39 protein-coding genes are annotated in these 42,021 nt (G+C 73.0%); 14 read left to right on the top strand and 25 right to left on the bottom strand.

The features are described from left to right. Positions 1-350 (top strand): outer membrane protein (locus ACLBYB_RS29810; RefSeq protein ID WP_447700962.1); only part of this gene is annotated, 350 nt, incomplete at its 5' end. 538 nt (positions 351-888) lie between these two features. On the opposite strand, the gene ACLBYB_RS29805 is transcribed toward ACLBYB_RS29810, so the two are convergent. Continuing rightward, positions 889-3,000, bottom strand: coding sequence for a putative bifunctional diguanylate cyclase/phosphodiesterase (locus ACLBYB_RS29805; protein WP_447700961.1), 2,112 nt, complete (start codon positions 2,998-3,000; stop codon positions 889-891). Positions 3,001-3,246: 246 nt separating this feature from the next. On the opposite strand from ACLBYB_RS29805, the gene ACLBYB_RS29800 reads away from it, so the two are divergent. Further along, complete coding sequence (locus ACLBYB_RS29800; protein ID WP_447700960.1) at positions 3,247-3,603, top strand: VOC family protein; 357 nt, start codon at positions 3,247-3,249, stop codon at positions 3,601-3,603. Between the two features lie 39 nt (positions 3,604-3,642). On the opposite strand, the gene ACLBYB_RS29795 is transcribed toward ACLBYB_RS29800, so the two are convergent. Then, positions 3,643-3,939: a hypothetical protein gene (locus ACLBYB_RS29795; RefSeq protein WP_234081578.1), complete on the bottom strand. Its 297-nt coding sequence runs from the start codon at positions 3,937-3,939 to the stop codon at positions 3,643-3,645. Positions 3,940-4,034: 95 nt separating this feature from the next. Between ACLBYB_RS29795 and ACLBYB_RS29790 the strand changes: the two genes are divergently transcribed. Beyond that, the gene (locus tag ACLBYB_RS29790; protein WP_447700959.1) at positions 4,035-4,481 is read left to right on the top strand and encodes a hypothetical protein; all 447 of its coding nucleotides are present in this window, start codon (positions 4,035-4,037) and stop codon (positions 4,479-4,481) included. 26 nt (positions 4,482-4,507) lie between these two features. Here ACLBYB_RS29790 and ACLBYB_RS29785 read toward each other — a convergent pair whose 3' ends face one another. The 14 genes from ACLBYB_RS29785 to ACLBYB_RS29720 all read right to left on the bottom strand — a co-directional run bounded on the left by ACLBYB_RS29785 (position 4,508) and on the right by ACLBYB_RS29720 (position 16,982). Next, positions 4,508-5,200, bottom strand: a complete 693-nt coding sequence (locus ACLBYB_RS29785; protein ID WP_056529806.1) for a response regulator transcription factor — start codon at positions 5,198-5,200, stop codon at positions 4,508-4,510. Continuing rightward, a complete protein-coding gene (locus tag ACLBYB_RS29780; RefSeq protein ID WP_447700958.1) occupies positions 5,197-5,730 on the bottom strand; it encodes an MxaH protein in 534 nt (177 codons plus the stop codon). Before ACLBYB_RS29780 ends, ACLBYB_RS29785 begins: the two co-directional genes overlap by 4 nt. Then, entirely contained in the window at positions 5,727-6,677 is a 951-nt protein-coding gene (locus ACLBYB_RS29775; RefSeq protein WP_447700957.1) for a YncE family protein, read from the bottom strand. The genes ACLBYB_RS29780 and ACLBYB_RS29775 overlap by 4 nt, the downstream gene beginning before the upstream one ends. 8 nt (positions 6,678-6,685) lie before the next feature. After that, a complete protein-coding gene (locus ACLBYB_RS29770; RefSeq protein WP_447683697.1) occupies positions 6,686-7,240 on the bottom strand; it encodes an SRPBCC family protein in 555 nt (184 codons plus the stop codon). Between the two features lie 2 nt (positions 7,241-7,242). Further along, a complete protein-coding gene (locus tag ACLBYB_RS29765) occupies positions 7,243-8,322 on the bottom strand; it encodes a vWA domain-containing protein (protein ID WP_447700956.1) in 1,080 nt (359 codons plus the stop codon). Continuing rightward, positions 8,319-8,948, bottom strand: coding sequence for a hypothetical protein (locus ACLBYB_RS29760; RefSeq protein ID WP_056529792.1), 630 nt, complete (start codon positions 8,946-8,948; stop codon positions 8,319-8,321). The genes ACLBYB_RS29765 and ACLBYB_RS29760 overlap by 4 nt, the downstream gene beginning before the upstream one ends. Beyond that, a complete protein-coding gene (locus ACLBYB_RS29755) occupies positions 8,945-10,009 on the bottom strand; it encodes a vWA domain-containing protein (RefSeq protein ID WP_447700955.1) in 1,065 nt (354 codons plus the stop codon). The genes ACLBYB_RS29760 and ACLBYB_RS29755 overlap by 4 nt, the downstream gene beginning before the upstream one ends. A gap of 4 nt (positions 10,010-10,013) precedes the next feature. Continuing rightward, a complete protein-coding gene (locus ACLBYB_RS29750) occupies positions 10,014-11,018 on the bottom strand; it encodes a nonribosomal peptide synthetase MxaA (protein ID WP_447700954.1) in 1,005 nt (334 codons plus the stop codon). A gap of 2 nt (positions 11,019-11,020) precedes the next feature. Further along, positions 11,021-11,875, bottom strand: coding sequence for a DUF58 domain-containing protein (locus tag ACLBYB_RS29745; RefSeq protein WP_447700953.1), 855 nt, complete (start codon positions 11,873-11,875; stop codon positions 11,021-11,023). Next, on the bottom strand, positions 11,872-12,903 hold the full coding sequence (locus ACLBYB_RS29740; RefSeq protein WP_026605375.1) for an AAA family ATPase: 1,032 nt from the start codon (positions 12,901-12,903) through the stop codon (positions 11,872-11,874). The genes ACLBYB_RS29745 and ACLBYB_RS29740 overlap by 4 nt, the downstream gene beginning before the upstream one ends. A 102-nt stretch (positions 12,904-13,005) precedes the next feature. Beyond that, on the bottom strand, positions 13,006-13,296 hold the full coding sequence (locus ACLBYB_RS29735) for a methanol dehydrogenase [cytochrome c] subunit (RefSeq protein ID WP_012321128.1): 291 nt from the start codon (positions 13,294-13,296) through the stop codon (positions 13,006-13,008). 87 nt (positions 13,297-13,383) lie between these two features. Continuing rightward, a complete protein-coding gene (moxG, locus tag ACLBYB_RS29730; RefSeq protein WP_091981677.1) occupies positions 13,384-13,971 on the bottom strand; it encodes a cytochrome c(L), periplasmic in 588 nt (195 codons plus the stop codon). Positions 13,972-14,040: 69 nt separating this feature from the next. Further along, the gene (moxJ, locus tag ACLBYB_RS29725) at positions 14,041-14,949 is read right to left on the bottom strand and encodes a methanol oxidation system protein MoxJ (protein WP_447700952.1); all 909 of its coding nucleotides are present in this window, start codon (positions 14,947-14,949) and stop codon (positions 14,041-14,043) included. A 149-nt stretch (positions 14,950-15,098) separates the two neighbouring features. After that, positions 15,099-16,982 (bottom strand): methanol/ethanol family PQQ-dependent dehydrogenase, encoded by a 1,884-nt coding sequence (locus ACLBYB_RS29720; RefSeq protein ID WP_026605374.1) that lies wholly within the window; start codon positions 16,980-16,982, stop codon positions 15,099-15,101. Positions 16,983-17,363: 381 nt separating this feature from the next. On the opposite strand from ACLBYB_RS29720, the gene ACLBYB_RS29715 reads away from it, so the two are divergent. From ACLBYB_RS29715 to ACLBYB_RS29700, 4 genes are all read left to right on the top strand, one after another. Beyond that, positions 17,364-18,227, top strand: coding sequence for a S1 family peptidase (locus ACLBYB_RS29715; RefSeq protein WP_447700951.1), 864 nt, complete (start codon positions 17,364-17,366; stop codon positions 18,225-18,227). A 168-nt stretch (positions 18,228-18,395) separates the two neighbouring features. Next, positions 18,396-19,865, top strand: coding sequence for a cytochrome P450 (locus ACLBYB_RS29710; protein ID WP_447700950.1), 1,470 nt, complete (start codon positions 18,396-18,398; stop codon positions 19,863-19,865). A gap of 13 nt (positions 19,866-19,878) precedes the next feature. Continuing rightward, positions 19,879-22,350 carry a putative bifunctional diguanylate cyclase/phosphodiesterase gene (locus tag ACLBYB_RS29705; RefSeq protein ID WP_447700949.1) on the top strand — a complete coding sequence of 824 codons (2,472 nt, stop codon included), beginning with the start codon at positions 19,879-19,881 and terminating at the stop codon, positions 22,348-22,350. A gap of 88 nt (positions 22,351-22,438) precedes the next feature. After that, positions 22,439-23,380 carry a hydroxyacid dehydrogenase gene (locus ACLBYB_RS29700; RefSeq protein WP_447700948.1) on the top strand — a complete coding sequence of 314 codons (942 nt, stop codon included), beginning with the start codon at positions 22,439-22,441 and terminating at the stop codon, positions 23,378-23,380. Between the two features lie 83 nt (positions 23,381-23,463). Here ACLBYB_RS29700 and ACLBYB_RS29695 read toward each other — a convergent pair whose 3' ends face one another. The 7 genes from ACLBYB_RS29695 to ACLBYB_RS29665 form a co-directional block, all read right to left on the bottom strand. Continuing rightward, positions 23,464-23,703 carry a hypothetical protein gene (locus ACLBYB_RS29695; RefSeq protein ID WP_020096021.1) on the bottom strand — a complete coding sequence of 80 codons (240 nt, stop codon included), beginning with the start codon at positions 23,701-23,703 and terminating at the stop codon, positions 23,464-23,466. Positions 23,704-23,815: 112 nt separating this feature from the next. Next, a complete protein-coding gene (locus ACLBYB_RS29690) occupies positions 23,816-25,261 on the bottom strand; it encodes an adenylate/guanylate cyclase domain-containing protein (RefSeq protein ID WP_026605372.1) in 1,446 nt (481 codons plus the stop codon). Between the two features lies 1 nt (position 25,262). Then, on the bottom strand, positions 25,263-26,660 hold the full coding sequence (locus ACLBYB_RS29685; RefSeq protein WP_091683322.1) for a TAXI family TRAP transporter solute-binding subunit: 1,398 nt from the start codon (positions 26,658-26,660) through the stop codon (positions 25,263-25,265). A gap of 12 nt (positions 26,661-26,672) precedes the next feature. Then, complete coding sequence (locus ACLBYB_RS29680) at positions 26,673-27,593, bottom strand: DMT family transporter (RefSeq protein WP_020096018.1); 921 nt, start codon at positions 27,591-27,593, stop codon at positions 26,673-26,675. Between the two features lie 31 nt (positions 27,594-27,624). Then, positions 27,625-28,893 carry an arsenic transporter gene (locus ACLBYB_RS29675; RefSeq protein ID WP_056529770.1) on the bottom strand — a complete coding sequence of 423 codons (1,269 nt, stop codon included), beginning with the start codon at positions 28,891-28,893 and terminating at the stop codon, positions 27,625-27,627. A 67-nt stretch (positions 28,894-28,960) separates the two neighbouring features. After that, on the bottom strand, positions 28,961-30,184 hold the full coding sequence (locus ACLBYB_RS29670; RefSeq protein ID WP_447700947.1) for a metallophosphoesterase family protein: 1,224 nt from the start codon (positions 30,182-30,184) through the stop codon (positions 28,961-28,963). 345 nt (positions 30,185-30,529) lie between these two features. Then, on the bottom strand, positions 30,530-30,772 hold the full coding sequence (locus ACLBYB_RS29665) for a hypothetical protein (RefSeq protein ID WP_427510446.1): 243 nt from the start codon (positions 30,770-30,772) through the stop codon (positions 30,530-30,532). Between the two features lie 537 nt (positions 30,773-31,309). Here ACLBYB_RS29665 and ACLBYB_RS29660 point away from each other — a divergent pair. From ACLBYB_RS29660 to ACLBYB_RS29635, 6 genes are all read left to right on the top strand, one after another. Continuing rightward, positions 31,310-32,110 (top strand): MetQ/NlpA family ABC transporter substrate-binding protein, encoded by an 801-nt coding sequence (locus ACLBYB_RS29660; RefSeq protein WP_234081592.1) that lies wholly within the window; start codon positions 31,310-31,312, stop codon positions 32,108-32,110. Beyond that, a complete protein-coding gene (locus ACLBYB_RS29655; RefSeq protein ID WP_447700946.1) occupies positions 32,110-33,276 on the top strand; it encodes a methionine ABC transporter ATP-binding protein in 1,167 nt (388 codons plus the stop codon). Before ACLBYB_RS29660 ends, ACLBYB_RS29655 begins: the two co-directional genes overlap by 1 nt. A gap of 78 nt (positions 33,277-33,354) precedes the next feature. Then, positions 33,355-34,008 carry a methionine ABC transporter permease gene (locus tag ACLBYB_RS29650; RefSeq protein WP_020096012.1) on the top strand — a complete coding sequence of 218 codons (654 nt, stop codon included), beginning with the start codon at positions 33,355-33,357 and terminating at the stop codon, positions 34,006-34,008. Between the two features lie 207 nt (positions 34,009-34,215). Next, positions 34,216-35,460, top strand: coding sequence for an SfnB family sulfur acquisition oxidoreductase (locus ACLBYB_RS29645; RefSeq protein ID WP_447700945.1), 1,245 nt, complete (start codon positions 34,216-34,218; stop codon positions 35,458-35,460). Positions 35,461-35,470: 10 nt separating this feature from the next. Then, the gene (locus tag ACLBYB_RS29640) at positions 35,471-36,709 is read left to right on the top strand and encodes an SfnB family sulfur acquisition oxidoreductase (RefSeq protein WP_234081597.1); all 1,239 of its coding nucleotides are present in this window, start codon (positions 35,471-35,473) and stop codon (positions 36,707-36,709) included. Continuing rightward, entirely contained in the window at positions 36,709-38,082 is a 1,374-nt protein-coding gene (locus ACLBYB_RS29635; protein WP_447700944.1) for an LLM class flavin-dependent oxidoreductase, read from the top strand. Before ACLBYB_RS29640 ends, ACLBYB_RS29635 begins: the two co-directional genes overlap by 1 nt. On the opposite strand, the gene ACLBYB_RS29630 is transcribed toward ACLBYB_RS29635, so the two are convergent. Both ACLBYB_RS29630 and ACLBYB_RS29625 read right to left on the bottom strand, forming a co-directional pair. Next, complete coding sequence (locus tag ACLBYB_RS29630; RefSeq protein ID WP_447700943.1) at positions 38,083-39,270, bottom strand: transporter substrate-binding domain-containing protein; 1,188 nt, start codon at positions 39,268-39,270, stop codon at positions 38,083-38,085. A 1-nt stretch (position 39,271) separates the two neighbouring features. Next, the gene (locus ACLBYB_RS29625) at positions 39,272-40,327 is read right to left on the bottom strand and encodes a helix-turn-helix domain-containing protein (RefSeq protein WP_447700942.1); all 1,056 of its coding nucleotides are present in this window, start codon (positions 40,325-40,327) and stop codon (positions 39,272-39,274) included. Between the two features lie 499 nt (positions 40,328-40,826). Here ACLBYB_RS29625 and ACLBYB_RS29620 point away from each other — a divergent pair. Then, positions 40,827-42,021, top strand: a 1,195-nt coding sequence (locus ACLBYB_RS29620) for a S8 family peptidase (protein WP_447700941.1), incomplete at its 3' end; no start/stop codon positions are given.

Raw genomic sequence — 42,021 nt, 5'->3', positions numbered from 1 at the left:
ACCGCACCCTCGTGTACGGCACCGGCGGCTTCGCCTACGGCTCCGGCAGCGCCGACCGCTCCTTCGGCGGCTATGCCGGCAACGACAGCTTCCGCACCGGCTGGGCCGTCGGCGGCGGCATCGAGTATGCCCTGCCCACCGACTCGTTCCTGAACTTCTTCCGCTCCTCGGCCGTGACGCTCAAGGTCGAAGGCCTGTACGTCAACCTCGACCGCAACACCCGCAACCAGGGCGCGTTCGTCATCAACGCCGCCAACAACTTCCCGGTCGTCTACAGCGGCATCGGCCGCCGCTCCGACGAGTTCGCCGTCGTCCGCGCCGGCCTGAACTACAAGTTCGGCTCCTACTGAGACCGACAAGCGACGGTCGGGTGCGACGCTCGCATCCCGACCGTCGCACCCGACCCGACACGCGAAGGGGCCGCTTCCCAGAGGAGGCGGCCCCTTCGCCGTTCAGGCGGGCCGAACGCGGCCCGCCGTCCTCGCGAGCGCGGCGGCGCGGAAGCTCGACGGCCGGCCGACGATGCGGCCGGCCCGGGATCGAGCCTCAGCCGATCGCCCAGAAGAGCGGCAGGGCGCCCGCCAGGAACAGCGCGGAGGAGATGAGCACGGCGACGCGCTCGCGATGGCGGAGGATGAGGGCGTGGGGCTGGGCGAACATGGGATGGCGGAGCTGAGGGAGCCGGATCGGAGGTGCGCGGTCACGCTGGCATCCGAACCTTGACGGATCGGGGGCAGGTCGCGTCATCCACAGGCGGTCGTCGGCGGGTGTCGCGGCCGTGCCACAGAGGCCGGCGGCAGGGCCGCCGCTCGGCGCTCCGCACCGGTACCGCGACGGGCGTCCGGGCGTTCGGGCCGTCGCCGGATCGCCGGGGCGTCGCGGCGCGCCTCAGGCGACAGCCGAGTCGGGGCGGCCGGGCGGCACGAACGTTTCGGACGCGTCGATCTGCGCGGCGAACCGCTCGATCGGCTGCGGACTGCTGATCAGGTAGCCCTGGACCTCGTCGCAGGCCTCCGCGGCCAGGAAGCGCATCTGCGCCTCCGTCTCGACGCCCTCCGCCACGACGCTCATCCCGAGGCTGCGGCCGAGCCCCAGAACCGCCCGCACGATCACCGCCGCCTGCGGACTGACCTCGACATGGCCCACGAAGGACCGGTCGATCTTGATCTTGTCGAAGGGGAAGGCCTGCAGCGTCGCGAGGGACGAGTAGCCGGTGCCGAAATCGTCCATCGCGATGGACACGCCGAAGGCCTTCAGCCGGCGCAGGATGCCGAGCGCCCGCGCCATGTCGTTGATGATCAGGGTCTCGGTGATCTCGAGTTCGAGCCGCGTCGGCGCGAGGCCCGTCTCGGTCAGGATGGCCAGCACGCGCTCGGGCAGATCCGCCTGCTGGAACTGGCGCGGCGACAGGTTCACCGCCACCTTCAGCGGGTGCGCCCAGCGGGCCGCCTCGCGGCAGGCGGCCCGGAGCACCCACTCGCCGAGCGGCAGGATCAGCCCGCTCTCCTCCGCCAGGGGGATGAAGGCGTTCGGCGGCACGAGGCCGCGGGTCGGATGCTCCCAGCGCACGAGCGCCTCGAACCCGAGAAGCCGGCCGGTGGCGGTGCTCACCTGCGGTTGATAGTGCAGGATGAGCTCGTCGCCCTCGATCGCCTGGCGCAGGTCGCGCTCCAGATCGCGCCGGGCCGCCTCGGCCGCGTCCATCGCGGGCTCGAACACCCGGTGGGTGTTCCGCCCCTCGGTCTTCGCCCGGTACAGGGCGAGGTCGGCCCGGCGGACCAGCGTCTCGCTGTCGAAGCCGTGGCCGGGTGCCCGGGCGATGCCGACGCTCAGGCCCACCTTCAGCCGCCGCTTGCCGAAGGGGATCGGCGCCTGGACGGCCGCGATCAGGCGCGCCGCCAGGGCCTCCGCGCGGGCAGGGTCGTCCGCATCGGCCACCAGCACGGCGAACTCGTCGCCGCTGAAGCGCGCCACCATGTCGTCGGCCCGCAGCACCGCGCGGATGCGATGGGCTACCGCCCGGAGCAGGAAGTCCCCGGCCGCGTGGCCGAGGCTGTCGTTGACGGCCTTGAAGCGGTCGAGGTCGAGGCACAGCACCGCGCAGGTGCCGCCGTTCAGATGCAGGTCGGCGAGCCGGATCTCGAGCCGCTCGTAGAACAGGGCGCGGTTGGGCAGGTCGGTGAGGCCGTCGTGGCGCGCCATGTGGGCGACCTGCCCCTCGGCGGCCTTGCGGGCGCTGATGTCGATCTGGGTGCCGATGAAGCGCACCGCGCGGCCGTCGGCGGCGCGCGCCACCACCTTGCCGCGCGTCATCATCCAGGCCCAGGAGCCGTCCTTGCGGCGCATGCGATGCTCGGACATGTAGGTCGGCGCCCGCCCGCTCAGGTGCTCGATCAGCGCCCGCTCGGCCGCGCCCGCATCCTCCGGGTGGAGCAGGGCCCGCCACGTCCGCGCGTGGCTCGCCAGTTCGCCGGGCTCGTAGCCCAGGACCCCCCACCAGCGGTCGGAGGACCACGCCTCCCCGGTCGTGAGGTCGCAGTCCCAGAGCCCGTCGCTGCCCGCATCCTGCGCCAGGGCGAGGCGGGTCTCGCTGACCTGCAGCGTCTCCTCGGCCCGCTTGCGCGCGGTGATGTCCGTGAAGGTCCGCACCGCACCGCCGTCGGGCAGCGGCACGGTGCGGATCTCCAGCACGGTGCCGTCGGGGCGCTCGCACTCGTAGGTGTGGGCGCGGCACTCCAGGCCGCCCGCGGCCACCCAGCGCTGCAGGGTCTCGCTCGCCTTCCCGAACTCGCCCCGCGCGATCTGGTATTGCCGCACCGCCTCGAAGGTCGGGCGGGACCGCATCAGGTCCGGCGGCAGGTCGAGCAGCGCGAGGGCGCGGGCATTACAGACCTGAACGACGCCGGCGGCGTCGATCATCATCAGCCCCTGATCCATCGTGTCGAGAACGGTGTCGAGGAGCTTCGCCTTCTCCCGCAGCGCGACCGTCCCACTGTTCATACCCGGGGATCCCAATCGTCCGCCTGGGCGAACATTCTGCTGGACGGTGCGAGGTCCCACCGGCGCGGACGGTACCATCGGGGAGCTTTCCGGATTCTTTCCGGAGGCCCGCTTTCAATCGCTGCGTGCACTTCCGGGCGGCGGACCGCGACGAGGCCGGGGCGCGGATTCCCGAGGCGCCGTGCCGGGCCTTGCCGGGCCGCCCGCGGAGCCCTCTGATAGGCGACGCGCAACGGGGAGCGGGCCATGGCCGTGAGGCGGATCGTCACCAACATCCGGACCACGCAGGTCGAGGCGGCGCGGTTCTTCTACGCGGAGGTGCTCGGCCTGGAGGTGGTCATGGATCACGGCTGGATCCTGACCTTCGCGGCCCCCGGGATGTCGGCGACGCCGCAGATCAGCGTGGCCAGCGCGGGCGGCTCGGGCACGCCGGTTCCCGACATCTCGGTCGAGGTCGACGACCTGGCGGAGGTCCTCGCCCGCGTGAGGCGGGCGGGCCTGCCCGTGCTGTACGGCCCGGCCCGTGAGCCCTGGGGCGTGGAGCGGTTCTACGTCCGCGACCCGTTCGACCGGCTGGTCAACATCGTCGCCCATCTGGCGTGAGGCCGCGCGCGAGGCCCTCCGTGAGGCCGGGCCGGCCGCTCACTCGGCCTCGTCCCGGACCAGGGAGATGCAGGTCCGCACCATCTCCTCGAGCCGCAGGTCCTTGGTGTCCCCGATATTGGCGGTCTCCTCCAGACAGCGCATGAAGTACGCCGCGTCCAGCTTGGGCGACAGCGTGTGGAAGGCCCGGCCCATCCGGGTCGAGAAATCGATCTTGTCGGTCGCGCTCGCCCGCGGCCACAGCGAGGCCTTGTCGTCCACGGTCAGGCGGGCGGCCTTCGCCGGCAGAGTCGCGCAGGCCAGAGTCACTAAGACGATTATAAGCTTGGTCTGCATTGTAAATCTCCGATCCAGCGGCATAGAACTGCGCGACTCTTCGCAGCGGTGACGGTCGACGGACGCGCTGCTCCTGCGACAGGATGGGAGAAGCGATGCGCGCGATCCGTCTTTCCGGCCCGATCTCGGCCGGCCTCCTGGGTCTTCTGACGGCCCAGGCCCACGCTCAGGCGCAGCCCCCCGCGCAGCCCATCCCGCAGCCCCCGATCCAGCCCCAGGGACAGCCCCAGGGACAGCCTTCGATGCAGGCGCAGGACCCGGCGGCTGCCGATCCGCGGCGCAATCAGGCGGCGAAGCTCGCGGGGCTCGCCGGCTTCGTGAACCTCGAATGCCCCGGCCTGCGCAGCGATCCGGCGCGCCTCAAGCAGACCGTCGAGGCCCTGGGCGTCGACGCGGCGAGCCTGGAGACCGGCGACCTGCACCTGACCGCGACCCGCTACATCGCGGCCTACCAGAAGGACGTCGCGGCCAATTGCCGGAAGGCCGAGGCGACGTTCGGGCCGCAGGGATCGATCGTTCCCGGCCTGATCGTGCCGCGGTAGCCCCGGCCCGCTGACGGCGGTCGTCCTCACACCGGGCGCCCGTCCCGCGACAGGGCGATGTGCAGGAGGTCGGCGAGGCTGCCGGCGCCGAGCTTCTGCTTCATGCCCGAGACGACGGCCGACACGCTCCGGTGGCTCATCGACAGGCTGTCGGCGATCGCCTCGTTGGACTTGCCCGCCCCCAGCAGCGACAGCACCTGAACCTCCCGCGCGGTCAGGCGCGCGAGGGGCGATTCCAGGAGCCCGGCATTCAGCATCGCGATCTTGGTCGCGACCTCGTGCGGCAGGTAGCTGTGCCCGGCCGACACGGTCGCCAGCGCCTCGTGGAAGCGCGTCACCGCCGTGTCCTTCAGGACGAAGCCGTGCGCCCCGCCCTCGATGGCGCGGGCGACGATCACCGGGTCGTCGTGCATGCTGAAGGCGAGGATCCGGGTCGCCGGCTCGAGGGCCCGCACCCGGCGGATCAGCGACAGGCCCGACAGCCCCTGGTCGCGGAAGCCCAGGTCGGTCACCACCAGCCCAGGCCGGTGGCGGTGGAAGGTGCGGTAGCCCGACACCACGTCCGCGGCCTCGTGGACCGCCCGGACGCCGGCATCCTCGGCGAGATGGCGGAAGCCGCGCCGCACGACCGGGTGGTCGTCGACGATCAGCACCGCGTCGAGAACCCGCGGGCCGTCCCGCCCCGCCGGACGGTCGGCCGAGGCCCGGGCGGCGCTCACGGCGTCCCCTCGCCGACCGGGTGCGGGCCGGCGAGGCGCGCCAGCGCGGCCGCGTGGTCGGCCCCCTGCATCCGGGCGTTGTAGTAGTGCTGGCACATCTCGCCGTAGAGGCTCTTGCGGCGGCCGCGCTCCGCCGCGATGCCGCCGAGACCGTCGAGGATCGCGCCGTAGCCCTCGCCGATGCCGGCCTCGGCCAGCATCTGGCCGAGCTGGACGGTGCGGTTGGCGATCATGCGCGGGTCCTCGATGAAGCCGTCGCGGGCTCCGGCCAGTGCCGTCGCCATCGCGCGCACGCGGGGATCGTCGGCCGGCAGGGCCTTGCCGGCCTCGCGGCCCGCGAGCCAGCGGGCCGGGTCGGTCCCGTCGGTCGGCGCGAGCCAGGCCGGCAGGGTGCCCTCGGCGGTGGTGGCCACCACCGCGCCGGCCTCGTCGGCGCGTGCGTCGGCGCGCTCGTCCGCCCCGCGGTCGCAGGCGCCGAGGGCCAGCAGGACCAGCCCGGACGCGATCCCGATGGGGCCGGCCCGTCTCATCGCGCGGGCTCCCCCGCCAGGACCGTGCGCGGGCCCTCCGCCACCTTGATGCGCGCCGTCTCGCGCCACGTGGCGAGGTCGATCACCGAGACGTCGTCCGAGAACCAGTTCGCCACGTAGGCAAGCGGACCGGCCACCGCGATGCCCTCGGGATAGGGGCCCACCGCCACGGTGGCGACGATCTCGAGCCGGGCCGCGTCGATCACCGTCACGGCGGCGGCGTGCTGGTTGGTGACCAGGATGCGGCTGCCGTCCCCGGTGACCGCCACGCCGTAGGGCATCCGGCCGGCCGGAACCGTGGCGCGGGCCCGCAGCGTCGCCGTGTCGATCACCGTGAGGTCGCCGCTGCGCACGTTGGCGACGTAGAGGCTGGCCTCGTCCGGTGCGAGCGCGAGGGCGAAGGGCGCCTCGCCGGTCGGGACCACGGCCACGCGGGCCATCGTCCCGGTGTCGATCACGCTGACCTGACGGCTCTCGCGGTCGGCGACGTAGAGCCGCCCGCGCCGGTCGAGGACGAGGTGGGCCGGGTCGCGGCCCACCGCGGCGGCGCCCTCGACGGCACCGGTCGCCGCGGAGATCCGCAGGACGCGGTCGCCCGACCAGTCGCCGACGTACAGGTGCGCCCCGTCCGGGCTCGCCGCGAGGCCGAAGGCCTGGCCGGGGACGGGCAGGCGGCGGGGCGGCGCGCCGGGCGCGACGACGGTGACGGCGCGCCCGTCCGGGTGGGTCAGATAGAGGCGGCCGGCCCGGTCGGTCGCCGCCGCCACCGGCGCCGGTCCGAGCGGGATCCGCCCGGCCACTTTCCCGGCCTCGATCCGCGCCAGCTCGGCCCCCTGCTGGCTGACGACCCAGACCGGGTCGCCGGCCGCGGACGCGTCACTGGTCCCGGCGCCGGTCCCGGCCGCGACCGCGACCGCGAGCGTCGCGATCAGCCACAGGTGGCGCATGCGGGGCCTCAATGGGTCGTCCGGCCCTCGACGGCCGCCTTCAGGCCCTTGAGCCCGTCCGCGAAGTAGCGGTTCATCGCCGCGCGCCCGGCCTCGTCGCTGAGAGTCTCCGGCGGCTCGTTGCCGGTGTCGCCCCGGTAGAAGCGGCCGATCCACGACACCTTGGAGCCGGTCCCGTCCGGGGTCACGGTGAGCGTCGCCGAGTAGGAGGAGACGGGGAGCGCCTTCAGGTCCGGGTCGGACATCCGGTACGAGTAGGTCCGGCCGTCGGCCAGCCACTCGTCCAGCCCCTCGACCAGGGTGCCGCCGGCCTTGAGGGTCACCCGGCGGGTCGTGCCCTCGACGTTGCCGCCACTGGCCTCGGCCTTGGCCACGTCCGGGTGCCAGCGCCCGATGCCGCCGAAATCGCCCACCACCTTCCAGACCGCCTCCGGGGGCGCCTGGATGGTGATCGACTGGTCGATCTTCTGCGGCGTCGGCCCGTGGGCCAGCGCCGCGCCGGCGAGGCCGACGACGGCGAGGGCCGGGGCGAGGGCCGGAAAGAGGGCGAGGGGCATCCGCATGGTCAGGTCCTGATCGCTCCGGTTGGAGCAGGGGTTGGAGCAGGGATTGGAGCAGAGTGGCCCGCGCGCCCGCGGAGCGCGCGAAGGGCGCGGGCGAGGGGTCCCGCCAGGAGGGCCAGGAGCGTCAGAGCCAGGGCCGCAGCCAGGAGGGCGGGCCGCGGGTCGAGGCGACCGGGCAGCGGGCGCGGCGTCGCCGCGGCGCGCAGAGGGGCGGCGAGACCGCCCGGGCCGTCGAGATGGACGTAGCCGAGGCCGGTCTCGGCGGCGAGGCGCTTCAGGTACGGCTCGCGGACCGACGAGAGGTGCTCGGTGCCGTGGGCGGCCTGGGCCCCGAAGGGGGCGTTGCGCGGGTTGTAGCCCTCGCGGGATTCCGCGTCGGCCGGGGGCGGCCCGGAGCGGTTCTCCTGCTGGACGTCGCTCTCGCCGAGGAAGCCAGTCTCGCGCCCGCGATCGTCGAAGCGCGGGATCGGCGACAGGCCGTAGCCGCCCGCGCCGACGATCAGCCCGCGCACCGCGCCGGGCCTGCCGTCGAAGGTCGGGCCGCCGGAGGCGGGCAGCGGCGGCGTCTCCTGGCCGTCGGTGAGGAACAGGAGGTCGGCGTCGATCTCCCCCGCCATGGCGATCGACCGGAACAGGCCGGCCGCGATGCGGCTGTCCCCCTCCCAGGCCATGCGCGGGTCGAGGGCCGCGATGGCGCCGTCCAGCGGCGCGAAGTCGGCGCAGACCTCGACCGGCGTGAACAGCAGGAACGGCCGCCGGTCGGTGAACAGGCCGACCGCCACCCGCGAGCCGCAGGGGAGGTCGGGCAGCGTCGCCCGCAGCGCCGCCTTGACGGTCTCGAGCCGGCTCACCGACCCGCCGGCGGCGGGATAGTCGCGCACCGCCATGCTGCCGGTGATGTCGACCACCGCCAGCACCGACACGCCGGTGCGGGTGACCGGGATCGGCGGCGCGACCAGGGCCGCCAGCGCCAGCGCGAGGGCGGCCGCCAGGGCGCGGAACCGCCCGTCGCGCAGGTTGCGGGCGACGAGGGTGGGCAGGACCGAGGGCAGGACGGGGGGAAGGACGCGCCGCGGGCTCACGGGCCGCCCCGCGGCTGGCCGGGGATGTCGGTCCAGATCTTCTTCGGCTCGGCGCGGAGCTCGTCCCCGGTCTTGCGGTCGAATTCCGGGTAGTCGCGCACGAGGCGCGAGGCGACGTCGAGGTTGTACTTGGCGTCCCAGAACTCGGGCCGGGCCTGGAGGGCGCGGCGGTAATCCTGCCGCGCCAGCGTCACCTGGGGCGCGGCCTTGTCGAGGTCGCCCCGGCCGATCAGCGCGAAGGCCTGCCGCATCCGCGCGTTGCCGATGACGTACCGCGCCCGGGCCGCCTCCCGCACCGCGCCGGCGCGGTCGAGGGCGTCGAGGAGGGGCTCGGTCTCGCCGAGACGGTCCCGGGCGGCGAGGAAGCCGATCCGCGCCGCCAGGAGGGCCGGCCGCGCATCCGGCTCGACCGGCCGGTCGCGGCCCGCCTCCAGGGCGGCGATCCGGTCGTCGTCGCGCGCGGCGCTCCAGCCCGAGACGGCGAACCACAGGGCGGCGGCCGCGAGGACCAGCGGCAGCGCGACCAGCAGGGCCGGCCGGACCCGGCGCCACGCCGCCGCCAAGCCGAGGCGGGGGCGGGCGGTGCGGCGCGGGGCCGGGCCGTCGAGGAGGGCGCCGGCGCTCATGCCGCCCTCCGCGCCGCCGCGCCCGCGGTCTCGGTCTCGGCCTCCGTCGCAGTCTCCGCATCCGCCGGTGCCGCCGCGAGGTCCACCTCCGCGAGCTTGGCCAGGACCAGCAGCGCGAGGCCCAGGGCGGCGAGCGCGGCGGCGAGCCCGGTCAGGTCCCGGCGCGGGCGCTCCTCGACGTAGGGGATCGGGTCCCGCTCCAGGGCCTCGATCTGCCGGATGGCGGCGGCCACCGCCTCGGCGCCCTCGGCCTCGAAGGCGCGGTAGGGCACGCCGAGGCTCTTGAAGAACAGGTCGAGATGGCGCTCCGGCGCGGCCTGGGGCGTGTCCTCGCCGGCCGGCCGGTCGGCGATGCCGGGCGATCCCTGGGTGCGCAGGAACAGCCAGTACAGGTTCGGCCGGATCCGCGCGACCGCGGCGCGCAGCTGGTCCTGGATGCGCGGGTCGATCACCGCCGCGCCGTCGGAGACCAGGAGGAGGACCCGCGAGGCGCCGACATCGATTCCGAACTGCGACAGGGCCATGCCGAGGCCCCGGCCGATATTGGTGTAGTCGAGGCCGGGCCGGTCGATGGCGGCGATCGCCGCCCGCACGGCGTCGTGGCGGTCGGTCATCGGCATGACCAGCATCGGCGCGGTGGAGAAGGCCGTCACGGCGAACAGGTCGTGCGCCCGGGCGCCGACGAAATCGGCCAGCAGGCGCCGGGAGGCCGCGGCCTTCGATTCCTCGGCGCCGGAGGGCTGCCGGCCCGCGAAGGTCTCGTTCATGCTGCCCGAGCGGTCGATCAGCAGCGAGACCTGCGCGCCGATGCCGAGGCGCTCGATCCGCGCGCCCGTCCGGTAGGGGCCCGCCAGGGCCACGATCAGGCCGGCGACGGCCAGGACGCCGGCGAGCGTCAGCGCCCGGCCGAGCCAGGCCGAGAGGGGGTCGGCCGGGGCGGCGGCGACCGCCGGCACGGAGGTCCGGCGCAGGGCCGAGCGGGCCAGCGGCAGCAGCGCCAGCGGCAGCAGCCACAGGACCCAGGGATCGGTCGCGCCGAGGCGGGCGAGGAGATCGGTCACGGCCTCACGCGCTCCGCTCCGCCGCCGCGAGCCGCGCCAGGAGCGCCTCGGCCTCGGCGCGGGGCCAGGCCGCGCGCGCGGCCGGCAGCCGGCCGCCGAAGAAGGCGAGGCGCGAGGCCTCGAAGAAGCGCGCGAGCCCCGCCGCCTGGCCCCGGAAGGCCCCGTGCCGGGCGAGGAAGGCGCCGAGATCGTCGGCCAGCACCCGCCTCCCGTCGGTCAGGTCGAGGCCCCGGTGCAGGGCCAGCAGCGCCGCCCGGTAGGCCTGATCGGGCCCGGCCCCCGCTCGCTGCCGCCGGAGCGCGCGCAGAGCCGCCGCGAAGGGCCGGCCCCGCCGCTGCCGGAACGGTCCCCAGGCCCGATCGTGCGCCAGCGCCAGCGCGGCGAGGCCCGCGAGGGCGCCGAGACCCGCCGCCGCCGCGACGTCCGGCCCGGGATCGATCCGCCCGCTCCAGCCGTCCGGGCGCAGGTACTCGGCCGGATCCTCGCGCCGCTGCGGCTGCACCTCGCGCAGGGGCGAGACGCCGAGGCTCCAGCCCGGCACCTGGACGGCCGCGGTGGTGAGCCCGGTCGCCGCCTCGCTCGCCAGCGTCAGGGGGAAGCCCGGCACCTCCAGGGTGCGGGCGTCGAGGGCGGCGTAGAAGCTCTGGTAGGTGAGGCGCAGGCGCACCCGCCGGCCGCCGGCCGCCGGGGCCTCGTCGACCGTGACGGCGCGCAGGTCGAGCCAGTAGGTCACCGGACCGGGCCGGGGCAGGGTCGCGCGCTGCAGCCGGAAGTCGGGATCGGCCAGGATCTCCACCTGCGCCTCGACCAGGTCGCCCAGGAAGATCCCGAAGGGCCGGGGGCTGCGCACCTCGACGGAGCGCACCTGCGCGGCGGCCGGGCCGGCCGTCAGGGCGAGCGGCGCGGCCAGGATGCCGGCCAGGACACCGGCGAGGACGCCGGCGCGGAGGCTGGCGAAGAGGCTGGCGGAGAGGCCGGCCGGCAGGAGGGCGGGACCGCGCGCGCCCATGCTCAGGTCGTCATCAGGTGGCGGGTGAGCGCCTGGGCGTCGAAGCGCCCGGTGAGCTGGAAGACGCGGCGGGCGAAGGGCGCGGCGGCGCGCTCCAGGGCGGCGATCCGGTCCCGCTCCCGGGCGATCCAGGCCCGGCGCAGGCTCGGGCGCAGCAGGACCACGCGGCGGCCGCCGCCCTCGAGGTCATCGAGCTCGACGAGGCCGAAGGCCGGCAGCGCCTCCGCCTCGGCGGGGTCGGCGAGCAGGATCGGCACCGTGTCGTGCGGCGCCAGGGCGGCGAAGACCCGGGCGATCAGGGCCTCCGGCCAGCGGAAGTCGGAGGCGAGGAAGACGAGCTTCGGCCGCCCGGCGAGCCGCCGCGCGGCCTCGAGCATGCCGGCGCAGCCGCGTCCCGCGCGCGGCGCGCCCGCGACCCGCTCGGCCGCGGCGACGGCCGCGCCCCGGTGGCGGGTGGCGGGGAGGGTGAGGTCGTCGCGCAGGGTCTCGTCGCAGCCGATCAGGCCGAACCCGTCGCTGATCCGGGTCGCCGAAACGGCCAGGGCCCGGCAGAGATCGCCCGTGAGCCGCGCCCGGTCGGCCGTGCCGGAAAAGCCCATCGAGGCCGAGAGATCGACCAGGACCCAGGTCTCGACCGCGGTCCGCGCCTCGAAGCGGCGGACATGCACGCCCTCGAACGGGTCGCGCAGCGTCGCGCGCAGGTCGATGCGGCGGGCATCCGGCAGCTGCAGGAACGGCACCTGATCGCGGAACGGGCCGGCGCCGCCCGCGTCGCGCCCCCGGTGAAGGCCGGCCCGGCTGCCGCGCGGCCGCCAGCGCGGCAGGTAGACGATATCGGCCGTGCGCGGGTCGCTCACGGCGCCGGCACCGTCTCGAACGCGGCCCGGCACAGGGCGGGCACGATCGCGCCGCGCTGCAGCTCGTGGACGGGCTCGAGGAAGACGCGGTGGGCCATCACCTCGGTGAAGACCGCCCGCACGTCCTCCGGCACCAGCCACTCGCGGCCCTCCAGCCACGCCCGCACCCGGGCGGCGCGCACCAGGAAGGCGACGCCGCGCGGGGAGGCGCCCCCCTGCACCAGGGTGGCGGTGTCGAGGCCCGGGAGCCGGATCCCGGCCTCCGCGGGGCGGACCAGCGCGTCCCAGAGGGCCACCACGTAGGCCTCGATCGACGGCTCCGCGCGGACGGCGTGCTGGATCGCGGCCGCGATGCCGCCGATCCGGGCGTGGTCGAGCACGCCCTCGGCGACCGCGCCGACGAGGGCGTCGGTGTCGTGGAAGCGCGGGTCGAAGACCAGGCTCCGGCGCACCGCCGCGTCCCGGGGCGCCTCCAGCCCGATCTCCATCAGGAAGCGGTCGCGGGCCGCGGCCGGCAGCTCGAAGGTCTCCTCGCGCTCGACGCGGTTGCGGTCGGCGAAGACCTGCAGGTTCGGGAACGTGTAGGTGCGGCCGAAGGCCTGGACGCTGCGCTCGGCCATCAGCCGGAGCAGCAGGGCGTGGACCTGCGGCCGCGCCCGGTTGATCTCGTTGAAGAAGAACACCGAGAGATCCTCGGCCCGGGCCAGGACCGGGCCGGGATCGACCCGCGGCCGGCCGTCGGGGCCGAGGTAGGTGTGGTAGATCAGGTCGGTCGGCATCATGTCGACCGTGCCCTCGACGCGCTCGTAGGCCCCGCCCAGCGCCCGGGCCACCGCCCGCAGCAGGGTGGTCTTGCCGACGCCGACATCGCCCTCGAGCATCACGTGGCCGCGGGCGAAGATCGCGATCGTCACGAGGCGGATCGCCCGCTCCTGGCCGACCACCGCCTTGGCGACCTCCGCCTCGAAGCGGGCCGCCGCCGCCCGCCAGTCGGTGAGCATCGTGTCTCCGGAACGGAGGGTGTTCATGAGGCGGTGCCTGCGCGTGTCGATGCGGCGTGCGCTGCCGAGCGTCGCTGTGGGCCGGCGCCGCGGCGCGGGCCGGCCCCAGGACGGTCGGATCGGTCGCGATCAGTTCGAAGAGATCTTGGCGACGTCGTACTCGAACTTGCCGGTCTTCTTGGCGTTCTCGATCCGCTTCCTGTTGCGCTCCTCCATCTGCTTGATGGATTCGGCCTGCTTGCTGACCTCCTTCGGGTCGTGCTTGGGATCGTACTTGGTCCCGGCGACCTTCTCGGGGAAGCCGGGCTTCGGCTGCCAGCAATTGCCCGGCGCCTTGCAGGTCTGACCGTCGTAGGCCAGCGCCGGCACCGCGAAGGCCGCCCCCGCGATCAGCATCGCCGCCGTGATCACTGTGCGCATCGTAGATTCCTCCGTCTCTTCCTTCGGGCGGCCGGTCGGGCCGCCGGTTCGCCCCGTCTCCCGCGGGGCGCGACTTGCCGAGAACGTCTAGTCCAGCGGCTTGCACTGGCCGGGCACGTCCTTGGCAAAGGTCTCGCCCTCCTTGAAGGGCTTGTAAGTCTTCTTCTGCTCGTCGGTGAGCCACTCGGCATCTTTCACCGGCCCCGTGTAGAGATGCCGGATCCAGGCGATGACCTGCAGCATCTCGTCGGGATTGAGATCCTCGTTGTGCGGGCCCATCATGCCGTTGGCGCCGCCCCAGAGGGTCGCGAACAGGCCGACATCGGTCGTGTTCGCCGGGTAGGTCCAGTAATCGTCGTTGAGGCCGGGCCCGACCTTGCCCTCGCCGAGATGGCCGTGGCAGCCGGAGCACGAGGTCAGGAACAGGCTCTCGCCGTTCCGCAGGCAGGACTTGTCGTCGATGTAGAGATTCTTGCCGGTCTGGAAGAAGGTCTTGACCGCTTGCGTGTCCCGCCCGCCCGGCTTGCCCTCGGCCGTGTCCATCGCCTCGCCGGTGATGGTGTTGCGGAAGACGATGCCGGTCTGCGGGCCGGACTGGGGCTGGGCGCGGGCCGCGACGGGCATCGCCACGGCGAGGGTGAGAAGGGCGACGCGGGCCGAACGTACGATGAGCATCTGTTGAGCGGGTCCTGATGTCCTGATCGATGGCCCGGGCGCGCCGGGCCGGTCTCGGGTGGGGCGGCCTCAGTTGGAGGCGACGACCGGCACCCCGTCCTGCTTGAGGATCGCCGCGATGGCGGGCCGGGCCTTCTCGATCCCGGCGTCGAGGGCCTTGCGCAGGGCCTCGTCGTCCTTGCGCACGCCCATCGACTGGTCGAAAACCTGCGGGACCTTGCGGCCGTCGCTGCCGACCGTGTCGGCCGGGACCAGCGTCATGCGCAGCGGCGTCGGGGAATCCTTGACGTAGCGGGCCACGTCCGGGCCGAAGGCGACGCCGACATCGGCCTTGTCGTTGGCGACCTCGCTGACGATGCGGGCCGGGTCGATCTGGGTGTACTGGTTGCGCGGCGAGCGGAAGTTCACCAGCGAGTAGAGGTAGGCCATGTCCTCCTCGTAGCGGCCGATATCCTTGAGCATCGCCTCGCCGGGGGAGCCGAACGGCACCACCATGTGGTCGAGGGTCTTGAGCCGCGGGTCGGACCAGGACTTCACGTCGAGATCCTTGTCGGCGCGGGTGATGAAGACGTAGCCGCTCCGGTAGTACGGCTTGGTGGTCAGCACCCGCGGGTCGTCGCTGTCGAGGCCGACGACCACGTCGCAGGTCCGCTTCTCCAGAGCGTCGCGGACGAGGTAGATCGCGGGCTTCGGGAGCCAGACGAAGACGGGCTTCTTCCCCATCGCCTCGGCGACGGCGACCGCGACGCGGTTCTCGAGCCCGGAGCCGTCCTTCATCGAGAGGGGCGGCTGCTTCTCGGAGGCGCAGATCCGCAGGGTCGCGGGGTCGGCCGGCGGGGCGGCCGGGGCCTTGCCGGGATCCGACTGGATGGCCTGGGCCTCGGATTCCTGGGCCGCCACCGGCCCGGCGGCCAGGGTGGCGAGCGTCAGGACGGCGGCGAAGCGGGCCGCCAGGATGCGTGCGCGCGGGCGCGGCATGGACGTTGATCCCTGTTGTCGAAGCGTTTCTTGATGGCGTGTCCGGAGGGACAGGCGGGGCGCCAGAGGGCCCCGCCTGTCGGGATCTGATCCCAGAACCCCGCCGGCCGAGGGGCCGACGGGATGCAGGCGGCGGTTACCGGGGGCCCTTACTTGGCGGCGTGCTGCGCGTACTCGCCGACGTTCGGGTCGTCGTACGGGCCCTTGCCGTCCAGCGAGAACACCATCACGCCGCCGCCCATCTGGGTGTAGTTGGCGAGCTTCTTGAAGGCGCCGACCGCGCCGAGACCGGCGGTCGGGTCGGCGAGGTCGAACACCAGGCCCACGCCCGGCCAGCCGCCGACGCCGTAGTAGATGGCGACGTACTGCGTGCCCTTGTGGGTGTAGGTGATCGGGTAGCCGATGGCGCCCGACGGCAGCTTGAACTTCCAGAGGAGGTCGCCGTTGTCGGAGTCGCGCGCCTTGATGAAGCCGTCCAGCGTCCCGTAGAGGACGAGGTCGCCGGCGGTGGCGGTGGTGCCACCCCAGACCGCGAAGCGCTCCATCTTCTCCCAGTTGAACTTGCCGGTGATGGCGTTGTAGCTCTTGATCTGGCCGAGGCCCTCGTAGTTCTGCCGGTCACCCTTCGGGCCCGGATACATGTTCAGCGTCGCACCGACGAAGAACTGACCCGCCCGGTAGGGCAGCATGAAGGGCTCCCAATCCATGCAGATGTGGTTGATGCCCATGTAGAAGGCTTGCCGCTTCGGGTCGTAGGAATCGTGACCCTGGTTGTGGTAGCCCATCGCCGAGGGGCAGATGTCCTTGGCGAGATGGTCCATCCGGGTGCCGTATTCCGGATCGCGCACCGGCGTGCCGGTCTTCAGGTCCACCGACTTGAACACGTTGACGGTGTCGTCGATCTTGTTGGCCGAGACCAGCGTGCCGTCCGTCCGGTCGAGGGTGTAGACGATGCCGTTGCGGTCCGGGTGGGTGAGGAGCTTCCTCATCTTCCCGTCCTTGTCCTTCTGGTCGGACAGCATCATCACGTTGACGCCGGCATAGTCCCACTCGTCGTGGGGCGTCTTCTGGTAGCCGAACTTCGCCTCGCCGGTGTCGGCGTCGCGGCCGAAGATCGTCATCGTCCACTTGTTGTCGCCGGGACGCATGGTCTCGTTCCACGGCGCCGGGTTGCCGGTGCCGAAATAGATCAGGTTGGTGCCCGGATCGTAGGCGTACCAGCCCCAGTTGGTGCCGCCGCCGATCTTCCAGGCGTCGCCCTCCCAGGTCGAGGTGCCGAGGCCCTTCTGGCCGTAATGGGCGTTGTGGATGTTGAAGTCCTTGGCGAGCAGCAGGTCCTCGTCCGGGCCGGTGGCGTAGGCGCGCCAGACCTGCGCGCCGGTCTTGACGTCGTAGGCGGTGAGGTAGCCGCGCACGCCGAGCTCGGCGCCCGAGGAGCCGATGATCACCTTGTCCTTCACCACGTAGGGGGCGATCGTGAGGGTCGAGCCGACCTTGATGTCGGAGTTCTCGACCTTCCACACCGTCTCGCCGGTCTGGGCGTTGAGGGCGGCGACGTTGCCGTCGAGCTGGGTCTTGAGGATCAGCGCCGGGGTCTTGCCGTCGCCGGGCCAGTAGGCGAGGCCGCGGTTCACGAGATCGCAGCAGGCCACCGAGCGCGCGGCCGGGTTCTGCTTGGGCTTGTCCTGCCAGAGGATCTTGCCCGGATCGTCGAGGCCGAGGGCGAAGGTGTTGTTGGGGAACGAGGTGTGGATGTACATGACGCCGTCGACGACGAGCGGCGCGCCCTCGTGGCCGTTGAGCAGGCCGGTGGAGAACGTCCAGGACGGCTTGAGCTGCTTGACGTTGCTCTTGTTGATCTGCGTCAGGTCGCTGTAATTGTTCGAGTCGTAGTTCTTACCGGGCATCACCCAGTTCTCGTCGCTCTTCGATTTCTCGACGAGCTTGTCGTTGGCCTGCGCCACGCCCGCCATGGCGACCGGCGCGAGCGCCATGATCGCCAATGCCGAGACGGAATTCCGGAGCCTGATCATCCTGCGTCTCCTCGCCGGACTGCCACGCCGTTTGGCCTCGCAGTCATCGTGGTGTTGATTCGATGGCGACACGACTTTCACCGACAAATCCGCCTCCAGCGTCGCGATAACCGGGCTATTTCCAGTATTCGCTGAGCTTATGAAAGACTTATTATCGTTGTGCGCCACTTGATTATTCGCACGGCTTGTAATGCGTGTCTTTGCAAAACGAAACATTTCTTTTCGGGATGATTTGGCAACAGAACACCGGAGATCTGGTAAGATCACGGAGACCTTGACCGAGAGCCGGCCGCCATCCCAGACATGTGGGCCAGACAGGTGGGAACGATACGTGGGCGTGCGGGCCCGGAGCCGTCCGCCGACCCGTCCCGGGAGGACGCCATGGGTCATGTCACGGGCTGCACGGCCCGCTCTCCGGCGCTGGCCGCCTGCTGGGCGGCTCTCGCCCTGGCGCCTGCGGCTCTGGCACCCGCGACCTTGGCGCCTGCGGCCCTGGCGGCCGGGACCGGCGGGGAACGCCGTCTCGCGGCGCTCTACCAGCAGGACGGGCGGCGCGAGCTGACGGGGGCCGACCTGGAGCGCTTTCCCGGCGCGGGCGTCCTGTGGTGCCGGCGCCCGGACGGGATTCCCCAGAAGGCCGCCGCCGCGTGGCTGATCGGGAGCCGGTCCCTCGTGCTGATGAACGCGCACAATTTCCGCAATCGACAACTGGAGGTTACTCGAAACGTCGCCGACTGCTACTTTCAGATAGCAGGTCGGAACTACGCCTTCGTGCCCGAGATCCTGGAACTCGGCGTCGAGCCCGAGGCGCGGCGCCTGCACATCACCGACGACTGGGCGCTGCTGCGCCTCGCCGAGCCGGCCGAGGCGCGGCCGCAGCCGATCCCGGACCCGCCCACCCTTCCGACCGGCGACCTGACGCTCCCGGTGACGATGGTCTCACCGGCCGGGCACGAGAACTACCGGGGGCAGAGCAGCCGGGAATCCTGCGCCGTCCGGCGGATCGATCCGCCGAGCGAGGGCGCGATCCGCCGCGCCCGCCACGATTGCAACGACGGCTACGGCGGATCGGGCTCGGGCCTGTTCGACGCGGAGGGCCATCTCATCGCGATGCAGAGCGCGTCGCTCTCGATGAACCAGCGCCACGCCTTCGACATCGAGTTCCACTACGGCTCGGCCCTGCTGATCGAGGGCCGGCTCCACGAGGCCCTCGAAGCTCAGGCCCGCGCGACCCGGGACCGCTAGGGCGGGCCGCCCCCGGGTGTCCGCGGCGCCTCCCCGGGAATCCGGTAAGCTCCCGGTAAGCAAGGCGGCGGTTTCCGTCCCGGCCCCGGGGGAAGCGCTCGACGGCGCCGCGGCGGCGAGCCAAAACTTAACGTTGAACCTCGAATCTGGTCCCGCGAGGGAGCCGGTATGCCCGCTGTCGGAACGTTCAGGGTCTGCGCGCCGGGACGGCCGCCGTTCGCGGCGGCCGTGGCAGAGGGCGTGGCCGAGGCGGTCGCGCTGCCATCCGTGCTCGTCACGATGCTGGGCAGCCTGATCGAGGCCTGGCCCCGGCAGATCTACACACAACCCCTGGTGACCACCCGCTTCCTCGGCCAGCGGACCACCTACGTCTGCGATCCCGGCCACATCCGCGGCCTGATGGTCGACCAGGCCGAGGCGCTGGAGCGGGAGCCGTTCATGCTCCGGGCGCTGGCCCCGGCCCTCGGCGCGGGGGTCCTCACCGCGGACGGGGACCACTGGTGGCGTCAGCGCAGGACCGCGACCCCGATGTTCCGCCCGGACCGGGTCCGGAGCTTCGTGCCGGCCATGGCCCGGGCCGCCGCGGCGACGCGGGCGCGCTGGCGCGACGCCGATCCCGCCGGGAGCGAGCGGGACATCCTGCGCGAGATGATGCGCACGACGTTCGACGTCATCGTCGCCACGATGGTGTCGGGCGATCCCCACCTGGAGGTCGGGCCCTTCGGGGCCGCGATGGACGCCTATCTCGGCCAGACCAGCTGGAAGATCGCCCTGGAGATGCTGCGGGCGCCGGCCTGGGTCCCGCATCCGGGGTCCCGGGCCGGGGCGGAGGCGGTGCGCTACCTGCGCGGCGAGGTCGCCCGCACGATCGCGCGCCGCCGGTCCCGCGGCGAGCCCGGCTCCGACCTCCTCGGCCTCCTGCTGCAGGCGCGGGACCCGGAGACCGGCGCGCCGCTCACCGAGGCGAGCCTCGTCGACAACCTGCTGACCTTCGTGTCCGCCGGCCACGAGACCACCGCCCTGGCGCTGGCCTGGACCTTCCGGGTCCTGGCCGAGCACCCGGAGGTGGAGGAGCGCGTCGTCGCCGAGATGGCGCGCCTCGGCGCCGATCCCGAGTCCGATCCCGGTTCCGTGGACCGGCTCCCCTACACGCGTCAGGTGCTCCTCGAGGTGATGCGCCTCTATCCGGCGGCCCCGCTGATCGTGCGGCGGACGCGGGCCCCGGTCCGGCTCGGGGACACGGTCGTGCCGGCCGGGCAGTCGGTCCACGTGCCGGTCTACGCCCTGCACCGGCACGCGCTGCTCTGGGACAGGCCGGAGGCGTTCGACCCGGGCCGCTTCGCGCCGGAGCGGGCCGCCGCGCGCGACCGCTACGCCTACCTGCCGTTCGGCGCCGGCCCGCGGGTCTGCATCGGCATGGGCCTCGCCCTGACCGAGTGCCTCGTCGTCCTGGCGACGCTGCTGCCCGCCTTCCGCCTCCGGCCGGTGACGGCCGAGATGCCGGCGGCGCAGTTCCGCGTGACCCTGCGGCCCAGGGGCGGCCTGACCATGAGGGTCGCGCCCCGCCACGGGGCCGGGGAAGGGGCCGGGCAGGGGGCCGGGCACGGGGCCGAGCAGGGGGCGGCCCATGCCGCCTGAGATGCCGCCTGAGGTGTCACCCGAGGTGTCGCCCGAGATCTCCGCGGGCGCGACCGGGCCGGGCGCGCGGCGGGGGACCTGGCCGGACCGCCGGCCGGAATCGCTGCTCGACCGCCTCTTCGGTCCCGACGCCGACGATGCACTGCCGAGCCGCTACCGCCTGCAGGTGCGCGCGGGGCTCCTCGACGAGACGCTGAAGCTCGCCACCTACTCGGCGGTGACGCACCTGATCATCGCGCTGGCCGTCGCGTACTTCTTCTGGGGTTCGGCCTCGCACACCTACCTCCTCGGCCTGCTCGCCGTGGTCGCGGTGCTGATCACGGCGGCGACCTACGCGACCTGGCTCTACTGGCGCACCCACGGCGACACCGCCTCGGCGCACACCGTCCGATGGGGCTGCCGGATCTCCGCCGGCCTCGCCTTCGCCCTGGGCCTCGCCTGGGCGACCCTGCCGGTCGTGCTGTTCGCCCCCTCCGGCGGCGACGCGCGGCTGCTCGTCGTCGCCATCGTGGCCGGCCTGATCTCGGACGCCTACGTGGTCGGCCCGCTCCTGTCGGTCTCGTACCTGTTCGCGGTCCCGGTCATCGCCGGCAGCTTCGTCGGGCTGGCCCGGTCCGGGGAGCCGGTCGCGCTCAGCATCGGCTTCCTGCTCGCCGTCTACGCGATCTTCGTGGTGACGAGCGTGAGCCGCATGAGCCGCCTGTCGCGCCAGCGCATCCTCGACCGCGTGCGGGTCGAGGACCAGAGCGAGACGATCGGGCTGCTGCTCAACGCCTTCGAGGCGAATGCCAGCGACTGGCTGTGGGAGACGGACGGGACCGGACGGTTCCAGCACGTCTCCACCCGGATGGCGGACGTGCTGGCCTGCCCGGTGCAGAGGCTCCAGCACGCCTCGTTCCCGGCGCTGCTCGCCGGCCGGGCGGAGGCGCCCCCCGAGGCCGACCAGAGCGCCGACCTCGTGGACCGTCTCCGGCGGGGCGTCGCCTTCCACCAGCACCTGATCGCCGTCGACACGCCGGCCGGCCGGCGCTGGCTCCGGCTGAGCGGCAAGCCGTTCCTCGACCAGAAGGGGCGCTTCGCGGGGTTCCGGGGCGTCGGCTCCGACGTGACCGAGGCCCGCCGGGCGGAGGCGCACATCGCCTATCTGGCCACCCGGGACCCGATGACCGGCCTGTCGAACCGGGTCATGTTCCACGACGTCGCGTCCGAGGCCTGCGCGGCCGCCGCGCAGAACGCGCCGCAGAACGCGCAACCGGCCCCGGACGCGACGGTCAGCCTGCTCTACCTCGACCTCGACGGCTTCAAGACCGTCAACGACAGCATCGGCCACGCCGCGGGCGACGCCCTGCTGGGGCAGGTCGCCGATCGCCTGCGTGCCCTGCTCCCGGCCGACGCGCAGGCGTTCCGTCTCGGGGGCGACGAGTTCGCGATCCTGCAGCGCGGCCGGGACGGTACGGCCGCGCAGACCCTGGCCGAGGCCACGATCGCGACTCTGCGCGAGCCCTACCTCATCGACGGCGTCCGGGCGGAGATCGGCGTCAGCGTCGGGATCGCCTGCGCCCCCGCGGACGCGACCGAGCCCGAGGACCTGCTCCGGAAGGCGGATCTCGCGCTCTACAGCGCCAAGCAGGGCGGCAAGGGGCGCTGGCGGGGCTTCGACCGCGACCTGGACGTGCGCGTCCAGCGCCGGCACGAACTCGACGAGGCGATGCGCCAGGCCCTCGCCGACGGCGAGATGGCGCTGCACTACCAGCCTTTGGTCAGCCTGCAGGACGGCCAAGTGGTCGGCTGCGAGGCGCTGCTCCGCTGGACCCGGCCCGGTCTCGGCCCCGTCTCGCCCGCCGAGCTGATCCCGATCGCCGAGGGAACCGGCTTCATCCTCGCGCTCGGGCGCTGGGCGCTGCGGCGGGCCTGCGCGGAGGCGCTGACCTGGCCGGCGCGCCTGCGCGTCGCCGTCAACATCTCGTCGGTCCATTTCCGCCGGCCCGACTTCTTCGCCGACGTCGCGGCGGTGCTGGGCGAGACCGGCCTCGCGGCGGACCGCCTGGAGATCGAGATCACCGAGTCGATCTTCCTCGCCAACACGCCGCACGTGCTGGACAATCTCCGCTCCCTGCGGGCGCTCGGCGTGCGGATCGCCCTCGACGATTTCGGGACGGGCTACTCCTCGCTGAGCTACCTGACGCAGTTCCCGGTCGACAAGATCAAGATCGACCGCGCCTTCGTGCGCGACCTGAGCAGCCGCCCCGAATGCCTGACGGTGATCGAGGCGATCATGGTCATCGCCCGCGACCTGCGCATCGACGTCACCGTGGAGGGCGTCGAGACCGAGCAGCAGGCCGAGCTGCTCCGGCTGCGGCGCTGCAACAGCGCGCAGGGCTTCCTGTACAGCCCGGCCCGGCCGCCCGAGGAGATCCCCGGCCTGATCGAGAGCCTGCCCCGGCGGGCGCTCCCGACGGAGCGGGCGGTCCGCGCGGTCGCCTGAGGGCGGACGAGCCCGGATCCGGGTTGCCACGCGGGCCGGAACGGCTCTAGCGGGAGACGACCACGCGGAACCGGGACACAGGCGCGCCATGCCCAAGGTCGTCATCAGCGAGTTCATGGACGAGGCCGCGATCGCGGCCGAGCTCGCCGGCCTCGACGTGCAGTACGATCCCGGCCTCGTCGACCGGCCCGGAGACCTCGCCGCCGCCGTGGCCCAAGCCGACGCCCTGATCGTGCGCAACCGGACGCAGGTGCGCGGCGCGCTGCTCGAGGCCGCCCGCGACCTCAAGGTCGTCGGACGCCTCGGCGTCGGCCTCGACAACATCGACATCCCGGCCTGCCGGGCGCGCGGCATCGCCGTCTACCCGGCCACCGGCGCCAACGACGGCGCGGTCGCCGAGTACGTGGTCGCCACCGCGCTGCTGCTCCTGCGCGGCGCCTACGGGGCCACGGCCCGCGTGGCGGCCGGCACGTGGCCGCGCAACGCCCTGATGGGCCGCGAGATCGCCGGCAAGCGCCTCGGCCTCGTCGGCTTCGGGTCGATCGCCCGCGAGACTGCCCGGAGGGCGGCGGCCCTCGGCATGACGGTCGCCGCCCACGACCCCTTCGTGGCCGCGGGCGACCCGGCCTGGAACCCGGCCTACGGCCCCGTGCAGAGCCAAGCGCTCGACGCGCTGATCGCGCAGAGCGACGTGCTCTCGCTGCACGTGCCGCTCACCGATCAGACCAGCGGGTTGATCGACGCGGCGGCGCTGGCCCGGATGCCCAGGGGCGCGATCCTGATCAACGCGGCAAGGGGCGGGGTGGTGGACGAGGCGGCCGTGGCGCAAGCCCTGCGCTCCGGCCATCTCGGCGGCGCGGCGCTGGACGTGTTCGACCGCGAGCCCCTCGACGCCGCGGCGGGCGCCGTCTTCGCGGACCTGCCGAACCTGATCCTCACGCCGCACATCGCCGGGGTGACGCAGGAATCGAACGTGCGCGTCTCTGCCGTCACGGCCCAGGCCGTGCGCCACCACCTCACGGGGAGCTGAATCGGGAGGGCCCGCGCGCGGCTGCACATCGACGGCAACCTGCGCGCCGCGCGGGTCGTCTTCGACGGGCTCGACCAGGAGGCTCAGCGCAGGGCGAGCACCTGGGCAGCGTGCGAGGCGACGGCCTGCACGGCCGGGAGATCGTAGGCGTAGACGCGGCCGGCCAGGATCGCGAGCGCCAGCGTCCAGAACACCGCACCGCCGACGCGCCGCGCCGTGCGGTCGCCGGTCGAGGTGGCCGGGCAGGCGCCGGCGACGCCGTCGGCGACGGGCTCGCCGAACGGATCGAAGGCCGGCGACTGGTTTTCAGAAGCGCTGCGCATGGTGCCGAATGTCGCGCTCGGCAGGTCCGTTCGCAATGGACACGTCTTTCGAATTTCGCTGCGCACGGAGATGCTTGTTCTCCATTCGATCCCCACGACAGGCAGGTTCTTCTCAGAGGGCCGGTTCGACCGCCGGGAACGCGATATCTTCTTCCCGGCGGGGGCCGGGACCGCCCGCTCCCGGGGCGGCGGGCGTGTGGTAGGCCATGCGCTCGCGGCGCCCCCGCAGGGGCTCGCGGCTGACTTCGCGCCACGCCTCGGCCGGCGCCCCCGCGGCCCGCCGCGCGGCCTCCGAGACCAGGATCGGGACGCCGTGGAGCTTGGTCGCCTGCTCGAGGCGGGCGGCGACGTTGACGGCGTCGCCCAGCACGGTGAACTCGTAGCGCGCCTCCTCGCCGATGATCCCGCAGAACACCTCGCCGTAATGGACGCCGACACCGATGCGCACGGCCTGCGCGGGTGCGGCCCTGTCGGTCCAGCGGGCGATCACCGCGACGAGGTCCTGCGCGAAGGCGAGGGCGCGGGCCGCGTCGTCGGGCCGGGGCTCGGGCAGGCCGAACACCACCAGGGCGCCGTCGCCGATGAACTTGTCGACCACGCCGCCCCGCAGGCGGGCGAGGCGCGTCACCCGCCGCCGGAAGGCGGACAGGAACTCGGAGAGCCGGTGCGGATCCAGGCTCTCGGCCAGGGTGGTCGAGCCGCGCATGTCGACGAACACGATGGCGGCCTGCTGGCGGCGGCCGGCCTTCAGGCTCCCGTCGCCGTCGGCGAGCCGCAGGACCAGCTCCTGCGGCAGGAACCGCGACAGCCGGTTGCGCCGGGTCGCCTCCCGCAGTGCCGACACGGCGAACAGCACGAACAGCACCGCCAGGGCCCCGACCATGACCCAGATGGCCAGGGCGATCCGCGACACCGTCGCCTGCCGCCGCTCCATCCGCCGCGCCTCGTGCGCCTCCATGCGGCGCACCCGGTCGCGGATCGCGTCCATCACCTGCTTGCCGCGCCCGTCCGCCACGGAGGCGCGGGCCGCCGCGCCGTCGCCGGCGCGCATGAGGGCGACGCTGGCGCCGAGCTCGTCGAGCTTCCGGCGGATCAGCCCGGCCAGGGTGTCGAGGTCGCCCCGCTGGTCGGGATCGTCCTGGACGAGGTCGCGCAGGAGATCGAGCTGCTGGTCGACGTTCAGCCGCCCCTCTGTGAAGGGCAGCAGGAAGGCCTCGTCGCCGGTGAGCAGGTAGCCGCGCTGGCCGGTCTCGGCGTCCTGCACCGCCGACAGGACCCGGGCGAGGCGCCCGTCCACCGCCACGGTGTGGCGCACGGCGTCGACGCCGCGCTGCTGGTACACGAAGGCGCCGAGCGCGATGGCGGTCATCACCAGGATCGTGGCGAACCCCACCGTCATCCAGGTCACGGTGCGCGAGCGCAGGGATCGCTGCACCCGCGCGCCCACGCGCGCGCCGACACGCGCCCTGACCGAGGCGGCGTCCGGCGCGGCGTCGCTCCGGTCCGATTCTGTTGCGGTGGCGGGCACGGTGGCGGGCGCGGGCGCTGGAACGGACATGTCAGGCCCCGCCCGCGCCGTGCAGCCGGACGGGCCGCCCGGTCCGCCCCCCGTCCTCGGCCGCCCGCGCCCGGCAATCCGCGATGGTCGCCCGCGCCGTGTCGATCGCGACGGACGCCGCCGACATGGTGCGGGTGTCCGGCTCCCGCTCGCGTGCGTAGCGGACGACGTCCATGGCCAGCGCGTCGACCTCGACGGTGAGCGCCTCGATCGCCGCCGGGTCGCGCAGCGCCCGGGCCTGCCCGGCGATCTCCAGGAGCCGGTCCAGGAGCTCGTCGATGCGCTCGCGGCGCAGGCTGGCGAGGCGCTGCCGGATCCAGGCCAGCACCGAGACGAGGCCGCCCACCAGCGCGCCGAGGAGGTAGAGCGTGTCGCCGTAGCGCTCGATGAAGCCGTGCTGGTCGCGCTCGTAATAGTCGATCGCCCCCGGATGGATCGGGATGCGGGCGCTGGTGGCCGCCACGGTCGTGTCGTAGGCCGGGGCCTGGACGTACTCGGCGGCGTCCGTCGCCAGGGCGGCGGCGCCGCGCTTCTCGAAGAGCTGCTGGGTCACGTCGGCCGCCACGACGCGGCTCAGGGAGGCCCGGGCCATCAGCCGGTACGAAGCGCCCACCGTCTTCACGTCGTCGGCCGGCAGCTTCGGGCGGCCGCCGAACAGGCCGCCCGGGACGGTGACCGCCTGGAGCCGCGGGAAGCGCTCGATCACCGCGCCGTCATCCTCCACGGCGACGAACGCCACCTTGCCGCCGCGGGCGACGCCCTGCACGGCCGAGACCAGGGCCAGCGCCTTCGGCGCCGAGGGCGCGATGATGCTGACGAAGGCGTCGATCCGCTTCTCGCGGAAGGCGCCGGCCACCGCCTCCTGGTCAACCGGGACCAGCAGGACCGTCGAGTCCCGGGCCGGGCCGGCGGCCTCCTCCAGGGTGAGCCCGTAATAGCCGAGGAGGTTCCGGAGCAGCCAGAGATCGGCGTCCCGGTGCGCCGCGATGCCGAGCCGCTTGCCGGCGAGCTTCGGGAAGCTGGTGATCCCGGCCTGCTCGGGCGAGGCGATGACCATCGCTTGGTCGCGCAGGATCGCCAGGGTCAGGCCGTTCGTCGGCAGCAGCACGTCGGGGCGGACCACCGCGAGGTCGGCGCGCCCGTCCTGCAGGGCGGCGGCGCTCTCGCGCACGTCGTCGAAGGACAGGATCTTCAGCCGGACATTCTCGTGCGCGGCCTCGAGCGCGTCCGCGTAGGCCTTGATCAGGCCGGGCTCGGTCCCGTCCCGGGGGGCGACCGCGATGGTGAGCACCGTCGCCTGGAGCAGGTACCACGCCGCGACCCCGCCCGCGCCCAGGAGGGCGGCCCCGGCCAGGAGCAGGGTCTCCCGGCGCAGGATCCAGGCGGGGAGGGTCCACATCGCCCCGGCCACTCAGAACAGCGAGATCAGCACGATGCCGCCGACCATCAGGGCGGCGCCGATCAGGCGCGGCGGGCCGGCCTTGACCCGCTTCATGCCGAACCAGCCGAAATGATCGAGCGCCACCGAGGTCAGGAGGTTGGCGGTGATGAGCAGGCCGTTGAAGGCGCCGGCCCCGACCTTGTCGACGAAGAGCAGCCCGGCGAAGACCGCGACCGCCCCGGTGAGGCCGGCGAGGGGCATCCACCAGCGGACGCCCGCGACGTCGTCGCGGGTCGGCAGCGGCGACGGCCGCAGCAGGAACATCAGCGCGAACACGAACACGACCGGCACGAACGAGACCGTCGCGGCGAGCCAGGGATTCTCCAGGGCCCCGCGGAGCTGCGCGTTCCAGACCACGCCGATCGCCATCAGGGCGCCGGCCACGAGGATGAACGGGTAGAGCAGCTTGCCGCCGACCCCCGAGCCGCCGCCGTCGCTCTTGCCGCCCGAGCGCGCGATGAAGGTGACGCCCACCGCCATCAGCAGGCCGCCGAGCCAGGGCATCGGCTTGAAGCCCGCCGCCTGCAGGCCGAACAGGCCGAGCGCGTCCATCGCCAGGGAGGTGAGGATGTTGGCGGTGAGCGTCAGGCCGTTGAACGGCCCGGCGCCGACCTTGTCGATGAAGGCGAGGCCGCCGAACACCGCGACCGCGCCGGCCAGGCCGCCGAGGGGCGCGTACCAGGGCATCTTGCCCAAGCTGTCGAGGCTCGGCAGCGGCGTCGGCATGGTGAGGAACAGGGTCGTGAACACGAAGACGATCGGCAGGAACGACACCGTCGCGGCGAGCCACGGATTGACCATGCGGCCGCGCAGCTGCGCGTTCATGGCGTTGCCGATCGCCTGCAGCGCGCCCGCCACCAGGATGAAGGGATAGAGGAGGGCAGCCGTCACGCGCGCGGACCTTCGGGTTTGCGGGGAAGGGTCAGACGAGGAGCAGGCCGGCGAGCGCCAGCGCGAGGGCCGGCGGCATCACCAGCAGGCCGAGCTTGAGGAAGGTCCAGGCGCCGACATCCTGGCCCTCGCGGCGGATGGCGGTGAGCCAGAGGATCGTCGCGAGCGAGCCGGTCACCGACAGGTTCGGCCCGAGATCGACGCCGATCAGGATCGCGCCCGCCACCTTCTCGGGCACGTGGGCGGTCTGGACCGCGGCGCCCGCGATCAGCCCGGCCGGCAGGTTGTTGACGAGGTTGCACAGCACCGCGACGAGGCCGCCCGCCCCCCAGGCGGTGGCCTCCGGGGCGGCGTGGGCGTAGCCCTTGAGGAGGTCCGCCAGCATCGCCAGGACGCCGGTCTTCTCCAGGGCCTCCACGAGGACGAACAGCCCGGCCACCAGCGGCAGCACGCTCCACGACACGTCCTTGGCCACCTCGACGAGGCCGCCGCGCTTGAGCAGCAGCACGACGATCGTGGTGGCGAGCCCGGCCACGAAGGTCGGCAGGCCGAGGTCGAGGCCGAGCGCGGAAGCCGCGATCAGCACGCCGCCGGTCGCCACGATGCCGATCCCCGCCACGAGGCCGGTGCGGGAGAGCGGCTGTGCCTCGACGTCGGTGGCGACCTCCTGCCCGCGCAGGGTCTTCGCCTGGGTCAGCCGCAGCACCGCGTAGGTCGTCGCGATGGCCAGCAGCGAGGGCAGGGCGAACAGGCCGAGCCAGCGCACCAGCGGCGGCATGTGCTCGGCGAAGACCACGAGGTTGGCCGGGTTCGAGATCGGCAGCACGAAGCTCGCCGCGTTGGCGATGAAGGCGCAGATGAACAGGTAGGGGAGGGGGTTCTCCACCTTGGCGGCCTTGGTGGCCGCGTAGACGGCGGGCGTCAGCACCACCGCGCAGGCGTCGTTGGACAGGAACACCGTGACGACGGTGCCGACGAGGTACACGAGGGTGAACAGCCGGGTCGCCGAGCCCCTGGCGGCGCGCACGGCGATCGAGGCGAGCCAGTCGAACAGGCCCTCCTTCCGGGCCACCTCCGACATCAGCATCATGCCGACGAGGAACAGGTAGACGTCCGTCCCCTTCAGCACGCCGTCCCAGGCGGTGGCGGGGGCGAGCAGGCCGAGGGCCACGAGGGCGCCGGCCCCGAGCACCGCCCAGATCGCCTCCGGCCACGCGAACGGCCGCAGGATGACGCCGAGGGTCGCGAGGGCGGCGATCGTCCAAGTCGCGATGTTGGGGGTCAGCGTCAGCGCGCCCATCGGTTGCGGTGGTCCTCTGGTGGGGTGGATCGTGCGGCGCGGTGTGCCGCGATTCGGGCGGGACCGGCTACCAGTGCCGGCCGTTGCGGTTCGGCCCGAGCTGGTCGCCCCGGAGCCCCTTCTCGGGCCAGGCCGGCAGGCGGAACGCGTCGCTGCCGGGGCGCTCGTGCGCGGGCGGCGGCACGAAGCTCCGGTCCACGGGCTCGATCACCTCGGTGTCGGTGTTGCCGGTGCCGTCCGCGACCGTGACGGCGAGGCGGCGCGCGCCGTCCCGCCAGGGGATGCGGGCGTGGACCGTCCGGGGGCCGTCCGGCACCATCGGGTGGGCCGGGCCGCCATCGACGCGCAGGTGACAGCGCCACGCGGCCCGCGGCCGGTCCGACAGCACGAGGGCGCGCACCGAGACCGTGCCGTCGGCGGCGTCGAGGGGCGCCGTGGCGAGGCGCCGGTCGGCGGGGCTCGTGACCATCACGAAGGGCAGTGCCCGGTCGAGGGGCTTGAACCGCCAGCTCGCGACCGGCCCGTCGATCGCCGCGACCGCGTAGCCGACCGAGCCGTCCTCGTTCTGGCCGACCGAGCGGGCCGCGGCGTAGAGGGTGCGCCCGTCCGGGGCGAGCTCGTTGTAGTGGGTGTGGCCCATCTCGACGAGGCGGACGCCGTAGTGGCGGATCAGACCGGCGAGCGCCGCCCGCTCGTCGGGCACGCAGAGGTCGTCCGGGTAGGTGTGGGCGAAGACCGCGCAGGGCTGGCCCTCCCGCTCGGCCCGGGCCAGCTCCTCGCCGAGCCACGCGAGCTGGTGGGGGCCGAGGCGGAAATCGAGGCCGAAGCCCTTCTGGCCGTAGCCGGGGCTGACCATGTCGAGGAACAGGCAGCGCACGCCCGCCCAGGTCTCGGCGAAGTAGTAGTGCGTCACCGAGACGGGGTCGCGCGGGCGCGGCAGGTCGTGGCGCCGCGCCGCGTGGCCGCCGCCGCGCGGGCTGCCCGCCACCGCGGCGAACAGGGCGTCGAAATCCGCCATCGTGCCGTGCTGGCGGTCGTGGTCGCCGGCGATCAGGCGCACCGGCAGGTCCGGGTGCCGGTCCAGGGCCTCGCGCAGGACCGCGTACTGCTCCGCCCGCCCGTCCTCGGCGAGGTCGCCGGGGATGTAGACGAAGTCGAGGAGACCGTGTCGGTGCAGCCCCGCCACCTCGGCGAGCATCGCCCGCAGGTCGGCAGCGTGGGGGTCGGAGGCCCGCTCGAGATGCAGGTCGCCGACATGCGCGAAGGCGAACACGCCGTGGCTCGCCGTCATGGTGCGCCCGCGCGCCGTCTGTGGTTTCCCTGAGCCATCGTGCCCCCCGGACAGGCCCGTCCGCCCCGGCCGGGAGATCGGCCGCGGTGGTCGCGACCGGCCCGACGTTTCGGAGCCGGCGGGGTTCCGGCCCGGGGGGGAGACGCGCGCCGGTGGGGCCCTACATTTTCGTGAGCGCGGGCCCGATCCGTGCGCGGCGCCGCGAAGTGTCGTGAAAACAGACACTCGCTGTCCTCTCAGCCGACAGATCCGGGCGATGTCGGCCCAAGGTCAGCCCGGGGTCAGCCCGGGGTCAGCCCGGGGTCAGCCAATGACTCCGCCGGCCGGCGGGCCTGTCGGCGCGCCTCAGTGCACGCGCCGGAACAGGTCCGGCAGGTAGCGTTCCAGGGTCTCGTGTCCCTCGAACTGCACGTCCACGGTGGCGGCCGCGCCCCACGGGCGGTGGAGACCCACGACCCGGCCGCGGGCATGGCGCCAGATCCCGAGGATCTCGGCGAGGTCGAGCCGGTCGAAGACCACCTCGTCGCCCGGGGCGAGGACCGGCGCGGCGACGCCGGACCAGGCCTCGGGGACCGGGCGGCGGGGCATCTCCGCGACCCGGGAAGGCTCATCCCCCGGATCGAGGATGGGGGAGAAGGTTTCGTTCGCGGAGTGCTCGCGGAAGAGCATGATCTTCACTAAGCCGTTGCGATGACTGGATAATCGCAGGTTCAATCCGATCCGACAAGGCTTGTTCCGGCGCTTCCCCCGCCGGACCGACCTGTATTCGGCGCCCGGTCCGGGCGACCGGGATCCGCCCGGGCGCCGCGCCCCGTCCCCGGGGCCGGACCGCCCGCGGGACCGCGCGCGCGGGGACGGAGCGGGGCCGGAGAGGAGCCCCGCGGGGGCGCAGCATGCGCCTCTCCGGTTCAGGGGTATCGGGAGATCGTTCGTGTCGTCGAACGACGATCTTTAGAATTTCGGGGCGGGCCGCGCTGATCTAAACCTGACGCGAGACAATCATCCACGTGAGACGGCGCCTGTCGACTTGATGGATCGTGTCCGCATGCCTTCGGATGCGGCGCGAACCATCGCGGCCCGGCAGCCGGACTTGCCCCCGTCCATCCCGATCAGAGTTCCCGCCCGATGAAGTTCCTGCGTCTCCTCGCCGTCGCGGCGCTCAGCCTCGGGGCCCTCCCGGCCGGGGCGGAGACCCTCCGGGTCGGCGTCGTGCCCGGCGCCTACGGCGACGCCGTCACGGTCGCGGCCCGGGAGGCCAAGGCCGAGGGCCTCGACGTCAAGGTGGTCGAGTTCAGCGACTGGACGACGCCCAACGTCGCCCTCGACGCCGGCGACATCGACGTGAACTTCTTCCAGCACCGCCCCTTCATGGAGAATGCCGCCAAGCAGAAGGGCTACGCGTTCGACATCGTCGGGCTCGGGATCCTGTCCAATATCGGCCTGTACTCCCTGAAGCATAAGAGCTTCGACCAGATCCCGGCGGGCGGCACGGTGGCGATCGCCAACGACCCGGTGAACCAGGGCCGCGGCCTGCTGCTCCTCCAGAAGGCCGGGCTGATCACGCTGAGGGACGGTGTCGGCTTCCTCGGCACCCTCGACGACATCGTCGAGAACCCGAAGACGCTGCGGTTCACCGAGGTCGAGGGGCCGCAGCTCGCGCGGATCACCGGCGACGTCGACCTCGCCCTGGGCTACCCGCACTTCATCGTGGCGGCCGGCAGTTTCGACCCGACCAGCGGATTGATCTATTCCGGTATCGAGGACCGGCGCTTCGCCGTGAGCTTCGTCACCAAGGCCGCCCGCAAGGAGGACCCCGTGATCCGGAAATTCGTGACGCTCTTCCAGAATTCGGAGGCCGTGAAACAGCAGATCCGCAAGTCCTTCGCCAACAGCGACAAGCTGTACCTGCTGGCGTGGCAGAACTGATGGTCGGCCTGATCTTCGACAGCCTGCGCGATCCGGGCACGCCGGCCGCGGCCGGGCGGACGGGCCCGGGCGCCGCGACCGCCGCCCGGGCCCCGGCCGCCGCGCCCGGCAGCGAGGTCGGCCGGGAGACCGGAACGGTGCGGTTCGAGTCCGTCTCGAAGACCTACCGCTCGGCCGCCGGACCGGTGCAGGCGCTCGACCGGGTGGACCTCGCGATCCCCGCCGGGGCGATCTTCGGCATCATCGGCCGCTCGGGGGCGGGCAAGTCGAGCCTCCTGCGCACGGTCAACCGGCTGGAGGCGCCGAGTTCGGGCCGGGTCCTGGTCGACGGCGCCCCGATCGACGCCCTCGACACCGACGGGCTCGTCGCCCTGCGCCGGCGCATCGGCATGATCTTCCAGCACTTCAACCTGCTGGCGGCCAAGACCGTCCGGCAGAACGTGGCGCTGCCGCTCACGGTCGCGGGCGTCCCGCGGCACGCGATCGGCCCGCGGGTCGCGGAGGCCCTGCGCCTCGTCGGCCTGGAAGACAAGGCCGACACCTACCCGTCGCGGCTCTCCGGGGGCCAGAAGCAGCGGGTCGGCATCGCCCGGGCGCTCGTGAGCGATCCGGAGATCCTGCTCTGCGACGAGGCGACCTCCGCCCTCGACCCGGAGACGACGCTGGCGATCCTCGACCTGCTGCGCGACATCAACCGGCGGCTCGGGATCACCATCATCCTGATCACCCACGAGATGAGCGTGATCCGCGAGATCTGCAGCGACGTCGTGGTGCTGGAGGGCGGCCGGGTCGTCGAGACCGGGCCGGTCTGGCGCGTGTTCGGGGCGCCCGAGCACCCGACCACCCGGGCGCTGCTCGAACCCCTGACCCGCGGCCTGCCGCCGGATCTGGCGGCCCGGCTGCAGCCGCGGCCCGCGCCGGGCGGCTGGGCGATCCTGCGGATCACCTGCTCGGGCCGGGCCGCGCCGGATCTGTCGGGCCTCGCGGGGGCCGGGGCGCCGGTGCGCCTGCTCCAGGCGGGCATCGAGCGGATCCAGGGCCACGCGGTCGGCCGGATGCTGGTGGCCGTCCCGGCCGAGGACCCAGGCGCGGAGGCGCGGCTGCGGACGCTCGGCGGCGACGTGGAGCGGGTCGGCTACGTCCCCGCCGACGCGGCGGAGGGGTGAGACGATGCGGGACCGCTCCTCCCCCGATACCCCGACCGATGCACCGCCGCCCCTGCACCCCGAACCCGGAGGCCCGCCATGTCGCCGCAGATGATCGAACGCCTCTGGCAGGCCTTCCTCGACACCGCGCTCATGGTCGGGGTCTCGGCCGGGATCGCCGTGGTCGCCGGTATTCCCCTGGCGCTGTTCCTCGTCACCTCCGGGCCCGGCGGCATCTTCGCGGCGCCGACGGCCCACCGGGTGGTCGGGACCGTGGTCAACGGCTTCCGGGCCGTGCCCTTCATCGTGCTGCTGGTGGCGCTGATCCCGTTCACCCGGCTGGTGGCCGGCACCACGATCGGCGTCTGGGCGGCGATCGTGCCGCTCTCGGTGAGCGCGACCCCGTTCTTCGCCCGGATCGCCGAGGTCTCGCTGCGGGAGGTGGATGCGGGCCTGATCGAGGCCGCCCAGTCCATCGGCTGCCGGCGCCGGCACATCCTCGCCCACGTGCTCCTGCCCGAGGCGCTGCCGGGCATCGTGGCCGGCTTCACCATCACGGTGGTGGCGATGATCGGCGCCTCCGCGATGGCCGGCGCGGTGGGCGCGGGCGGGCTCGGGGACGTCGCCATCCGGTACGGCTACCAGCGCTTCGACACCACCGTGATGGTGGTGGTGATCGCGATCCTGATCGCCCTCGTGTGCGCGGTCCAGTTCGCGGGCGACACCGCGGTGCGGCGGCTCCGGGCCCGCTGAGCGAAACCGTCCGACCTGGGCGATCCGACCGGGAGCCCACACCGATCGATCGTCCCCGGTCGACGACCTCGACATCGCCGTCCGCGCGCGCGGAGCGAAGCGATCCAGGCAGCGCCGCGTCTTCCAACCCGGCGCGGCCCCGGGGCGCTTCGCCGCGCTCGCGATGACGGCGGGACGTCCCAACCCGAGCGGTCAACCGGAAACCGTATGAGCCTGCACCTGGACGATCCCGTCACCGACCCGGTCGAAGATCGGCTGCCGCCGCCGCCGTCGCCGCCGCACCGGATCCGCTCGGACGCCGAGGCGATCGCGGCCGCGCGGGCCGTGGCCCGGATCTTCGCGGCGGGCGCGGCCGAGCGCGACCGCGACCGGCGCCTGCCCTGGGCGGAGATCGCGGCCTTCACGGAGAGCGGGCTCGGCGGCATCACGGTGCCGCGCGAACACGGCGGCGCCGGGGTCTCGCACGCGACGCTCGCGGAGGTCTTCGCGATCCTCGCCGCCGCCGACGGCTCGGCGGCGCAGATCCCCCAGAACCAGTTCGGCGTCCTGGCGCTGGTCGCGGCCGCCGCCAGCCCCGCCCAGCAGGCGCGGATCTACCGGGACGTGCTCGCCGGCCACCGGATCGGCAATGCCGGCCCCGCCCGCAACGGCAAGGCGATCACCGGCGTGGACACGCGGCTGACCGCCGGGCCGGAGGGCCCGCGGCTCAGCGGCACGCGCTTCTACTCGACGGGCGCGCTCTTCGCCCACTGGATCCCGACGCGCGCGGTCGGCCCCGACGGCGGGCCGCTCCTGGTCTTCGTGCGCCGGGACGCCCCCGGCGTGCGGGTGGTGGACGACTGGCAGGGCTTCGGCCAGCGCACCACGGCGAGCGGCAGCGTGATCTTCGCGCAGGCCCCGGTCGAGGCGGAGCTGACGATCGACCTCGCGCCCCTGGCCGGGCGCCCGGGCCTGTTCGGGCCGGTCTCGCAGCTGATCCACGCGGCGATCGACGCCGGGCTCGCCCGGGGCGCGGCCGCCGCCGCCCTCGACTTCCTGCGCACCCGGACCCGGCCCTATCCCTTCACCGCCGAGACCGTCGCGGAGGACCCCCACATCCTCGGCGAGGTCGGGCGGCTCACCGTCGACCTGCACGCCGCCGAGGAGGTCCTGGCCCGGGCCGGACGGGCGCTCGACCGGATCGCCGCGGCCCCCGTCACCGCCCAGAGCGCGGCCGAGGCGTCGGTGGCGGTGGCGCAGGCCAAGATCCTCACCACCGAGATCGCCCTGGAAGCCTCCGAGCGGCTGCTCGAGCTCGCCGGCGCCTCGGCGACCCGCGACGGGTACAATCTCGGCCGGTACTGGCGCGACGCCCGGGTCCACACCCTGCACGACCCCGTGCGGTGGAAGTACCACCTCCTCGGGAACCACGCCCTGAACGGCGTGCTGCCCGCCCGGCACCAGTGGAACTGAGGACCGGGCGATGCCGCTCCAGCCCCACGAGACCGCCTTCACGCAGGCACCCGCGCCGCCGCGCCCGGTGCCGGTCCTTCCGGACGCCGCCGCGGCGCTCGCCGTCGCCGACCGGCTGGCGGAGGCCTTCGCCGAGGCCGCCGCCGAGCGCGACTTGGAGCGCCGCCTGCCGGTCGCCGAGATCGCGCGCTTCACCGAATCCGGCCTCTGGGCGATCACGGTGCCGAGGGAATACGGCGGCCCCGGCCTCGACAGCGCCACGGTCGCCCAGGTGATCGCCCGGATCGCCGCGGCGGACGGCTCCCTCGGCCAGATCCCGCAGAACCATTTCTACGCCCTGGAGGTGCTCCGCAACGGCGGCACCGAGGCCCAGAAGCGCGCCCTCTACGGCCGCGTCCTGGCGGGCGAGCGCTTCGGCAACGCGCTCGCCGAGACCGGCGCGCGCGACCACACCCGCCGCACCCGCCTCGTGCGCGACCCGGCCGGCTGGACTGTCGAGGGCCGCAAAGACTACTGCACCGGCTCGCTCTACGCCCACCGCATCCCCACCCTGGCCAACGCCGAGGAGGACGGCCGGGCGGTCGCCTACCTCGTCTTCGTCCCCCGGGACGCGCCGGGCGTGACCCTGGTCGACGACTGGGACGGGTTCGGGCAGCGGCTCACCGGCTCGGGCTCGGTCCTGTTCGACCGCGTCGCCGTGGAGCCCGACTGGGTGGTGCCGTTCCAGGCCTCGCTGGAGCGGCCCACCGCCCTCGGCCCCTTCGCGCAGATCCTGCACGCCGGGATCGATCTCGGCATCGGCGCGGGCGCCTTCGCGGCGACCTTGCCCTTCGTGCGCGACCGCGCCCGGCCGTGGATCGATTCCGGGGTCGCGCGGGCGAGCGAGGATCCCCTGACCCTCCACGCGCTGGGCGACGTCCAGGTGCGCCTCGCGGCGGCCGACGCCCTGCTGGCGCGGGCCGGCCGCTACGTGGACGCCGCGCAGGAAGCCCCCGACGCCGACAGCGTCGCGGCCGCCTCCGTGGCGGTGGCGGAGGCCCGGGCGGCGAGCCACCGGGCCGGCCTGCTCGCGGCCAACAAGCTCGTCGAGCTCGGCGGCACCTCGGCCACCGACCGGGCCGAGGCGCTCGACCGCTACTGGCGCGACGTCCGCACCCACACCCTGCACGATCCGGTGCGCTGGAAGTACCACTGGATCGGCGCCTACCACCTCGACGGCCGGCAGCCGCCCCGGCACGGAGCGCTCTGATGGCCGCCGCGACGAAGCAGATCCTGTTGAACGCCTTCAACATGACCTGCGCGGGCCACATCAACCACGGGCTCTGGACCCACCCGCGCGACCGCTCGGCCGATTACAACACGCTGTCCTACTGGACCGAGCAGGCGAGGCTCCTGGAGCGCGGCCTGTTCGACGGCCTGTTCATCGCCGACATCATCGGCGTCTACGACGTCTACGGCGGCGGCATCGACGTGACCGCCCGGGAGGCCGTGCAGCTCCCGGTCAACGACCCGACCGTGATGATCTCCGCCATGGCGGCGGTGACCGAGCATCTCGGCTTCGGGGTGACGATCAACGTCCACCAGGAGGCGCCCTACACCTTCGCCCGGCGCCTCTCGACCCTCGACCACCTGACGGGCGGCCGGATCGGCTGGAACGTCGTCACCGGCTACCTCGACAGCGCCCACCGCGCCCAGAGCGGCGGCGCGTTGCCGGCGCACGACCGGCGCTACGACTACGCCGACGAGTACCTGGAGGTGCTCTACCGGCTCTGGGAGGGCAGCTGGGACGACGCGGCCGTGCGCCGCGACCGGGCGGCCCGGGTGTTCAGCGATCCCGCCCATATCCGCAAGGTCGCCCACCGGGGCGAGTTCTTCGCGGTCGAGGGCTACCACCTGTCGGAGCCGTCGCGCCAGCGCACGCCGGTGCTCTACCAGGCCGGCGCCTCGGGCCGCGGCCGCGCCTTCGCGGGCCGCCACGCCGAGTGCGTGTTCATCTCGGCCCGCGACCCGGCCACCGCCCGCGACTCCGTCCGCGCCATCCGGGCCGAGGCGGTCGCGGCCGGCCGGGAGCCCGACGACGTGAAGGTGTTCGTCGGCCTCGCGATCATCCCCGGTCGGACCCGGGCGGAGGCCGAGGCCAAGCGCGACGAGTACCTGTCCTACGCGAGCCCGGAGGCGGGGCTCGCGCATTTCTCCGCCTCCACGGGGATCGACTTCGCCCGCTACGGCCTCGACGAGCCGATCCCCTACGCGCCGGGCAACGCCATCCAGTCGGCTACCGCGGCGGCGGCCAGGCGCGGGCTGACGAAGCGCGACCTCCTCGCCGAATTGCAGCTCGGCGGCCGCTACGCGGTCCTCACCGGCGACGCCGTGACGATCGCCGACGAACTCCAGGCCTGGATCACGGAGGGCGAGGTCGACGGGTTCAACCTCAGCCGGATCGTCGTGCCGGAGAGTTTCTCGGACTTCATCGACCTCGTGATCCCGGAACTGCAGGACCGCGGCCTCTACAAGACCGCCTACGCCGAGGGCTCGCTGCGGGCGAAGCTGTTCGGCCAGGGGGACCGGCTGCCCGCCCGCCACCCGGCCGAGGCCTACCGCGGCGCGCCTCGGCGGCCCTGATCAGCGACCCTGGGACTCGCCGCTCTCGGAGCCGAACCAGCGGCCGTAGATCTCGTCGTAGCGGCCGTCCTCCCGCAGGCCCAGCAGGGCCTGGTTGACGCGCTTGCGCCGGGGGTCGTTGGCCGGGAACAGGATGCCGTAGGATTGCCGGTTGAACGCGGTGCCGACCAGGCGCAGGGCCTCGTGGCCGGGCCGGGTCGCGTAGTAGCTGAGCGCGGGGGCATCGTAGACCACTGCCGCGACCGTGCCGGCCCGCAGCGCCGCGCAGGCCGCCTCCAGGGTCGCGAAGCCCACCGGCGTGGCGAAATGGTCCGCGAGGTAGGCGACCGAGGTGGTGTCGGCGACCGTGCCCACCCGCTTGCCCGGCAGGTCCTGCGGGCCGTTGATCGCGCCGCGCAGGCGCTCCACGGTCGCCGTGCTGGTCAGGCCCGCGGTGAACCACGCCACCAGGGCGATGCAGGTGAACAGCCAGACGACCGTGACGGCCCGCGCCAGCGGGCTGCGCGGCATCTCCTCCGCCTGGGCGGCGAGGCTGCTCAGGGCCCACCAGACGACGTGGGCGAAGCCGCGCGCCGGTCCCGAGCGCGCCGCCATGCCGCCGGGGTGGCGCCGCTCGAGCCACCAGACCAGGGCCGCCACCGCCAGGATCAGGGCGGCGAGCCCCAGCAGGACCTGCAGGAAGGCGGCGTCGCTCAGGAGCGCCCGGAGAGCCCGCGCGGTGGCCGAGCCGGTCGCGTCCGGCTCCGCCCGGACGGCGATGCGCAGGCCGGTCTCCAGCATCGTGACGGAGAAGTCGAAACGCCGCTCGCGCTCCGCGGTGATCGACACCGCCGCGATGGCCAGGTCCGCGCGCCCGTCCGAGACCGCCGCGAACAGCGCCGGCAGGTCGTCGACGCGCAGGTAGGCCGTCCGGACGCCGAGCTCCCGCGCGACGGCGTTCCAGAGATCGATGCTGAACCCGCGCAGCCGGCCGTCCTCGTCCATGACCAGGGGCGGCACCGGATGGGTCGCGACCCGCCACGTCTCGGGCTCGCCGGTGCGGAGGGCGGGCGCCGCCTCCCGGGTCTCGGCCTGGACGGGGCCCGGGGCGAGCGGCGCGGCGGCCGCGAAACACAGGGAGAGGCACAGGCAGAGGGACAGGACGCCCACAGCGCCGGCGCGCCGCCGGCCGGCGGACCGGCGCGGCACGTCAGAGGCTCTCGATCCAGTTGCGCAGGACGGCGCCGGGCGCGGGTTCGGGGCCGGTCTCCAGGCGCTGGGACGCGTCGCTCGGGATGAAGCCGAACCGGCGCTTGAACGCCCGCCGGAAGGTCCGCTCGTCCGAGAAACCGACCGCGAAGGCGACCTGCGAGATGCGCAGGGGTTTGGGGGCATCGTCGCGCACGAGCATCCGCATCGCCGCCATGAGGCGGCGGTCGCGGATATACGCCACGATGCCGTTGGGGGCGAACAGCCGGTACAGGGTCGAGCGCGACAGGCCGAGCCGGGTCGCGATCAGGGCGGGCGTCAGCTTCGGGTTGCCGAGTTCCGCCTCGACGAGGCGGCGGACCCGGATCCGGATGTCCTGGTGCTGGGAGGGGCGCCCCTCCTCCTGCCCGCGCAGCCAGCTGGCGCAGAGCTGGGTGATCGCCGCCGAGGCCGCCAGGGCCTCGCGGCGGTCGAGGAGGTCGCCGCAGGCGACGACGTTGGCGACGAAATTATGGACCAGCCGCCCGAACGGGTCGCCGTCGTGGTCGAGGGGGCGCCCGTGCAGGGCGTCGGGGTGGCAGCCCTGCTTCTCCAGCAGGGCGCGGGGAATCACGACGTTCGTGGCGTCGACCGCGCCCGCCACGATGCGCACGGGCTGGGCGAGGTCGAAGACGATGCACTGCACCTCGTTCACGGGGCCGGTGCCCTGCTCGGTCTCCACGCGGCTCTGCCCCCGCCGGTAGAACTGCAGCAGGATGTGGTCGAGGCCCTGCTGGCCGATCATCTCCCGCGTCCGCACGAGGGTGTGGGCCGGCGCCACCACGTCGCCGACCAGCAGGTCGCCGAGATGGTAGCTGCGCATCGCGATCGGGACGGTCAGGTCGGTCTCCGGGCGGAAGCTCACGTCGAAGATGGGCGCGAGATGGTCCTGCCACGCCCGGCCGAGCGCCGCCGGATCAGCGGGCGGCTCGAACCGCAGGCAGGCGACCTCGCCGCCCGGAGCCTCGCCCCCGGCCGGCGCCGCATCCGGGTCCTGGTTTCTCTCCTCGGAAGACATACGTAGAGCCTGACACCTGCTGTTCGCGCGACCGATGAAGAACGGGGGCCTGCCCCAAGGTGACGCGTGGCAACGCGGTCCGGTCGTCCCGCACGTTAGCCGCGTCCACCCGGACAGTCCTCCTGTCTCCCGCCGACCCGAGCGGCTGTACACTGTCGTTTGCCCGGGCGGCGTGCGATTCGACGCGGGCGCCGCTCGACCGGACCGCCCCCGGCGCAACGTCCGATCATCGTGACCCGCGAGCCGGCGGTGTGGTTCCATCCGTCCCAGAAAGGGGGATCCCCGTTTCAGGACGTCGCGCGCGGCGCCGAGTGTGGCCGCAATGTGATAGTTCGTTAAAGCCGCATTTTCTAACTCCCGTGTAAAGCTTGCGGCAGGCATGGCGGGGGTCAGTCCGGTGGTCCAACAGTATAGCGATGTAGAGCGTGTGACCGGATCCTGTGATCCGAGCCGGGGCGCGCGCGCCGGAACCCGGCGTCGCGGCCCCGTGCGACTCGGATTGCTGGTCGGCAGCTCGCTCGCGACGCTCGCGCTGGCTCTGGGACCTGTGGCGGCGCAGACCATGCCGGCGCGCTCGCCCTCGACACTGGGACTGACCAAGCAGGATTTTGAAACACGCGAGTACTGGAATGACTGGGGCCTCGGGGCGATCAATGCCTCGACTGCGTATGCTCGCGGGTTCACCGGGCTTGGGGTTTTAGTCGCCGTCATCGACACCGGTATAGATGCGACACATCCGGAATTCAGGAATTTGACGAGTCCAGGCGGTTCGCGAATCTCGCCTGCCTCAGCCGATTTCTACGAGTGGTATCCGCAAACGCCTACTCCATTCACTATGCCCTCCGTCGTGGACAGAGACGGCCATGGTACCCACGTCGCCGGAACCATCGCCGCAGCACGCGACGGCGATCCCGCGGGCATGATGGGCGTCGCCTTCGAGAGCAGAATTCTTGCCTTGCGCGCTATCGTTGGAACTGATGACAGCCAAACATACAATCGGCCGAGGATGCAGCTGAGCGGAGACACCGCATCTGCAATCGAATATGCAGCACAGAACGGCGCCCGCATCATAAACGGCAGCTATGGGTACTCTTTTAAAGACTCAAATGTATATCAGAAGTACAGCTACGAAGCTATGAGCGCGGAACACCAAGCATTAAAGGAAGCCTCGAGCAGAGATGTGTTATCTATTTTCGCAGCAGGAAACAACCACGTCAGCGGAAACCTATACAATTGGGCAAACGCTTCAAGTGCATCTTTAATTCCCTACATCCGCCCAGAGAATTCTAATTCCGGCGTTTATCGCTTGTACGACATCAATGGTATCGAGCAAAAACAGGTCGATTTCTCCGATGTTTCGGGATATATCGTCGCCGTTGTAAATGTTGATGAATACAATAGGCCAAATTGGTCGAGCAACTTGTGCGGAGCCGCAGCAGCTTGGTGCATTTCTGCGCCTGGGACAAATATTTATTCTACTTGGCCGCTGAATATGGCCCCAGCCGATCAGATGACGGCCGGCTATTACTCGATCAGCGGTACGTCGATGGCCGCACCGCACGTAGCGGGTGCCGCCGCTGTCCTGCGTCAGGCGTTCCCGTTCCTGACGGCGCCGCAGATCGCCCAGACCATGTTCACCACCGCCACCCATCTCGGCGACGGGCCCGCCAACGCCCCGAACGCCACCTTCGGCT

It is taken from the genome of Methylobacterium sp. D54C, assembly GCF_053345595.1.
This window is presented reverse-complemented; position numbering and strand designations above follow the sequence as displayed.

What these genes read in the sequence shown, in the direction of transcription:
- ACLBYB_RS29805 (WP_447700961.1), bottom strand. Translation starts at nt 3,000, where the DNA reads ATGAACAGTGGGACGGTCGCGCTGCGGGAGAAGGCGAAGCTCCTCGAC.
- ACLBYB_RS29800 (WP_447700960.1), top strand. Translation starts at nt 3,247, where the DNA reads ATGGCCGTGAGGCGGATCGTCACCAACATCCGGACCACGCAGGTCGAG.
- ACLBYB_RS29795 (WP_234081578.1), bottom strand. Translation starts at nt 3,939, where the DNA reads ATGCAGACCAAGCTTATAATCGTCTTAGTGACTCTGGCCTGCGCGACT.
- ACLBYB_RS29790 (WP_447700959.1), top strand. Translation starts at nt 4,035, where the DNA reads ATGCGCGCGATCCGTCTTTCCGGCCCGATCTCGGCCGGCCTCCTGGGT.
- ACLBYB_RS29780 (WP_447700958.1), bottom strand. Translation starts at nt 5,730, where the DNA reads ATGAGACGGGCCGGCCCCATCGGGATCGCGTCCGGGCTGGTCCTGCTG.
- ACLBYB_RS29775 (WP_447700957.1), bottom strand. Translation starts at nt 6,677, where the DNA reads ATGCGCCACCTGTGGCTGATCGCGACGCTCGCGGTCGCGGTCGCGGCC.
- ACLBYB_RS29770 (WP_447683697.1), bottom strand. Translation starts at nt 7,240, where the DNA reads ATGCGGATGCCCCTCGCCCTCTTTCCGGCCCTCGCCCCGGCCCTCGCC.
- ACLBYB_RS29760 (WP_056529792.1), bottom strand. Translation starts at nt 8,948, where the DNA reads ATGAGCGCCGGCGCCCTCCTCGACGGCCCGGCCCCGCGCCGCACCGCC.
- ACLBYB_RS29750 (WP_447700954.1), bottom strand. Translation starts at nt 11,018, where the DNA reads ATGGGCGCGCGCGGTCCCGCCCTCCTGCCGGCCGGCCTCTCCGCCAGC.
- ACLBYB_RS29740 (WP_026605375.1), bottom strand. Translation starts at nt 12,903, where the DNA reads ATGAACACCCTCCGTTCCGGAGACACGATGCTCACCGACTGGCGGGCG.
- ACLBYB_RS29735 (WP_012321128.1), bottom strand. Translation starts at nt 13,296, where the DNA reads ATGCGCACAGTGATCACGGCGGCGATGCTGATCGCGGGGGCGGCCTTC.
- moxG (WP_091981677.1), bottom strand. Translation starts at nt 13,971, where the DNA reads ATGCTCATCGTACGTTCGGCCCGCGTCGCCCTTCTCACCCTCGCCGTG.
- moxJ (WP_447700952.1), bottom strand. Translation starts at nt 14,949, where the DNA reads ATGCCGCGCCCGCGCGCACGCATCCTGGCGGCCCGCTTCGCCGCCGTC.
- ACLBYB_RS29720 (WP_026605374.1), bottom strand. Translation starts at nt 16,982, where the DNA reads ATGATCAGGCTCCGGAATTCCGTCTCGGCATTGGCGATCATGGCGCTC.
- ACLBYB_RS29715 (WP_447700951.1), top strand. Translation starts at nt 17,364, where the DNA reads ATGGGTCATGTCACGGGCTGCACGGCCCGCTCTCCGGCGCTGGCCGCC.
- ACLBYB_RS29710 (WP_447700950.1), top strand. Translation starts at nt 18,396, where the DNA reads ATGCCCGCTGTCGGAACGTTCAGGGTCTGCGCGCCGGGACGGCCGCCG.
- ACLBYB_RS29700 (WP_447700948.1), top strand. Translation starts at nt 22,439, where the DNA reads ATGCCCAAGGTCGTCATCAGCGAGTTCATGGACGAGGCCGCGATCGCG.
- ACLBYB_RS29695 (WP_020096021.1), bottom strand. Translation starts at nt 23,703, where the DNA reads ATGCGCAGCGCTTCTGAAAACCAGTCGCCGGCCTTCGATCCGTTCGGC.
- ACLBYB_RS29690 (WP_026605372.1), bottom strand. Translation starts at nt 25,261, where the DNA reads ATGTCCGTTCCAGCGCCCGCGCCCGCCACCGTGCCCGCCACCGCAACA.
- ACLBYB_RS29685 (WP_091683322.1), bottom strand. Translation starts at nt 26,660, where the DNA reads ATGTGGACCCTCCCCGCCTGGATCCTGCGCCGGGAGACCCTGCTCCTG.
- ACLBYB_RS29675 (WP_056529770.1), bottom strand. Translation starts at nt 28,893, where the DNA reads ATGGGCGCGCTGACGCTGACCCCCAACATCGCGACTTGGACGATCGCC.
- ACLBYB_RS29670 (WP_447700947.1), bottom strand. Translation starts at nt 30,184, where the DNA reads ATGACGGCGAGCCACGGCGTGTTCGCCTTCGCGCATGTCGGCGACCTG.
- ACLBYB_RS29665 (WP_427510446.1), bottom strand. Translation starts at nt 30,772, where the DNA reads ATGCCCCGCCGCCCGGTCCCCGAGGCCTGGTCCGGCGTCGCCGCGCCG.
- ACLBYB_RS29660 (WP_234081592.1), top strand. Translation starts at nt 31,310, where the DNA reads ATGAAGTTCCTGCGTCTCCTCGCCGTCGCGGCGCTCAGCCTCGGGGCC.
- ACLBYB_RS29655 (WP_447700946.1), top strand. Translation starts at nt 32,110, where the DNA reads ATGGTCGGCCTGATCTTCGACAGCCTGCGCGATCCGGGCACGCCGGCC.
- ACLBYB_RS29650 (WP_020096012.1), top strand. Translation starts at nt 33,355, where the DNA reads ATGTCGCCGCAGATGATCGAACGCCTCTGGCAGGCCTTCCTCGACACC.
- ACLBYB_RS29645 (WP_447700945.1), top strand. Translation starts at nt 34,216, where the DNA reads ATGAGCCTGCACCTGGACGATCCCGTCACCGACCCGGTCGAAGATCGG.
- ACLBYB_RS29640 (WP_234081597.1), top strand. Translation starts at nt 35,471, where the DNA reads ATGCCGCTCCAGCCCCACGAGACCGCCTTCACGCAGGCACCCGCGCCG.
- ACLBYB_RS29635 (WP_447700944.1), top strand. Translation starts at nt 36,709, where the DNA reads ATGGCCGCCGCGACGAAGCAGATCCTGTTGAACGCCTTCAACATGACC.
- ACLBYB_RS29625 (WP_447700942.1), bottom strand. Translation starts at nt 40,327, where the DNA reads ATGTCTTCCGAGGAGAGAAACCAGGACCCGGATGCGGCGCCGGCCGGG.